Genomic DNA, 57671 nt, shown 5'->3' with positions numbered 1-57671 from the left:
GCACGTCCTTAATCAATAAGGCCACGCCATGCCTCGCCTGCGCTTTTTTAGCGTTTTGCCGCTGGTTCTACCCAGCAGCATTATTTACACGCTGTTTTTTATGCTGCCGCTGACACTGCTGATTATTGCAGCGCTTGAGTCACCTTTGGTCACGGGTGCTCGTCTTCTTGACGAAGGGCTGGTGTTTAAAAGCTTAATAACCAGCGTTGCTTTATCCATTAGCACTGCGCTCTTGTCGGTCATCGTTGGTGTCGTGATTGCTGAGTTTCTCTATCATCAGCCGGAACGGCGACGCTTTTTTCTTCTTTGGCTGATCTCTCTCCCGCTGATTTTCAGCGGCTTGATTGTGGCATATGGTTTTATCCTCTTGTTGGGGCGGGCAGGCTTTATCACACTGTCCCTGGCATCGCTGGGCGTAGACCCGGCGTGGTTTGGCCGCTTTGTGTATACGCCACAGGGATTGGTGTTGGTGTATGCCTACTTCTTGGTACCCCGCGTGGTGTTACTGATGCTGCCGGTGGTTCAAGGGCTTGACCGCCGCCAACTGGTGATGGCCGAAAGCTTCGGTGCCTCTCGGTGGCAGCAAATTCGTGACGTGTACCTACCGCCGTTACTGCCTGCGTTGATCTCCTCCTGGAGCCTTTGTGCTGCAGTGGCTTTTGGCGCCTATGGTACGGCCCTGGCGCTTACCGGTTCACAGATCAACCTGCTGCCGCTCCTGCTTTACAGCAATATTTCCGACGCAGGGTCTGATATGGCCTCTGTTGCTCTTCTTGCGCTGCTAATGATGTGTTGCTGCTTGTTGCTAACCCTTCCCGGCGAGTGGATTCGTCGACGTTCTCAGCATCGATAGCGCTTGCGGGGCAACGAATTTGCCCCGCTCTATATTCGATGAGCGCTAGTATTTGATGCTAGGCTACAGTGCCCTGCATTCAGATATCCGCCATGACTCAAACACCCGTCCAAACACTCTCCGTCAGCCAACTCAACCAGCGCGCCAAGCAAACCCTTGAGCGCGATGTGGGCGAGGTGTGGGTGGAGGGCGAGCTCTCTAATGTTTCCCGCCCGGCGTCGGGGCATGTCTATTTCACGCTGAAGGATGACCGGGCGCAGATTCGCTGCGCGCTGTTTCGTCAGCGGGCGCGTTTTGTCTCGGCGTCGATGCGCGACGGTGATCAGGTCAAGCTGCGAGGGCGGGTATCGCTGTTCGAGCCCCGCGGTGACTACCAGCTAATTGCCGACGCCGTTCAGGCGGCAGGCCTGGGCGAGCTGCTGGCGGCCTTTGAGCGTTTAAAAGCGCAGCTGGAAGGCGAAGGCGTGTTCGCCAACGCCCGGCCGCTGCCCTTTCCGCCACGCAAGCTGCTGATTTTAAGCTCCGCCACTGGGGCGGCCATTCGTGATGTGCTGGCGGTGCTTGAAGCGCGCTGGCCGCTGGCGGACGTGACGCTGATACCGGTGCCGGTGCAAGGCGCCGAGGCGGCACCTGCGATTATATCGGCGCTGGCACTGCTTAATCGTCAGGCGCGATTAGACCCCGAGCGGGACGTGATTTTGATCACCCGCGGCGGCGGTAGCCTGGAAGACCTCTGGGCGTTCAATAACGAACACCTGGCGCGGGCGATTTTTCACTCCCGGCTACCGGTGATGTCGGCGGTAGGCCACGAGGTGGATATCACCCTGGCGGATTTTGCCGCCGATATGCGCGCTCCCACCCCTTCTGCCGCCGCCGAGCGCCTGGTGCCGGATCAAAACACCCTTAAGCGCCAGCTTGAGCATCAACACAGCCGTTTGCAGCGGGCTATGCAGGCACGTCTGGAACGCGACAGCCAGCGGCTGGATACCCTGCGCGCCAAGCTGCGCCACCCCGGTGAACAGCTCAACCGCCAGCGCCAGCACTTAACCGCCCTCAATCAGCGCTTGAATCGCGCCATGCAGTTAACGCTCGGCCAGCAGAAAGCCCAGGTGACACAGCTGAGCAGGCGCTTGGCCAGCCAGGATATGGCGCGGTTGCACCGTGCAGAAAGCGAGCGTGTGAGCCAGTTACAGCGCCGTTTGGGGAGTGCGATGCAGCGCCAGTTGGAGAGCCGACAGGCACGCTTGAAAGCCGCCGCACGGGAGTTAAACGCGGTCAGTCCGCTAGCAGTGCTGGGGCGTGGCTATGCAATTGCCCAGGATGAGCAGGGCCAGGTCATTCGCCGCGCGGAAGATACCCAGCCCGGCCAGAAGCTGAAACTGAAGCTAGGTGAAGGCAGGCTAAGCGTGGAAGTTAAGCGGCGTTTAAAGTCCTAAGTTAAATGGCCGATATCTTCTAACAATGAGGAGAGGATACCGCCATGAAGATTGGATTTTCGTCATTTACACTAATTAATCAGCGCCAAGATAAGCCGCAGTTTTTAACGCCTACCCGCGTTGCCTCCCAAAAGAGCGAGCCTGCTGAAGACGACCCGTTCACAAAGCGTCTTAAAAAGCAGCAGGAAGCGCTGGAAAGCTTGGCGTCGCTACCTACGCCAAAGGAAGCCGCCCAGCAGCAGGCCACCGATAAAGTGGGCTTCCTGCGCCAGCGGATTGAAATGCTGAAAGCCATGATGGCCTTCGCCTCTCCTGAACAGCTTAAAAACATGGCCAAGGAGCTCAAGAGCATCGCCCGTGAGCTTGCCGGTGCGGCTAAGCTACTGAACAATCAAGGTGGCGGTGGTGCTGGCATGACCGCTATCCCGTCCGTGGTTGCAACGCCAGCAGTTCCCACGACAGCAGCTCAACCGGCCGTGGCTCAAACCAGCGGAGCCGAATCAGCGGGGGCCCCGGCGGGTGGCGATGAGGGCGCCCAGGCAACGGTTTCCAGTGACGTGCAGCAAGCCGAAGCCAGTGCGGAAACAGCCGAAGATGATGCTGAAAAGGCTGCTGAGCAAGAGGCCGAGAAGGCAGCGGGCGAGCCTGAAAGCGATGAATCCACCGAGCTCGGCGTATTACCAAGCCTACCTAACCTCATTCAGAATGAAGACAACCGCTCGAAATCCAATGGCCCCAGCGCTAGTGAACACGCACTACGCGGCGTACTGACTGACGCCCAAAAAGCGCTGCGCGAAGCAGTTAACGAACTTAAGGTTCGGCTGAATGAAGAAGATAAAGAAGCTCGTCGTGAGCTAAAGAAAGCTGAAGACATAATGGAAAAGACTGATCGAGCGGTTGCAGCATCCACTTCTGACGCCCTCTACTCCTCATTGGGTCAGTTGCTGCCTACCTCGCTAGGTGACGTTGCCGTATCAACGTCCTCTATTAACATAGAGGTTTAACACTGACAGAAAAGGCGCTACCGGAAGTAGCGCCTTTGTTGTTTAGCGTTGGCCTAAACAATTCTGCATAGAAACAATGTTGCATAGCTTATTTCTTGGAATCCTTACCTGACTTTTTATCGTCATCGGACTCCGGGTTTACATGGTGGGTGTCCGGCATCGGGTTGGCTTCCTCATGGTGATCGTCACGATCTTTAGGGGCCTTCTTGTCTTTATCAGGAACTTGAGTCATCGCTTCTTCCTTACCGTAGTGGGTGAGCGAAAGAGTGGGAGGCGTTCGTGGTGCCTCCTATCCCTGGCTGACTTAACTGTAGCCCTTCCCCTTCAACTTGCAATTCACCCTCATAAGCACCCACGACATAACTATAATTAAACAACATTTAAAACAAACACTTAAAACAAACACTTAAAACAGGTAAATAGCTTTATAGCAGCTACATTAGCAATATTGATAGCATCAATAACCTGCCACTATCATTTCTCTGCATGACCAACCGTTTTATTGCTCAGCGTTCGCTTCCTGGTTTGCCGTTGTTACTACCTTGGTCTACGTTTACAGCGTGAAGGCACTTGAGGATACGAGGGCCTGAACAGTGGTTAGTAAGTGATGTTTTACGATAACTAACCGTATGTGCAAACCAAATTGTGCCAACAATGGAGTGACCGCACATGAGTGATCAACACCAACCACCCCAGCATCAGGATAAACAGCCTGGTGATGAATACGCCATGCGCCCGGAGCCCGAATACATCCGTGAAAGCTACCGGGGCGCCGATAAGTTACTGGACAAGGTCGCGATTATTACCGGTGGCGACAGCGGCATAGGGCGTTCAGTCGCCGTTCACTATGCCCGCGAAGGTGCCGACAGCGTGATCGTGCATCTTAAAGAAACCAAAGATGCAGAAGAGACCAAGCGGCTGGTGGAAGCCGAAGGTCGTCGCTGCTTGGTTTTGAAAGGCGATGTGGCAGCGCCAGCGTTTTGCCGCGAGATCGTCAAGCGCACCCTCGACCACTTCGGCAAGATCAATATCGTCATCAACAACGCCGCCGAGCAGTACGACTGGGGCGATATTACCGAGATCCCCGATGATCAACTGCTGCGCACCTTCCAGACCAATATTTTCAGCCACTTCTATCTCACCAAATCAGCCCTGCCGCATCTCAGCGAAGGCGACACCATTATTGCCACCTCATCGATCAATGCCTTTAAGGGCAACGACACGCTGATCGATTACACCGCCACCAAGGGCGCTATTCAGGGGCTGGTGCGTTCATTGGCGATGTCGCTGATGGATCGTGGCATTCGCGTGAATGCCGTAGCGCCAGGGCCGGTATGGACCCCGCTGATTCCTGCCAGCTTTGAAGATGAGAAGGTAGCGTCATTCGGCGGCCAGGTGCCCATGAAACGCGCCGGGCAGCCCAGCGAAATGGGTCCTGCCTATGTCTATTTGGCCAGCGAGGAGTCTTCCTACATGAGTGGCCAGACCATGCACCTGAATGGCGGCGTTATCTTAAATACCTAAGCGTTTCTTATATAAGATTTAGCGCGCATTCCCGGGGTGGCTTTGAGCCACCCTTTTGTTAGAACACTGTTCATACAATCACGGCAACGCCAAAATATTCCCGCTCGGGAATATTTAATCCTAATAACCCGACGAGACGACTGACAATTACCGCTCGGTAATTATCGAAGGATTTATCTGACAGTAATGTTGGGTCAATAAGCCTCGCTTCTCACTGCCGCCTGGGGATAGCCGTCGCATACGTATTGAGATGCGAGAGGTGTTCATCCGCTTGCTGCAAAGCGTCTAGCGTCTTAGGCCTATCGAATTCCGCCAATAAACTGCACAGCACTTCGGAGACGGCTAATGCCGGGGTTAGCGTGTGAAAAAAGCTATCGGTTTCCGTGGGGCATAGAATCGTCTGCGCTGACATCCCCACCAGCGGCGACACTTCACTATCGGTGATGGAAACAATCCCCACCCCCTTATCTTTTGCCAGTTGGGCCAGTTCCAGCGTCCCTGTTGCATAAGGTTTGATGGAGATAACGAGCAATACATCCTCAGATGTGGCACGAATTAGTCCATCTCCGCCGGTTCCCCCAGGCCCATCCAGGTGAACCGAGCGCTCGCCCAGCAGGGTCATCACGTAATGGAAATGCCAGGCAACGGCATGGCAGGAACGTAACCCCAGCACGTATACCTTTCTCGCTGATCTCAGCCTAGTGGCGGTGGCTTCCAGCTGCCGTAGTGAATCGGGCTCGCAGAGCTTAGCAAGCTGGGCACTCAGCCCTTGAAGCATATGCGAAGCGGTATCGCTGACTCCCCTTTCACTGCCTTCATCTACCCGCTGGCGAACCTTGGCCGCAAAGCCATCGCCCCCCTGACGTAACACCGCTGCATGCTGCGCCCGAAGTTCGTCGTACCCTGGCAATCCCAAGAACTTGGCAAGCCGTGTCATGGTGGCGGGTTGCACACCCGCTAGGCGCGCCACCTCGCGCATGGACACCAGCGCCACTTCCTGCGGATGCTCAAGCACATAGCGAGCGGCCTGTTGCAGCTGCGCAGACATGGCATCGTACTGGGCAATAATCTGCTCTCTTAGGGAATCGCTTGGCTGCATAGTGGTTGGCTCTGTGAAGAAATAAGGGTTGTCTCTGCAAAGAAATGATCTACATGTTTCACACTATATTTAAATGATTTATTTGTTGCAAATATCTTTGTGAGTGTGCCAATCTCATTGTCATATGAATTGCTCACCGTTTGATAATGAGGGAAAGAGGCTATGACGCGTATTCTTCACCGCGGTATCGGGGCGCAGCTACCTCATGCTGCGTCGGCACAGGGCGTCTATATCACGGACACCACGGGGCGCCGCTATCTGGATGGCTCGGGAGGCGCTGCGGTCACCAGCGTAGGACACGCCCACCCGGAAGTGCTGGCCGCCATGCGCGCGCAGATCGATAGCCTCTGTTACGCCCACACCTCATTTTTCACTACAGATGCCGCCGAAGCGCTTGCCGAGAAGCTGGTGGATTTAGCCCCTGAAGGGCTGGATTACGTCTACTTGGTGTCGGGTGGGTCGGAAGCCGTCGAAGCGGCGCTGAAAATGGCCCGGCAGTACTTTGTAGAGATTAATCAGCCCCAGCGACGGCATATCATTGCCAGACGCCAGAGCTACCACGGCAATACCATCGGCGCGTTGGCAACCGGTGGCAATGCCATGCGGCGCCAGCAGTTTCAGCCGATTCTGCCAGAAACACACCATGTATCACCTTGCTATGCGTATCGCGACAAGGGCACCGATGAGACGCCCGAGGCCTATGCTGCACGGCTTGCCGAGGAGCTTGAGGCAAAGATTCTGGAACTTGGCCCTGAAGAAGTCATAGCCTTCGTTGCCGAGCCTGTCGTCGGTGCCACTTTAGGGGCGGTCGCCTCTGAGGCGGATTACTTCAAACGCGTTCGTGCCATTTGCGATAAATACGGCGTACTGCTGATCCTCGACGAAGTGATGTGCGGCATGGGAAGAACTGGCACCGTCTTCGCCTGCGAACAAGATGGGGTAGTCCCGGATATCGTCACGATTGCCAAGGGTTTGGGCGGCGGTTATCAGCCTATCGGCGCGGTGATGCTATCGGCCAACATCTACGCCAGTTTTGCCAATGGGTCTGGGCTGTTTCAGCATGGCCATACCTATCTTGGGCACCCTGTGGCCGCCGCGGCCGCCAACAAAGTGGTTGAGATCATTGCACGGCCGGAGACGCTGGCGAACGTCAATGCCATGGGCACGAGGTTACAGAGCGGCCTTGAAGCGGCGCTCGGCGCATCCCCCCATGTGGGCGATATTCGCGGCAGGGGCTTGTTTCGCGGTATCGAGATTGTCGCGGACAGGGAAAACAAAACACCTTTCGATCCGGCTAGAAAGATTTACGCCAAGATCAAGCGACAGGCCATGGCGCGTGGCCTGATCAGCTACCCGATGGGCGGCACTATTGATGGCATTAACGGTGATCATATCTTGCTGGCTCCGCCCTATATCATTGCGCCTGACGAAGTAGACCTGATCATTGAGCGTATTGCCGAGGCCATAACCGCCGCCATCGCAGAGTGATGACACAATCAACAACATCTGAAAGGAGACCCACCCATGCCCTCTTCTCCCTGCCCGCCTATTTCCGATGCCGACTGGCCTGAGGAGATCCCTGATTTACGCGAGGGCTTTGCTGGCGCACTCAACGTTTATCGCACCATGGCCCATCACCCGGCCTTGCTTAGAGCGTGGGCGCCCTTGCGCCAACACGTTGTTAAGGAGAATGCGTTAGGGCCGGAACTGACCGAAGTGGTGATTTTACGCGCGGGTTTACGTATGGGCTCAGCCTACGAGTGGGCCCATCATGTTAGTCGTGCACTTGCCCTGGGATTCTCCGAACACCGGATCACTGCTATTCGCGGTACTCCCGAAGGCGTTGATGGTCTTATCGTCAACGCCGTGGATGCGTTATTCGATGAGCGCATGCTGGCCAAGGAGCAGGAAGCAGAACTTGCCGAGGCGATCGGACGCAAAGCAGTGATCGACCTGATCGCCATGGTGGGTTTTTACTCGGTGCTCGGTTACCTGCTCAAAACCTACGACACACCGATTGACGACACTATTCAACAAGAAGCGCAAAAGCAGCCGGAGCTGTTTTCGCTAATGCCACGTTCAACCAGGGCTGCTAATTAGCCACCCAATTTTCAATAAGCGAATTACGCTAATTGCTTCACCAACACCTTCGATTTACGGGCGTGATTGTAGGTTTCGCGTTTCAGCGGGGGTAGGTCTTCCAGGCTGGCGGCGCGGAAGCCGTGTTCCACAAACCAGTGGGCGGTGTGGGTCGTCAGCACGAAGATTTCAGTTAAGCCGCGCTGGCGGGCGCGGCGCTCCATGGCTTCCACCAGGCGCTCGCCCCGCTCGCCACCGCGGTAGCTGTCGTGCACTGCTACACAGGCGAGTTCGGCAATGCTGGTGTCCGTAAATACATGCAGCGCGGCGCAGCCAATCACCATACCGTCGCGCTCGATCACCATGTAGTCATCGATTTCGTGCTCCAGGCGCTCTCTTGAACGCGCCACCAGCATACCTCGGCGCTCTAGCGGTTCCAGCAGTTCCAGCAAGCCCGCTACATCGTTGAGCGTGGCCGGGCGCAGCTGTTCGTAGCGGTGCTGGGTAATCATGGTGCCCACGCCGTCGCGGGTGAACAACTCACCCAGCAGGGCATCGTGGTTGCGCCAGGAAAGCAGGTGCGTGCGCGCCACGCCTTCCCGTGCGGCAGTGCAGGCGGCCTGTAAGTGGCGGGCTAGCTCGCTACCTGGCACTGCGGCGCTTAAACGCGGCTCGGCCTCCGCCGGGGAAAGCTGGCGCAGCAGCGCGCCCTGCTCATCTTCCAAGCCTTCGGATTCCCCCAGCAAAATCAGCTTGTCGGCTTTCAGCGCCACGGCGGCGTGTTGAGCGACTTCAGAGGCGTCTAAATCGAACACCTCACCGGTACTGGAGAACCCTAGCGGCGGCAGCAGCACCAGCGAGCCTTTTTCCAGCAGGCCTTCAATGGCGCTGGCACGCACCCGGCGCACTTCACCGCTGTGGTCAAAATCCACCCCTTCGCGCACGCCTAATGGCTTGGCGGTCACCAGGTTGCCGGAGATCACGCTCAGTTCCACACCGTGCAGCGGCGTGCTGGGCAGGCCAAGAGAGAGCCGCGCTTCCAGCCATAGCCGCTGGTGGGCAGCTACCTGCTCAACGTGAGCCATCACCGCGCGATCCGCGACCCAGCGGCCATCGATGCGCGTGGGCTCTACGCCAGCGGCGGTTAGCGACTCGTGCACCTGGGGGCGAATGCCGAACACGACGACCAGTCGCACACCCAGGGTATGCAGCAGCGCCAAATCCTGAATCAGTTGCTCCCCTCGGCCAGACGCCATGGCTTCGCCTTCAATTAAGATGACAAAGGTTCGCCCCCGGTGGGCATTGATGTAGGGGGAAGCGTTACGAAACCAATCAACAAAGGGGAAGCGCGTATCCAAGGGCCGCTCTCCGGCAGCAGGTGAAAGAAACAATCTCAAAAACGATCTCAAAAACAATCTCCAGTTACTTTACCAGAGCACGAAAAACAGCGGCACCTTCAAATGCAAATCTGCTCGATCTAATGCAGATAAACATGAAGATGCCGCTGTGATCTTATCGCTCAGATGCTTCTAAAGCCTTTCGAGCCTTGGCGTACTACGTTTACAAGTGCTGTTTATTATTCGTTAACCGAACATGCCCTTGAACATGAAGAAGAACAGAATCGCCAGACCCGCGCCTGCTGGTAGTGTGATCAGCCACGACATGGCAATCGTGCCGATGACCCGTAGGTTCAAAGCCGCCATGCCGCGTGCCAGCCCCACCCCAAGAATCGCGCCGACCAGGGTGTGGGTGGTGGAAATCGGCAGGCCAGTGCCCGAGGCCAGCACCACCGTGGTGGCTGCCGCCAGGGTAGCGGCAAAGCCACGGCTGGGGGTCAGTTCTGTAATACCGGTGCCCACGGTAGCGATGACCTTATGGCCGTAGGTGACCAAGCCCACTACGATACCAGCTCCACCCAATACGAGTACCCACCAGGGCACCAGTGCGGAACCACCAATTTCACCGCCGGTTTGCACCACACTGATCACCGCTGCCAGCGGGCCAACCGCATTCGCCACATCGTTGGAGCCGTGGGCAAAGGCCATGGCACAGGCGGTGAAGATCATCAGCACGCCGAACACACGCTCAACGTTGGCATAGCCGAAGTGGTCGTTGGTATTGTGCTCGAACTTGATACGCCGCTGCATGATCAGGCCAATGCCCATAATCACCAGGCCCAGCAGGATCGACAGCAACAGGCTCTGATTGAAGGTTAGATCCAACCCCACATGAGATAACCCTTTGGTCAGCGTGACCATCGAAACGATGAAGCCCACCAGAAACACATAACCGGGTACGTAGCGTTTGGCGGCCGTGAACGGGTTGGCGTCCTCGAAAATCAGGTGGTGTACCGATTTAAACAGCACGAAACCGATGGTACCTGCCAACAAGGGGGAGACCACCCAACTGGCGGCAATCTTGCCTACCGCACCCCAGTCCACCGTAGCAGGGCCTAGCCCTGCAACCGCAAAGCCTACGATCGCGCCGACAATCGAGTGCGTCGTGGAAACCGGCCAGCCTTTCATGGAGGCCACCAGCAGCCATGTTCCCGCCGCCAGCAGTGCTGCCAGCATGCCGTAGACCAGCAATTGTGGGTCGTCCTGTAGCAGTTCGGGGTCGATAATACCTTTACGGATCGTATTGGTAACTTCGCCACCGGCTAGCCAGGCACCCAGGAATTCAAAAATGACCGCAATCAGGATAGCCTGTTTGATGGTGATCGCTTTCGACCCCACCGAGGTTCCCATGGCATTGGCCACGTCGTTGGCGCCAACGCCCCAGGCCATGAAAAAGCCAAACAAACAGGCCAGGATGATAAAAATTTCACCGTGCTGGGCAATAATCAGCATGAAAGTCCCCTTAGCGGGCAGTCAGGATCTGCAGACGGCTACCCACGCGCTCGGCGCGGTCGGATAGTTCGCCAACCCATTCAATGATCTTGTAGAGAAAGATCACGTCCACTGGCGGTAGCTGGCTCTCAAGCTTGAACAGCTGGCGGCGAATAGTGATCTGTTGGTCGTCGGCTTGGTGTTCGAGGGTGTGCAGCTCACGGATCATCTTCTGCATCACATCCGAGACGTTTTTGCCAAAGCCGGACTCGAGTAGATCCTTGAGCTCTTCTAGCGCTTGACGCGCTTGCGCCACGCAGGCAACGCTGGTTCGAATGTAGTCGCGCATCGGCGCGGCCAGCTCATCCGGCACGCGCATTTTACGCCCCAGCATAATGCCGGTAATGTCACGCACCTTGTTGGCGATCTTGTCCTGTACGCTGATCAGATCAAGCAGATCGGAGCGCGACACCGGAAGAAACATGGTGTTGGGCAGGTTCAACCGCAGCTCTGTTTTCAGCGTATCGGCGTCATGCTCTAGGCGGGTGACGTTTTCGCGCAGCTCAGCCGCTTTGTCCCAGTCATCAACCAGGGTTGCTTCAAAAAACGGCAACAACTGATCGGCACACTCATTCGTCTTGACGATATGGGCCAATAACGGCTGGAATGGCGAGCGGCCAAACATCGAAGAAAAAGGATTGGAGGTAACCATAATGCCTTTTAGCCTGTTTTCGGGGAGCCTGGAAATGGCGGCGCCAGTATAAAGAGTGCGCCTGCCGCCGTCATGAAAAGTTCACAAATGTAATCAAATATTCATTTAAATGTCACGATAACGAGGTGGCTAGCGTCATGAAAAGCCCAAACCCCATGGAAGTGGAACTTAAACTGGCCCTTGCCCCGACAGGGCCTGCGGCGCTGACTCAACACCCGTATCTCGCTTCACACGCCGTGCGTAAACAATCGCTGGTCAATACCTACTTTGATACCCCTCAGGGTGATCTGGCGAAAGCACATATTGCGCTGCGACTTCGCCAGGTAGACGGCCAGGTGCTGCAAACGGTGAAAACCGCTGGCCAAGGTGGTGGCGGGATTTCCCAGCGCGAAGAGTGGGAGTGGCAGATTGCTGGCCCGCAGTTGGATCTCGCTTCAATTGCCAAGCTCCCCCCTTTTCAAGGCGAACTTAGCAGTGTGCTAGATGCCCTCGCCCCCCAACTCAGCACCGATTTCACACGGCGTAGCTGGCAGCTAAAAGAGGGTGGACAAGGCCAGGAGAGTCATGTCGAGCTGGTATTGGATGAAGGCGAAATTATTAGCGGTGGCTACCGCACGCCGATTCGCGAAGCAGAACTCGAATTAAAAGGCGGCGAGCCTGAAGCTCTGTGGGCGCTGGCATTGACCCTTGCTGAACAAGTACCGTTGCGGCCTTCGGATAGCAGCAAGGCGTCCCGTGGTAATGCCCTTAGCACCCAACACTGGCCGCTACCCGAAGCGCACTCTCCGGCGGAGTGGCTGCACCGCGCCACGCTGGCGCTGGACGCCTACCACGACAGCCAACAAGCCAGCTTTTTAAACGATGCCCAGCAGGCGCTGGCCACTCTCGCCGAACATCCCGAACTGGATGCCACCGCACGCGCTTATGCCCAGGCGCTGCCTGGCGCGCTCGATGCGGACGGCCAGCCCAATGCAGCCTACGGTAAAGCGGCGTTAGCGCTCGCCCATCGCTTGGCGTACCAAACCGCGCTACGCTAGCGTTTAACTAGAACGGCATTGAGGCTCACTTCAGGATGATGCGATGAATTTTCACCTAACCCCCGGTGCGGAAGGCCTCCGCACCCGCCTGTTCCATATCATATTTGAGTCTAACACGCCGGGAGCTAAAGCCTTTGACATCGCCCTGATCGTAGCGATTTTGATGAGCGTCGCGGTCATCATGCTGGACAGCATCGAGATTTATGCTGAACGCTACGGAGAACTCTTCTTTTATCTTGAGTGGGCCTTCACGCTATTGTTCAGCATTGAGCTGATCTTGCGCATTTACTGCCTGGAAAAGCCGACACTCTATTTAAGAAGCTTTTATGGCATCGTCGACTTAATCGCGATTTTGCCCATTTGGCTGGTACTACTGGTGCCCGGTGCACATGGTCTGGTGATTGTACGTTTGCTGCGAGTACTGCGCATTTTTCGTATTCTGCGCCTGATGGAGTTTGTCGGCGAGGCGCGTCTTTTAATGGATGCCCTTAAACGCAGCATGCGCCAGATATTGCTGTTTTTTAGCGCCATATTAATGGTGATTACCCTGTTCGCGGCGCTGATGTACACCATCGAATCCTCTGAGGCGGGCTTCACCAGTATTCCGATGTCGATGTACTGGGCCATTGTCAGCATGACCACCGTCGGCTATGGCGACATCGTCCCCGCTACTGCGCTGGGTAAATCGATTACGGTGGTACTCATGCTGCTCGGCTACTCGATCATTGCCGTGCCCACCGGGGTATTTTCCGCTCAGGTGATTCGCTCGATCCGTGAAGAGCGTTACTCCGAAGAAGCCTGCCCCGGCTGCGGTCACGAACGCCATGAAAAACGCGCCCGCTACTGCCTACGCTGCGGCACCTGGCTGGACGAAGACAGCGAAGACCCGCGCAAGAAGGACGACGACAAAACAGATGACGCTCAAGAAAATAGCCACGAGAGTGACGAAGACAAGAACTAAGACAAAAACGCGCCCCAAGACAGCTAAGCTAAATCGTCAAACAAAATAGCCAAATCTGGGGCGCGCAGCGTTTATTTAATGCGGTATGGAGTGGTTATCTAACCGATCACTCCACTTCGTGCGGGGCTTCCCAGGCGTCTAACTCAGCCTCGCTCCAGGCACCGTAAGTAGCGTTGGGGAACACGATCCAATCGTTGCCAAAACGCTCGGCATTCTCTTCAACAAGCGCATGCTGCTGGTCAAGATCCGCGCCCGCGAAGTCACCCGCGAAATCGTGAAGGGAATCACCTAGCTGCATCACCAGGGTGTGGTTATCCACCACTTCCGCGCGGCGTTCCGCCTTGGCAGGCCCCAGCAACATAACGCTCTGTTCAGAGACTTGGGGTAGCTCTAGCGCTTCCAAGGTGGCGATAGTGTCGGCCTCGTTCTCCTGGTAGCGATCAGAGACGTAAAAAATGGCCACGCCCTGCTCATCCGCGTAATCCAGGAACGCTTTGGCACCCGGCATCAAACGCGGTTCGCCTTCACGCTCCCAATGCTTCCATGTGTCCCAGGTGGTGTAGTCGTGGCATGCCTGCATGTCGCGAACCAACAGAGCGCTATTATCCAGCACCGTTTCATCCAGGTCGGTAATGATCGCCAAGTCGTCGCTACCACCATGCGCCTCAATCTGATCCTCAAGCCGGTAGGTGGCGAGGGCAAAACCCTGACGCTGCAGAGCAGCGGCTTCAGCAGACTGCTGTTGATAGCGCAGGCCCATTGCATAAGCTTCCTGGGCACATATTTCTGCGTCATCACTATTTGCATGGCTGGTCAGCGGTAAAGCGGTGAGGCTGGCTAGAGCAGCAAGGGTGCAGAGGCGAGAAGGGAATGGCTTCGTCATTGAATGATCTCCTGGGCTAGGCGATCTCAAAAAGACGAGGCGATTCCTCGCCTTAAAGGATCACAATTTATTATCGAAAAGAACCGTTAGGATCATATTTTATTTTCATTGAACATTCAAATAATGAAAAATAGACAAACTCCCTGCTCATTAAAGCTAAAAGCAGGGATTTGCTCTGAAAAGTGTTTTTAGACGACGAAAGGAGAAATATCGCCGCGCCCTTCACGGATGATTTTCGGCGGCAGTTCGCGCAGGTCGATGACGCTGGTGGGGTCTAAATGGCAGGCGCCGCCGTCGATAATGGCATCCAGGTGGGCGCCAAAACGCTCGCGGATCTCTTCCGGGTCGTTCATGGGCAGGTCATCGCCCACCGGAATCAACGTTACGCTCATCAACGGCTCGCCTAATGCGGCCAGTAACGCGTGGGTAATGCGGTGATCCGGTACGCGCACGCCAATGGAGCGCCGCTTGGGATGCAGTAGCAGGCGCGGCACTTCTGAAGTGGCATCCAGAATATAAGTATAAGGGCCTGGGGTATGGGCTTTCAGCAACCGAAATACATCGTTATCCACCTTGGCGTAGGTGCCAATTTCCGAGAGATCGGAGCACACCAGGGTGAAGTTGTGTTTATCGTCCAGTGAACGTAGCCATTTTATCTTCTCAATGGCTTTCTTCTCACCCAGATGGCAGCCAAGGGCATAGCCCGAATCAGTGGGGTAAGCAACCACACCGCCTTTACGAATGATCTCAATCGACTGATCGATGAGGCGTTTCTGAGGGTTTTCCGGGTGAATCTGAAAATATTGGCTCATTGGTAACTCCTGTCCGTAGGCCCTGCCTATACAGCATAGCCGACTTGGCTTTTAACTGACCGGGCTTTGCAATGACCCGGCTGTGATTTAACCGACCGCCAGCAGGCCGGGTGACGCATCGCGCAGGTGCAGCAGCCGGGGATGCTGCCATATGGGGGGCGCCGCCGTGCGCGGCACCAGGCTCATGCTGCCGGGGGCCGCATGACTGCCGGGGAAGTGAAAATCGCTGCCCATAGAGGCGTAAAGGTCGCGCTCCACTAGCTGACGCGCCAGATCGCGGGTGCTATCCGGGTTCTGCTGGCCGCTGACCAGTTCAACCGCCTGGCCGCCCGCCGCTTGGAAGGTATCCATCAACAGGCCTCGCTTGCGCCGGGTTAAGCCGTGGCGCAGTGGATGGGCAATCACGGCCACACCACCGGAATCGACAATCCAGCTCACGGCTTCGCTGATTTCCGGCCAGTGGGCTTTAACATCGCCCTTTTTGCCGCTGCCCAGATAGCGCTTGAAGGCGCTGGCCCAGTCGGGCACCACGCCTTCCGCTACCAGCGCGCGGGCAAAGTCCGGGCGGCCTAGCGGGCGGTCACTGCCGGCGTGCAGGCGCGCTTTTTCCAGCGCGTTGGATAAACCGACTTTTTCCAGCCTTTCGGCGATCACTGCTGCACGCTGTATCCGAGCTTCACGCTGCTGAATCAGGCCTTCTACCATTGGCCCCTGTATGCCACCGGGCATCAACGCCACCACATGGATATTGACGCCCTGCCAGCGTGTGGATAACTCACAGCCGGGGATAAGACACAGCCCTGCTTGCTCCGCCGCGCGGCCCGCTTCTTCAATGCCGTCCATGGTATCGTGATCGGTGAGCGACATGTGCGTCAGCCCGCGTTCGGCACACAGGGTTACCAGCTCGGTGGGCGTTAACACGCCATCGGAAGCGGTTGAGTGCATGTGCAAATCAACTGGGTAGCGCTGATCGGCATCAAAGGTAGTGGGAAGTCGAGGCATAAGCATGACGCCGTGTGGCCAGTTTGTCAGAATGCGCTTTTCAGCTGTGAATGAACCCTTCGCAATGGGTAAGATATGGTGCGCGCTTATGCCAGTGCGGTCAATTAACGGTCACTTTGCATCCTCGTCTTATCAAGGAGTTAACCCCAAATGCTGTATGCCATTATGAGTGAAGATGTACCCAATAGCTTAGAGCGCCGCTTAGCGGCCCGGCCAGACCACTTGGCACGCCTGGAAGCGCTGCGCGATGAAGGCCGCCTGGTACTGGCTGGCCCTCACCCTGCCATCGACGCTGAAAATCCTGGTGATGCAGGCTTTTCCGGCAGCTTGGTGGTAGCGGAATTCGACAGCTTGGAAGGCGCCAAGGCGTGGGCCGACGCTGACCCATACATTATTGCAGGGGTGTATGCCAAGGTAATTGTTAAGCCGTTCAAGAAAGTTATGCCTTGACGCCAATAGGCAAGTATGGAGGGTTCGTCGGCTTTTTCACAGAGCCTGTGGAAAACTCTGTGCAAACCCGGCGGACGCTTTGCGCTAAGCCAGAGATAACGCCAGCGCTAACAAATTGATCATTTTTTAACCACCTGTTCATCAATACGGATACCTGCGTGACCCAACGTTCAAACGCTTTGCCACCGCTTGCGGCATTAACGACGCCAACCCTTACCTGGAACGAGGGAGCCCCCCACGCAACAGCGTTTGATGACATCTATTTCACCCGTGGCGATGGGCGCGCAGAGACCGAACATGTATTTCTGGGTGCCAACCACCTCCCCGAACGCTTTGCCGCCTGGGAAGCCGCGCGGCCCTTTGTGATTGGCGAAACCGGCTTTGGCACCGGGCTCAATATGCTCTGCGCCTGGGCCTGTTTTGAACAACATGCACCTTCTTCTGCACGATTGCACCTGTTATCCACAGAGAAGTTTCCCCTTGAGCTAGTTGCCCTTGAACAAGCATTAGCTAGCTGGCCCTCGCTGGCGACTTATACACAGGCGCTCTGTGCCCAGTGGCCCGCCGCGGTTAGCGGTATTCACCGCCTGCACTTAACCGATCGCGTCACCCTTGATCTGCATTTCGGCGATACCACTGAGCGCCTGGAGCAGTTGGATGGTCAGGTCGACGCCTGGTTTTTAGACGGCTTTGCGCCGTCTAAAAACCCCGATATGTGGCAGCCTGAATTGTTTAACGCCATGGCCGCCCGTTCACGCCCCGGCGCGACTTTCGCCACTTTTACCTGCGCAGGCATCGTTAAGCGGGGCCTGAAAGCGGCGGGCTTTAACTGGAAGAAAGTGCCGGGCTATGGCCGCAAGCGGGAAATGCTAGCGGGCAGTATCGAAGCTCCACCAGCGGATCACCGCCGCCAGGCCACTCCCTGGTTTATCCCACCGCCTGCGACACCGGCCAAGCACGTTGTGATAGTCGGCGCCGGGTTGGCGGGAAGCAGCGTAGCGGCAGCGCTGGCACGGCGGGGCACTAAGGTGACAGTGGTGGAGCGCGAAGCACCCGGTGCGGGCGGTTCGGGTAATCGCCAGGGCGCTCTATATGTAAAGCTTGCCGCCGAGACCAATCACCAAAGCCGGGTTTATCTTGCTGGGCTGTTGTACAGCCAGCGCTGGTTAACGCAGCAAAACTCCCCCCAAAGCTTATGGCAGCCCTGCGGCGTGGTGCAGTTGGCAAGCAGTGATAAAGAGGCACGCCGCCAGCAGCGTTTTATCGAGCAACACCCGCTGCCACCTGAAGTCGTCACGGGCATGGAGAACCCGGCGTTAACCGAAACGGCGGCAATCACCGTCAGTGCACCTCACGGGCTTTATTATCCACAGGCGGGGTGGGTAAGGCCTAAGGCGCTGTGTGAGTACTTGCTTAGCCAGCCAGGCATTAGCTTGCAGCAAGGCAACGTTCGCTCCCTTACCCAACTAGAAAACGGCTGGCAGCTCAACTTGGCCGATGGCAGTACGTTGGGGGCGGATCAGGTGGTGATTGCCAGCGCGCATTTGGCTAACCGCTTTACGCAAACGGCGGAATTACCGCTACAGTCGGTGCGCGGCCAGATTAGCGAGCTAACGCTACCCAATGAGGTGGCGGGCCCTAAACGCGTCGTCTGTGCTGGCGGCTATGTGGCGCCCGCTTTAGAGGGTGTGCTGACCTTCGGGGCTAGCTTTGTTCCCAACAATGCGACAACTGATGTGACGGATGACGACCATCAGCGCAATATCGATGAGCTGCGCCAGACGCTGCCCGCGTTGGTAAAGGCGTTGGAACAGGCAGGCATTGAGCTGAGCCCTGAGAACCTTAAGGGCCGTGCCGCCGTGCGTGCAGCAAGCCCCGACAAAACCCCTTACGCTGGGCCGGTGCCGGTGGCAGAAGCATGGCGGGCAGACTATTCGCTGCTGAGCAAAGATGCCACCCGCGTGGCGGAAATACCTGGCAGGCACCATCCAGGCCTGTGGATATCCACCGCCCACGGCTCAAGGGGGCTCGCCAGCGCGCCGCTTTGTGCCGAGGTAATCGCCTCACGAATCTGCGATGAACCAATGCCACTGGAAGCGCCGCTGGTCGACCACTTACACCCAGGGCGGCGGATTATTAGTGCAATTATTCGTGGGCAGACTTAATAGACAAGCTTGAGATTGCCGCGTCGCTGCGCTCCTCGCAACGACATTTTTGGGTGGGCGCCTGGCTACAACACTCTCTTGTCATCGCGAACGAAGCGCGGCGATCTCGGATTTGCCTGCCAATGCCAGCAAAGATTGCTTCGTCGCTGCGCTCCTCGCAACGACATATTGGGTGGGCGCCTGACCACAACATTCTTTTGTCATCGCGAGCGAAGCGCGGCGATCTCGGGTTTACCTGCCAATGCCAGCAAAGATTGCTTCGTCGTTTCACTCCTCGCAATGACACATAGGCGTCATTGCGAACGAAGTGAAGCAATCTGGGGTGGGTGCCCCGACAGGCTGAGATTGCTTCGTCGTTTCACTCTCGCCATGACACATTGGCTAGGCGCCTGGCTACAACATTCTTTTGTCATCGCGAGCGAAGCGCGGCGATCTCGGGTTTGCCTGCCAATGCCAGCAAAGATTGCTTCGTCGTTTCACTCCTCGCAATGACACATAGGCGTCATTGCGAACGAAGTGAAGCAATCTGGGGTGGGTGCCCCGACAGGCTGAGATTGCTTCGTCGCTGCGCTCCTCGCAACGACATATTGGGAGGCTCTTCGCAAGATGAGGCTAAATATCGCCCTCTTCTTCGTCGTCGGCGACATCGCGCCCAAACGAGCGCCACTGAGCCAGGGTCATCACTTCGGTCATCTCTAATTCAAGGTCGTGGGCGATAATCAGCTCATTGCGCTCAAGCTGCTTTTTCAGTTCGGCTACCCAGCCGTGTATGCCCTCGCCCGTGGTATCAGTGGTGTCGTAGCCCTGGCGGGTCACAAACGCCTCTAGCAGGGCATTGAGGGTGTCCGGCGGCAGCATTCGGGCGGGTACTTCAATAAAACGGCTCATTAACGCTGCTCCCACTCAGCCAAACGTTCGATAAAGGTGGCTTCGTCCACGACTTCCACGCCCATCTGTTCAGCTTTGGTAAGTTTACTGCCCGCCGCTTCGCCTGCGACCAGGCAGGTAGTCTTCTTCGATACACTACCCGCCACCTTAGCACCCAACGCCTGCAAGCGTGCTTTGCCCTCATCGCGGGTCATACTCTCCAATGAGCCGGTGAGCACCCAGGTCTGGCCTTCCAGCGGCGTAGGGCCTTGGGTGACTTCCGCCTCCTGCCAGGTAATGCCCGCATCAATCAGCGCGGCAATGGTTTCCTGGTTGTGCGGTTGGCGGAAAAAAGTATGCACATGAGCGGCGACAATCGGGCCGACATCGTTGACCGCTTCCAGCGCTTCCAACTCAGCGGCTTGAATGGCCTCAAGGGTACCAAAGTGGTTGGCGAGATTGGCCGCCGTCGCCTCGCCTACTTCACGAATGCCTAAGGCGTAAATAAACCGCGCCAGCGTAGTCGATTTAGCGGTTTCAAGCGCGTTGACCAAGTTGGTGGCTGATTTCTCGCCCATACGCGGCAGGCTTTGAAGCTGTTCGACAGACAAGTGAAACAGCGCCGCCGGCGTTTCTACCCAGCCCAAATCAACTAACTGCACGATCAACTTTTCGCCCAAGCCGTCAATATCCAGCGCTTTACGACTGGCGAAATGCTTGAGCGCTTCTTTACGCTGCGCCGCACAGTAAAGGCCACCCGAACAACGAGCTACCGCTTCGCCTTCAATACGCTCGATATCCGAACCGCACACCGGGCAATGTTCGGGAAAAATGATCTCCCTTGCATCCGCTGGTCGCAGCTCGGTATGCACGCTCACGACTTGAGGAATCACATCGCCGGCCCGGCGAATCGACACCGTATCGCCGATCATGACATCCAAGCGTTTGATCTCATCAGCGTTGTGCAGCGTCGCGTTAGACACCGTCACACCCGCCACGGTGACTGGTTCAAGACGCGCCACGGGGGTAATGGCGCCGGTACGGCCAACCTGGAACTCCACATCGTTAAGCGTGGTGACCTCTTCCTGAGCCGGATACTTGAACGCCACCGCCCAGCGCGGCGCGCGGGCAACAAAGCCAAGTTCGCGCTGGTGGCGCAGGTCGTTCACCTTGATCACCACACCGTCGATATCGAAACCTAAATCATCTCGCCTTTCGCCTAACTGGTCACAGTAATCGGCAACGGCCTGAGGGCCTTTGACCACCTTCAATTCTGAACTGGCGCGAAAGCCTAACGTGGACAAACGCTGCATTAATTCGCTGTGCGCAGTATCCCCTAAGTCTGGCTCCAAGCGCGCAGCCTGATAAGCATGAAACTCTAGCGGGCGCTTTGCCGTGATGCGTGGATCCAACTGGCGCAGGCTGCCTGCCGCCGCGTTGCGGGGGTTGGCAAAGACCTTGCTGCCCTCTTCCCGGGCACGCTCGTTCAGCGCCTCAAAGCCCGCATGGCGCATAATGACCTCACCCCGTACTTCTAACAGCGCAGGCACGTTTTTACCCATCAGCTTGAGCGGTACCGAGCGCAGCGTGCGCAGATTAGAGGTAATGCCTTCGCCGGTGCGGCCATCGCCGCGGGTCGCACCGCTCACCAACATGCCCTGCTCATAGACTAGCGAGACGGCCGCGCCATCCAACTTTGGCTCGCAGGTAAATTCAAGGTCGTCTGCCGTGCATTCGAGGCGTTCGGCCACCCGTTCAGCAAAGGCGAGGATATCGTCACGGCTAAAGGCGTTATCCAGCGACAGCATGGGGATAGCGTGGGCCACCGATGGAAAGCCATCCGCAGGGGCAGCGCCCACACGCTGAGTGGGTGAATCGGGAGTGACCAACTCCGGATGCTCAGCCTCCAACTGCTGTAAACGCTGAAATTTACGATCATAGTCGGCATCCGTCAGCGTCGGTTCATCCAGCACGTAATAACGGTAGTTGGCCTCGTCCAGGGCGGCCCGCAGTTGGTTAATCTCTTCCAGAGATTGAGAATCAGACTGACTCATTGGGGTGGGTTCCAGTACTAGCTAAAATCGGCAGCGAAAACGCAAAAGCTAAATTTCAAAAGCTAAATTTCAAAAACATAAAAAATGACAAAACAACAGCGTATTGAACAGAAACACCCGCCTCCTGGCAAGAAGGCGGGTGTTTCACAGCAAGTGCTGCTTCGTCGGTTAGTAGGCGACGATTAGCGGGCTTGCAGTTGACGATGCAGGCGATGGCGGCGCTCAAACTCACGCACCCGCTGGCGGGCAAATTCGATCGTTTGTGCGGTCATCACGCTGCGGTTTTCGTCTTTTAGCTCGCCGCCCATATGGCGAACCACCACCATGGCGGTTTCTACCATCGCCTCAAAGGCAGCGGCACTATCGATGGCGCCAGGTAGCGGCATCAACAGCGTGATACCGGGCGTCATAAACTCACCCATCTCTTCAATGGGGAAAGTACCCGGTTTAACCACATTCACCATCGAGAACTGAAGCTCACTAGCATCGCTCTCGGTTTCAAAGCGGTGGAAAACACCCATTTCACTGCTGTAGCGCAAACCGCACACCATCATCAGCTCAAGTAGTTTGGTGCCATCGAAGCCTTCTGGATCACGGGACAGAACGCTAATCACCACGACTTCTTCGGCATTGGACAGCGTCTCTTTAGCGTGTTCACCGTTCACATCATGGCGCAGAGCTTTTTCTAACGTTGGGTGTACGCGGACTCGCTCGTTCATCCCACGCTCGCCGGCCGTTTGGCCGTCATAAGCGTCTGCCTCGAAGCTTTCTTCAAAACCTTCTTCGTGGGCTGCATACTCATGGCTTGCGTAGCGACGCGCCTCTTCATCGGCAGCATGCTGCTGGGCGGCTAGCCTTTCGGCGGCAGCCGCTTCTTCACGAGCTTGGGCCTGCTCTTGAGCAAGGCGGGCACGCTCTGCGTCAGCGGCTTCTTTGGCTTCACGCTTCTGCTCTGCTTCCAGCGCTTTGCGCTCGGCCTTCTGTTGGGCCAAGGCTTGATCACGCACCGCTTTCTCAGCTTTTTTGCGCTGCTTCTCTTTACGCCGCGCAATCAAACGACGCTTAAGCGAGCGCCCCATGCCTTCAAAGTCGACCAGGCGATACTCATCAACTTCGTCATCATCCAACTCGTCGTATTCGCCCGCTGTATCAGAACGCAACTGACGCCGTTTCGGCGAATGTTCATTGGCGTGTTTAGCAAATACGGCATCTTCTGGCTCAGCCCGCAGCACAGGCTCCTGGGTGTGCTCTGGCTCCTGCTGAGTGCGAGGCTGTGCCGCCATTTCGCTGTCTGTTTCAGTGGCAGCTGTGTCACTGGCGGTGAACGAGATAGCATCTGAAGCAGCAGGTTGAGACGCTTCAACGTTCTCTTCTGCCACCGGAGAGCTAGGCGTTGCAGCAGAAGACGCAGGCTGCTCAATTTGTGGTTCCGGCTGCGAAGGTGCTGTCGCCTTGACCTGCGGCCTCTCGGTTTGAGGAGAGCCAGCTTGAGGAGAACCAGCTTGAGGAGAACCCGTTTGTGCAGAGTCAGTCATTGAGATACTGGGCTCGCGGCGCTCATGTTCAGTGGGCGCATTGTGGGCAGCATAACTAGCAGAAGACGTCGCCGCAGAAGTGACTGGCGGCTCTGTCTTAACGGCTACGCTTGGTGCTGGCTTAGCAACTGATGCTGCTTTATCGAGTTTATCTGCCTTATCAGCTTTGCGCTTGGCGGCTTTAGCAGAGGCGGAACGTCTAAACTCTGAAAGCACTCTAGAAGGCCCAGGATGCTCTTGACGTTCTAACTTTGGTTTATTACCTAAGCCACTATAGTCTGCGGGTTTAACAACTCGAGCACCGCCATTTGGAAGTTCCCAATTGATCTCCGCAGCTTTAGCAGCCTCCTCGGGATCATCTAGCGAACTCCCGGATAGGTCTTTCTCCGCCTGATCCAGACGGGGTACACGACGCTGCCGTTGAAGTCTTCGCACACCGTCAATAACGATGAGCGATACCAACGCCAGCCCTAAAATGATTAGCCACTCTCTTAGTTCCATGTCGAACGTTCCATGGTCGTCTTGCCGGTTGCTAAGGCACGGTGTCTAAAATGTCATGCCTGAATATAGGTAACGGCTATTGAATAATTACCTGCTATCAATAAAGCCAAGCATAGCGCGATTACTACCAAAAGGGCCAATTTTTGCTGCATTTAACGCGATTTTCACGCCATGGCAGAATTCTGCCTCTCTTTAGGCCAGAGAAATCTGACCTTAACTTCAAACAAAAGTGCCGCAATCATTAGATCTAACATCTATAAATAGCTTTATAAAGGAATCCGAGAAGCAAGAAAAGCCGTTTTGACAACCGACACACCCGCCATTGCGTATTGCCTCTATAAGCCGTTTAACCATCTCAAGCGCGCTATTAGTAGGGTTAATATAGTTAAGAAGAACGCTTTAGGACATTTTTTTACGCATTTTTCCAACAAAAAGTTTATCTACTTGGCGTTTGCCGCTTCAGCTTTGCTCACTCTACTATCGCCAATAGTGCTTTCGCTAACTCTGCTTTCGACAATAGCCTCCTTGGAAAAACGCTCTCAACAGAAGTGCTCTTCCAAGAACTCTGCTGCTTAGTCTTCGTTCTCCCAGGTCTCAATCAGAATGCTTTCACTGCTGCTTGGTAGGATAGGGAGTTAGTTTAATCGACCAGCGCCGCCGCTTCTTCAATACCCACCGAGACTAACCGCGATACGCCGGGCTCTTGCATGGTGACACCCATCAAGCGCTCGGCGGCTTCCATGGCAATCTTGTTGTGGGTGATGTAGATAAACTGAACGTTTTCAGACATCTCTTTCACCAGCCTGGCGTAACGGCCCACGTTGGCGTCATCCAAGGGGGCATCGACTTCATCCAGCATACAGAACGGCGCGGGGTTAAGCTGAAAGATCGCAAATACCAGCGACAGCGCAGTCAGCGCCTTCTCGCCGCCCGAGAGCAGATGAATGGTGCTGTTCTTCTTACCCGGCGGGCGGGCCATAATCGCCACGCCGGTTTCCAACAGATCATCGCCGGTTAGCGTTAGCCATGCAGCACCGCCGCCGAATACGCGAGGGAAAAGGGTTTGTAGCCCAGTGTTCACCTGATCAAAGGTTTCGCGGAAACGCACACGGGTTTCTTGATCGATACGCTTAATCGCCCTTTCGAGGGTTTCCAGCGCTTCGGTCAGCTCAGCATGCTGCGCTTCCAGATAATTTCGCCGCTCGGCCTGCTGGTCGTACTCCTCAATGGCAGCGAGGTTGATCGCCCCCAAGCGGCGAATTTTATCCGTGGTGCTTTCCAGGCGTTCCTGCCAACGGGTTTCCGTCGCTTCCTGGGGTAACTGTTCGGCAAGAGTCTCGACGTTATGACCAAGCTCAGCTAACTGCTCATCCTGGGTGGTGGCTTTAAGCGCCAGCGCCTGCACGTCCATGCGCCGCTGCTGGAGCTGCTCGCGGCTCTGTTCCAGGTTGCGCTCGTGCTGCTGGCGGGCAAGTTCATCGTTACGCAGCTGTTCTGCCAGTGCCTGAGCCTGCTGACGAGTGGCGTTTAAGCGCCCTTCCTGCTGCTCGCGCTGATGAAGCAGCTCTTCAAGCTCTTCACCGGCCAGCTCGTCGGGTTCGATCAGCATTTCCCGTGACTCTTCCAGCTCGGCAATCCGCAGCGAGAGCCGCTCTTCAGAGTCACTTGAACGCGCCTGCTGTGAGCGCAGACTATCGCGCTCGGCACTCAAGCGTTCACGCTCCAGCGCCAGCGCCTGCTGCTGCGCTTTGAGCGGGGCGTGCTGCTGGGTCAACTGGTCACGCGCTTCACGCTGCCGGTTGCGCTGTTCGGCGCTGGTTTCCCGCGCTTGCGCCGCGCTTTCCAACTGTTCCATCGCCACATGCCAGCGGGCACGCTGCTCGTCGATGGTAAGCGCCAACTCCGCCTCATCTTCTTGCAGCTGGGCAAGCTCTTCATCGAGTTCAGTGGCGCGACTCTCCAGATGTTCCAAGCGCTGGGCCAGGCTGCGCTCTTTTACCGCCAGCTGTTGCAGGGTGGCGGCGTGGGCGCGCTCCTGTTCGGCCTGCTGTTCACGGGCCTGTTCCAGGGTTTCAATGGTTTCACTGGCCGCTTCACACTGCGCTTCTGCCAGCGCCAGCGCTTCTTCTTCGCTTTCGCGCTGGGCGGTCAGTTCGGCGTAGCGGCGGCGCGTTAATAGCAGCCCGTCGATACCTTCGCCGTTGGCCTGCTGGTTCAGCCAGCCGCGGCCCAGCCAAACGCCATCCTGGCTTACCACGCTTTCGCCAGGTGCGAGGTGCGCTACCTGCGCCTCCGCTTGTTCTGCCGTTTGCGTATAGTGAATGCTCGCTAACCATTCACCCAACGCACCGGCGCCTTTGACCAAGCTGTCTAATCGCTGGCCAGAGGTTGAGGCGGCGGGTGGTGTTTGATCAATCAGCCGCCACTCCGTGGCTAAGGCTTCAGGTAAAGCGGCCAGTTGGTGGCGGTTCACCAGGCGGGCATTGAGCCAAGGCGCGAGCAGCCAGGACACCAGCGTTTCCCAGCCGGGCTCAACCTGCAGTGCTTCGCCCAGTTGAGGGGCATCCGCTAAACCATACGCTTCTAAGGTCGTGCCAATAGCAGGATCGTGATCCACCAGGGCGGCATCAATCAACGCTTGAAGTGAGGCTAACTCCCCCTGGCGCTGACTGAGTTCAGCGCGCTGATTGTCCCGCGTCTGAGTGGCCTGCTGGTAGGCTGCTTTAGCATCGCCGTAGCGCTGCTGCCATTGATCCCGCTGGGTTTGAAAACCTTCCGACTGCTCCTCGGCCTCGGTCAACTGCGCCTGGCACACAGCGTGCTCTTCACGCAGCGCGGTGAGATCGGCTACCTCGCTGCGCTGCTGACGGCGGCGCTGATTTTCCGCCTGTAAGCGCTGAATACGCTGTTCAAGGTCGCGCAACTGATCCTGGCTGCGATCCGCATCGCGGCTGGCATCCCGCCAGCGGGTTTCGGCATCGGCCCACTGCTGCTCGGCGGCTTCCAGCGCGGGAGACGCGTCGGACAACGCCTGCTCCAGGCTTTCGAGCTGCTCCTCCAGCGCTTCGTGTTCGGGGAGTAAATCTTCAAAGCGCTCGTCAATGGCGGCTAAACGCTCCTGATCGCCTTCACTAACGCGGCGCTGCTCGTCCAATTCGCGCCGAGCCGTGGCGATGTCGCTGGCCAGTTGGGTTTCACGGCTACGCCGGTGGGCCTGATCCTGTTCTAAACGGGCGATGCGCGTAGTGGTTTCAAAGAACTGCTGCTGATGGCGATCGAGCACCTCAGAAAGTTCGTCGTGCTGCTCCCGGGCCTGCTCCAGGCGGGTTTCGCACTGGCGGACACCGAAGACATCTTTTTCTACCGCTATTTCCAATTCGCGAACGCGGCTCTCTTGATGCGATTGCTCGGCACGCAGGGCGCGCCCGCGCAGCAGCGCCAGCTCGCCCTTGAGCCGATACTCCTGTTCCTTGAGATCCTGATAGCGCTTGGCGGCTTCGGCCTGACGTTTGAGGCGCTCTAGCTGTTTATCCAGCTCTTCGCGAATATCGTCCAGACGCTCCAGGTTCTCCTGGGTTCGCCGCATGCGGTTTTCGGTTTCCCGGCGGCGCTCTTTGTACTTGGAGATACCCGCGGCCTCTTCAAGCGTTGAGCGCAGATCGTCGGGGCGGGCTTCGATCAGCCGCGAGATCATCCCCTGGCCGATAATCGCGTAGGAGCGCGGCCCCAGACCGGTACCCATAAACAGGTCGGCGATATCGCGCCGACGGCATTTCTGGCCGTTAAAGAAGTAGTTGGATTGTCCGTCGCGGGTGACTAGACGCTTAACGGCAATTTCCGCGTACTGAGCGTAAACGCCGCCCATGCTGCCATCGCGGTTGTCGAACTTGAGTTCTATGGACGCTTGGCTGATTGGTTTACGGCCGGTGGAGCCGTTAAAGATAACGTCGGCCATGGATTCGCCGCGCAGGGTTTTGGCGGATGACTCCCCCATTACCCAGCGCACGGCGTCAATAATATTGGATTTACCGCAGCCGTTGGGGCCTACGATGGCGGTCATATTGCCATCAAAGGGCACCGTGACGGGATCCACAAAGGACTTAAACCCGACTAAGCGAATCGACGTTAAGCGCATACCGAAGCGGCGTTCCTGTTGCGATTATTCAAAGACACGGTTAATCACCACTTCGGCCGCTTCGTCGTCTTCAATTGGCCCGATGCTGACGCTCTCAAGGTCACCAAACAGATCCCCGGGCTGGGGCGCTGCTTGGCCAGAAGGAGAAACACGCACCACTAAACGGGCTTCCTGTACCTGGGATATTTGCGCCTGGGGAGACATCGCGACACTGTTATCTAGCGTCACGGTCATAGGCAGCTCGGATACCTGTGCCCGCACCACGGCCAGGGGCGGTAACTCGCCCTCAATATCGCGGGCGGTAATAAAGACGCTGGCATCGCCATCCACACGCCCGACGAGCTCTTCATCCAGCGAGACACGCACACGAATGCCGGTGCCCTCGGTGACGGCTTCTTCGGGTTCAATACCCAATCGCTCCTGAGCCACGCGAATGCCGTCGCGTAGCGAGGACACAGTGTTGGGATCCTCGATATTGGCAATCGCCCGGCGCCAGTGGTCAATAGCCTGCTCGTAATCGCCGTTGTCGAAGGCATTAATGCCCAGCAAGCCCAGCACGGTGGGCTGGCGGGGATCCTGCTCCAACGTCTCGTCGACCAACGCTTGTACTTCGTCGGTAAGCTCGCGCTCAGCCATAAAGAAACGAATTTGCGCCAACTGCGCAAGCAGCGGTGGAATGCGCCCTTCAATCTCGATCAGGCGCTCCAGGGCGTCCACAGCCTTAGGCATTTGTCCGGTTTCACGGTAGAGCGGAAACAGCTCGCTCCACACATTGGGATTATCCGGCTGGCGTTCGGCCTGCTCCTCCATGCGCTCGATATACATGGCAAGCGATCCATCAGGGTCGTTCTGCACTTCTTGCTGCACGGCCAGTAGCACCAGGTCGCCCTCAGCGCCCTTTTGCTGATACCAAATAACGCTAACAGCGACCACAGCGAGCATCACCACAGGCACGACAATACGGCCGGCGCTGGCAGCCTTTAGCGGCCGACGCTCGCGAAAAGCAGTGTCTTCCAGCAGGCTGCGCTCGAGTTCCAGCCGGTCTTCCTCAAAGCGTGCGGCATCTATGTCGCCGCGTTCAAGAGCCGCTTCCAGTGACGCCAAGCGGCGCTTGAAAATCGCCACGTTCTGCTCGGCGGAAGTGTCGTTGGCTTCAAAATCGCGCTGCTGGTCATGCAGGGCACGCGCGTTTCTTAGCGGCGAAACCAGCAGCCACAGCGCGGGGAGCAGTAGAATGGCAATGGCTATCCAGAGCAGCGTCATGAAGACCCCTTACGGTTAGTCAGCGCGTCTATGCGCTGGCGTTCTTCGGCGCTCAACGCTTTAGCAGAGGCGTTACGGCGGGCGCGAATCATCAGCACAACCACCATTGCACCTAGCAACACCAGGGCGATGGGCAAGCCCCAAAGCAGGTAGGTACGGCTCTCTAAACGCGGGTTGTAGAGAATATATTCACCAAACCGCTGCACCATATGGTTGATAATTTCGATATCCGACTGCCCGTCTTGCAACAGTTGATAAACCCGCTCACGCATATCTGCCGAAATGGGTGCATCGGAATCGTTTATGGCTTGGTTTTCACACAGTGGGCAGCGCATGGAGGCGGTTAAATCGTGATAGCGCTTCTCCATGACCGGGTCGTCAAATTCGCGCAGTTCGATACCACCTGCCGCTGCACCAAACGCTATGACCAGCAGTAGTAGCGCTGCCATGGTTCGCATTAGCGCCATTTTTCCACCTCCGGAAGAATTCGCTCGCGCACGTCTTGCGGTGATACGTAGCCTTTATGGTGATAGCGAATGACCCCGTCGGCATCGACCAGGAATGTCTCCGGGGCGCCGTAGACGCCAAGATCAAACCCTAGCTCGCCTTCCGGATCAAAAATATTAACTTCAAACGGATCGCCAAATTCGCTGAGAAACTGCATGCCTTTCTCGCGGGTATCGCGGTAGTTGACCCCGACCATGCGAATGTCGTTATCAGCCAGTTCCAGCAGTTGCGGCATCTCCTGCTTACAGGCCGGACACCACTCGCCCCACACATTCACCAGCGTCACTTCACCCTCTAACAGCGTTTGGTCAACGCGGCGATTCTCATCACGCAGCGTGCTTGCTTCAAAGGTCGGGAAATCCCGCGCCATCAGCGCTGAATCCCGCTGGGAGGGGTCCAGCGAGAGGCCTTGGTAAAAGAACAGCGCCAGGGCTAAAAAACACACCGGCAACAGTAATAGCAGTAGCCGTCGCTTCATGCCGTGGCCTCCCGTGCGCCATTTTGAGTACTGTTCTGAGTACTATCATCCTGGCTAGCCACTTTGGGCGCTTCACGGGTGGATGCGGTACGGCGGTAGCGCTTGTCGAGCACCGCCAATACACCGCCAAACGCCATTAGCAGTGCGCCCAGCCAGAGCCAACGGACGAACGGCTTATACTGCACCCGCATTGCCCAACTGCCATCGCCCAGGTTCTCACCCATGGCGACATAGAGGTCGCGGAACAGCCCTGGGCGCAGGGCCACTTGCGTCATCGGCATACCGGTGGCCAGGTAGAGACGCTTTTCGGGCCGCATGGTAAAGCTGCTGCCTGAGTCGCCGCGCTGCACTTGTAGAATCGAGGTATCCGCCAGGAAGTTAGCGCCACGACGCTCGGTTAACTCGGTCATGGTGAACTGATAGCCCGCGACTTCGACCGTGGTGCCCGGCGACATGCGCACGTTGCGCTCAATGTTGTAGTTGGACACTACCGTCACGCCGACGATAGTGACCGCAACACCTACGTGCCCCAGCACCATGCCCCAATAAGCCAGGGAGAGCTTACGAACACCGGCCAAAAACGAACTGGCGTGGCGGGTTTTATCGAATACATCGCGCACCATCGGCAGCACAATCCAGAGTGCAGAGACAATGCCCAGGGAGACAAACAGGTTCCACTCGCCACGGTACAGCAGCGGCATTAATATGCCGATCACCAATGCGGCCACACCTGCTAACCACAGTTTACGAATCAGATCCCGTGCCGCCATGCTCTTCCAGCGCGTTACCGAGCCAAGCCCCATAAAGATACACATCAACACGGTAAGCGGCACAAACAGGGTATTAAAGTAAGGCGGGCCCACGCTGATTTTCCCCAGCCCCAGAGAATCCAGAATCAGCGGATAGACGGTACCCAGTAGCACGGTGACGGTCATAATCACCAGAAAGATATTATTAACCAGCAGCAGCGCATCCCGGGAGAGCCAGTTAAACCCCACCTTATGACTTACCCGCGGAGCGCGCAGGGCAAACACCAGCAGCGACAGCGTTACCGTAATGGCCAGCAGCATCAGGATAAAGAAACCGCGGGCCGGGTCGTTGGCAAACGCATGCACCGAGGTCAGCACCCCAGAGCGCACCAGGAAAGTGCCCATTAGCGACAGCGAGAAGGTCGAGATCGCCAACAGCACGGTCCAGCTTTTAAACGAGCCGCGCTTCTCGGTGACCGCGAGTGAGTGAACCAGTGCGGTTCCCGTCAGCCAGGGCAGCAGTGAAGCGTTTTCGACCGGATCCCAGAACCACCAGCCACCCCAGCCAAGCTCGTAATAGGCCCACCAACTGCCTAACGCGATACCCACGGTCAGGAATGCCCAGGCCAGATTCGTCCAGGGCCTTGCCCAGCGGGTCCAGGCCGCGTCTAAACGCCCGCCCATCAGCGCTGCAATGGCAAATGCAAAGACCACGGAAAAGCCCACATAGCCCATGTAGAGCATCGGCGGATGCACTACTAGCCCGAAGTCTTGCAACAGCGGGTTAAGGTCGGCGCCATCCTGGGGCATACCGGGCAGTAGCCGCTCGAAGGGGTTCGATGTCATCAGAATAAACAGTAAGAAGCCGACGCAAACCATACCCATCACGCCCATTACTCGCGCGACCATATCCCGCGGCAGGTTGCCGGTAAACAGGCTGGCCGCACACCCCCAGCCCGCGAGCATAAAGCTCCACAGCAGCACCGACCCTTCATGGTTGCCCCACACCGCGCTGAACTTGTAGTACCAGGGCAGCAGCGAGTTGGAGTTGTTGGCCACGTTCGCCACGCTAAAATCGTCCAGCATATAGCTGGCGGTCAAACAGGCGTAGGCAATGGCAATAAACACAAACTGCCCCACCGCCATGGGCTGACCATAGGCCATCCACAGCGGGCGACGGGTGGCGGCACCGGCCAGCGGCATCACGGCCTGCACCGCCGCCATCAGCAACGCGATAATGAGGGCAAAGTGGCCAATTTCAGGAATCATTTTGATAAACATGTGCGCTCCGAACCAGCACTGGCGGTAAGGCAAGGCGGTTAAACGGTGGGTCTTAGTATTCGCTTGCTTGGGGTACGCCTTCTTCGTCCAGGCGTTTACCCACTTCCGCGGCTTTGGCCTGGTAGTCGGCTGGCGAATAGCCCGCCTCTTCAAGTGCCTGGGCGACTTCAGGGGGCATATAGTTCTCATCGTGGCGCGCAAGCACTTTATCGGCGTACAAACGACCATCGGACTGAAGCTCTCCGATCACTACCACGCCTTGGCCTTCGCGGAACAAGTCGGGCAGGATGCCGCTGTAGTAGACCTCCAGGTCATCAACGTAATCGGTGACGACAAACTCGACGTCCAGGCTCTCGGGGTCACGGGATACTGAACCCTCTTTCACCATGCCACCGGCGCGAATCTGCCGCTCCATGGGCGCGTCGCCCTGGGCGATCTGTACCGGGCTGAAAAACAGATTGATGTTAGCGCGCAGCGCGTACAGGGTCAGCCCCACGGCAATCGCGGCCAGCGACACAAGGCCCAGGATAATAAAGAGTTTCTGTTTACGTTTAGGCGTCATTGGGCGTTTCCCCTTGCGCTGTTTGCGCGTCTTGCACGGCGTTTCAAGCCTTTAATCAATTGGCGCTGTTCAGCACGCGCATGCCATACGGTGGCGAGCAGCAGTAGCGCTGTCACGCCCCAGGCAGACCACACATAAGGCGCGTGACCACCCATGGCGAGAAATTCGGAAAATGAGTCAAACGCCATTAGCGAGCCTCCTCTGCCGGTACTTTCACCACTTGGCCGGTCACCAATTCCTGTACCCAGCGTTTGTTAGCTTCGCGGCGCAAAATTTCACTGCGTGTGCGCATCAGCGTTAAGGCAATGAAAAAGCAGTAAAAACCCAGCACCATAATGACCAGAGGCAGCCACATTTCAGTAGGCATGGCCGGGCGCGAGGTCAGCGTAAATGAAGCGGGCTGGTGCAGGGTGTACCACCAGTCCACCGAGTATTTGATGATGGGAATATTGATCACCCCCACCATGGCCAGCACCGAGGCTGCCCGTGAGGCGCTATCGCGGCTGGTAAAAGCCCCACGCAGAGCAATTACGCCCAAGTACAAAAACAGCAAGATCAGCATTGACGTTAGCCGTGCATCCCACATCCACCAGGTGCCCCAAGTGGGCACACCCCATACGGCACCGGAAAACAGCGCGACAAAGGTCATAGCTGCGCCAAGAGGCGCCATCACCGCCGCCGCCATATCGGCGACTTTAATTTTCCAGACCATAAACACCAGGCCGGAAACCGCCATGGCAATGAAGATAGACTGAGCCAAAAAGGCCGCCGGCACATGGACGTAAATAATTCGGAAGCTATTACCCTGCTGGTAATCCGCTGGCGCAAACGCCAACCCCCACAGCGAGCCAGTGACGATCAACAGCGCCGCCGCGGCCCAAAACCAGGGCTGTAATTTGGCACTAATGCCGTAGAACCACTTGGGTGATCCCAGCTTATGTATAAAGGCCCACATAGCGTGTCCTGTCCTTAACCGTTAATACTGATACGCAGCGATGCGGCAATCGCCCACGGCGCCAACATGAGTGAGGCGGCGAGCAGCGCGCCCAGGATAGCCAGGTGTGCGGAGACACCCTCTCCAAAAATGGCCGCCTGCACCGCGCCTGCGCCAAAAATGAGCACCGGGATATACAACGGCAGCACCAGTAGCGAGAGCAGCACTCCACCCCGTGCCAAGCCAACGGTTAACGCCGCACCGATGGCGCCAATCAAACTCAAGCTTGCCGTACCCAGGGCAAGCGACAGCGCCAGCACGGCGTAGCTGCCCGCTGGCAGCGCCAGCATAATACCCAATATCGGCGCCATCAGCGCCAACGGTAGGCCTGTCAGCAGCCAGTGCACGGCCACTTTGGCCAAACTTAGCGCGACTAACGGCTGCGGCGCCAATAGCAGTTGCTCCAGACTACCGTCGTCATAATCGCTGCGAAACAGGCTGTCTAATGAAAGCAGCGCGGCTAACAAAGCTGCGACCCACAGCAAACCTGGAGCAATCACCGCTAACAGCTCAGGGTCGGGCGAAATAGCGATCGGGAACAGCGTGATCACCAGGGCAAAAAACACCAGTGGGTTGAGCACTTCGCCACGGCGTCTCAGCAATAGCGTTAAGTCACGCACGAGCGTGGCCTTCACTGCGGTCATTAACCCACCATTATGCTCACGCAGTGGCACTGCTGAAACCTGTTGAGCGGTCTCCGAACTTTGTGAAGAGCCGTGTGAAGAGCTATTTGAAGCGCCATGTAAAGAGCTGTGCAACCCTTTCTCCTTTACCCTAGGGATATCCGTCTGAGCAACGGTGAAGCGGTTAACTCGTGGTGTGTCGTTACTAACACGCAGCCCCCCGCCTGAGCGTGGGCAACCAGCTGTCTTTCTAGATCAGCGACGCCGTGGCGATCAATCGCGGTAAAAGGCTCATCCAGTACCCATAGGGCGCGCGGCGTTAACGTTAAGCGCGCCAGAGCCACACGGCGCTGTTGCCCTGCTGAGAGTTGCCCTGCGGGCACATCTTCAAAGCCTGCCAACCCAACCCGCTCAAGAGCTTCCAGGCGCTGATCTTCATTACCACTTTCCCCGCTTAACGCCTGATACCAGGCTAAATTTTCTAACGGGGAAAGCCCTGACTTAATGCCCGGTGCATGTCCTAAATAGAGCAAATTCGCGAGAAAATGTTCACGTGCTTCGTTCATCGCAGCGCCATTCCAGAACAGTTCGCCCTGGTAGTCACTGAGCTGGCCGGAGAGAATTTTCAGAAGGCTGGTTTTACCACTACCATTGGGCCCTTCAATTCGCACTATCTCGCCGCTGCGAACCTCCAGATCCAACCCTTGAAACAGCCAGCGGTCATCGCGTTCACAGGCAAGCTGGCGGGCTTGTAGACACAGGCTCAAGCGTCTCTCCTGGCATATTGATTTCGCGTCGAACTCTACACGTAAAGCCCCTTTCTCGCCACTCACACAATGCGGCGCTGGGTCGCAGCGTGACCTTCATCAATATGTCGTGAGAGCAATTATCTCTGGCACTGTATGCAAAAACAGGTCTACAATGAAAACCACTGTATGAAAGAACATGCAATGGAGATTCTTTGATGACCCTATCGATGGCAGCACCTACCGTTACGTTTGGCCGTAGACAACCGGCACCGCGCCCTTACGCAATGGCGCCTAGCATTACCCGACGCAATACCTATGCACTCAAAGTGCGTGGCAATGCACTGTGTGATTGCAACTTGTTCGATGGCGATGTCATTATTATCCGGCGCTATCAACACGATACCCAGACAGAAACTGCCGTTGCCGAAATAAACCAGCAAACGATCGCCTTGAGGCAGCTCTCTATCAGTCGCTTTGGCGTAGAGCTATGGCCAGAAGATACTTTGCAGCCAGCGCTATTTTTGCACAACCGGGATATTCAGGTACTCGGCATGGTAATGGGTGTGAAAAGTGAGACTACCTTTACGGAGCATTAATGCGCTATCGGGTTCCCGAGTTACCCACAGGGTCATGGCACACGGCTGACATTGAAGTAGAAAAGAGCCAATTTATCACCTGGATCTGCCACGCTCCCGATATCAACGCATTCACTACTCTGCTGAATGCGGCGAAAACCGCGCATCCTAATGCCAGCCACCACTGCACTGCCTACATTGCCGGGCCACCCGGCGAGCAAAATCTGATTGGCTTTTCCGATGATGGCGAGCCTGGCGGCACCGCTGGCCGCCCCATGTATCAGGTTCTCCAGGGGAGCCAACTGGGCCAGATTGGCTGTGTGGTCATTCGTTATTTTGGCGGTACAAAGCTCGGCACCGGTGGCTTAGCCCGCGCCTACGCTCAGGCGGTTAGCCATGCCCTTGAGACACTAGCTACCCGGGAAGTGGTTGAGCGCGACACCTACACCCTGCGCCTTACTTTTGCCAATGAAGCGATTGCCCGCGCCTGGTGCGAAGAGCACGACATCCCTATTGAGCAAGCCGACTACGATGGTGATGGCGTTCGCCTGACCATTGGCTGGCCACGGGACTGCCCGCTTGACCTTGCCCCGCTAGAAAACCGCTTGAAGAGTGCTATTGAGGTTCTCTCTGCACCAAAGGCATAACGCAGCAGATGAAAGGGCCCCATATGTCATTGCGAGGAGCTTGCGACGCGGCAATCTCGTTCTGCGGTGGCAAACAAACCGAGATCGCCGCGCTTCGCTCGCGATGACACTCACCGGCCATTGCGAGGAGCCTGCGACGAAGCAATCTCAAGCCTACCCTGAGAACCAACCCCAGATTGCTTCACTGCGTTCGCAATGACACCCCTATGTCGTTGATGGCAGAGGACTAGTTAACCCAGGTATTTAATCATTACCCCGGCCGCGACTGCCGACCCAATAACACCCGCCACGTTGGGGCCCATGGCATGCATCAGCAGGAAGTTATGTGGGTTGGACTCCAGCCCCACCTTATTCGCCACCCGCGCTGCCATAGGCACGGCGGAAACGCCCGCGGCACCGATCAATGGGTTGATGGGCATTTTGCTCACCAGGTTCATCAGCTTGGCCATCAATACCCCAGCGGCCGTGCCGATACCAAAGGCGACAATACCCAGACCTAATATCCCCAGCGTCTCAAATGCCAGGAAACTCTCGGCCATCAGTTTGGAGCCTACCGACAGTCCCAGGATAATCGTGACGATATTGATCAAGGCGTTTTGCGCGGTATCCGACAAGCGCTCGACTACGCCACACTCACGCATCAGATTACCGAAGCAGAACATACCGAGTAGCGGTGCCGCATCGGGCAGAAACAGCGCGACCAGAATCAGCAGCATCAGCGGGAAGATGATTTTTTCCAGCTTGGAGACCGGCCGCAACTGGGTCATCTTGATTTGACGCTCTTTATCGGTGGTCAGCAGACGCATGATGGGCGGCTGTATCAGCGGCACCAACGCCATATAGGCGTAGGCAGCCACCGCGATAGCACCCAGCAGCTCCGGCGCCAGCACGCTGGAGACGTAGATGGAGGTCGGGCCATCCGCCCCGCCAATAATACCAATGGCGGCGGCCTGATTGAGCGAGAAATCCATGATGCCCATCGAGGTGAGCGCCACGGCACCAAACAAAGTGGCAAAAATGCCAAACTGAGCGGCCGCACCTAAAAACAGCGTGCGCGGATTGGCCAGCAGCGGACCGAAGTCGGTCATGGCGCCCACACCCATAAAGATAATCAGCGGGGCGATACCTGAACCAATTGCTACTTTATAGAAGTTGTAAAGCATGCCATCGCTATAGCCGACGCCCACGGCGATATCACGTGCGGCACGCACCTGATCCGGTGCGACGCCATCGTGGGCTATCACTTTTAACGATTCACGCCAGGCTTCCGCATTCGCTAACGGATCCAGCGTCGCGCCCAGCGCTGCCGCTATCTGCTGTAGCACTGCGGGTTTCGCCACCTCGATCGCTTGGTCTAGCGCTGAAATCGCCAACCCTGCTTCGGGAATATTGGCCAGAATGCCGCCAAAGCCAATCGGCACCAGCAGCAGCGGCTCAAACTTCTTATAAATGGCCAGGTAAAGCAGCAGTAGCCCCACCATGATCATGACGGCTTGGCCAAGCTCAAGGTTATATAGCCCAGAGCCTTCCCATAACGTTACTAATTTATCCATTACTGGGCCCTTAGAGCTCGATCAGCGCATCGCCTACGGCTACGCTGTCGCCCTCGCTGACGTTAACCTTAGACACAGTGCCTGCGATACTGACACGCACTTCGGTTTCCATTTTCATCGCTTCAAGAATGATCACCACATCCCCTTCAGCGACTTTATCGCCAGGGCGAACATTAACCTTGAAGATATTGCCGGCCAGCGGCGCATCAATGCTCTCACCAGTGGGTGCAGACACTTCCTCTTTGGGGGCGCCAGTGCTGGCCGCCGTTTGCTCCTGCACTTCGCCCAGTTCACCACCTTCAGACACTTCCACCACGAAGGCTTTACCGTTGAGCTTAACGGTATAGGTTTCCGGGCCACTGCTAGCCACTGGCGCTTTGCTTTCCACCTTGGCGGGTGTCTTTTCAGCACTTGCGTCAGTTGCCTGGGGGGCAGGTTCAAAGGCGTCGGGATTGTCGCGGTTTTTAAGGAACTTCAAGCCGATCTGCGGGAACAGCGCGTAGGTCAGAACATCATCTACTTCGCGCTTGCCTTCGGCCAAGCGAATGCCTTCAGCGCTAGCCTTCTCTTTCAGTTCGGCAGCCAGCCTATCCATTTCCGGTGAGAGGTTATCCGCCGGGCGACAGGTAATCGGCTCGCCGCCTTCCAAGACGCGCTTTTGCAATTCGGCGTTGAAGGGTGCTGGGGCAGCACCATATTCACCTTTGAGCAGCGCCTGAACTTCCTTGGAGATCGACTTGTAGCGCTCGCCCATCATCACGTTCATGACCGCCTGGGTGCCGACGATTTGCGAGGTGGGCGTCACCAGCGGAATAAAGCCAAGATCTTCGCGCACGCGGGGAATCTCGCTGAGCACGTCGTCCAGCTTATCGCCCGCGCCCTGCTCTTTCAGCTGGCCTTCCATGTTGGTCAGCATGCCGCCGGGCACCTGAGCAATCAGGATGCGCGAATCAATACCACGCAGCGAACCTTCAAAGGCGGCGTACTTCTTACGTACTTCGCGGAAGTAACCGGCAATATCTTCCAGCAGCTCAAGATCCAGACCGGTATCGCGGCCGGTGTCTTTCAGCATTGCCACCACTGACTCGGTGGGGCTGTGACCGTAGGTCATCGACATGGACGAGATCGAGGTGTCGACGTTATCGATGCCCGCTTCTACCGCTTTCAAAATAGTCGACGTAGAGAGGCCGGTGGTGGCATGGCAATGTAAATGCACCGGAATCGATAGCTCTTTCTTCAGCCGGGAGACCAAATCAAACGCTGTGTAGGGCGTCAATAGCCCCGCCATATCCTTGATAGCCAATGAATCTGCGCCTAAGCCGGCAATGGTTTTGGCGAGATCAACCCAGCTATCCAGGGTATGTACCGGGCTCACGGTGTAAGAGATGGTGCCCTGGGCGTGACCTTCGACGTTACGCACCGCCTGAATGGCGCGCTCTAAATTGCGCGGGTCATTCATGGCATCGAAAACACGGAAGACATCAACGCCGTTGGTTTTCGCCCGCTCGACAAACTTATCGACAACGTCATCGGCGTAGTGGCGGTAGCCCAGCAGGTTCTGACCACGTAGCAACATGGCCTGAGGTGTATTGGGCATAGCCTCTTTTAATGCACGAATGCGCTCCCACGGATCTTCGCCCAAATAGCGGATACAGGCGTCATAAGTGGCCCCACCCCAGGTTTCCAGCGACCAATAGCCAACGCGATCCAGTTTTTCGGCGATCGGCAGCATATCGTCCAGCCGCATACGTGTAGCGAATAGCGATTGATGGGCATCGCGCAGCACGACATCAGTAATGCCTAGAGGGCGTTTTATTTCGTTCATTGTCATGGCTCACAGTAGAGAGTTGTAAGTTTGTAGTAAAAATAACAAAAAAATAGCCACAAAAGGGCCAAAATGAAAAAAATCGAGAAAGTTAACGACGCCGGCTTGAGCGATAACGATGCACTGCAGCACTGATCACCGCCATGACCTCGTCATTTTGCGCAGAGGAACCCGAAGATGGCGACGATTTATTGCCCGTATTAACAGCCACAGGGGCGGGCTGAAAACGCCCAACAAGCTTCGACATCAGCGTAACGCTAATGACCAAAACAGTAAGAAAAACAAACACTACGCCCATACCGAGCGCCATCAACGCCAGCCCTTCTTGCAATAGTTCTAGATCCTGCATAAAGCGATCTCCTTGAAGCCCGGTGTCTTGAAGCACAGCTCAAGTACCATTTTTACGCACATCATGACGCCAATACGGTGAAAGGCGCTTGGCGCAGTAAGGGGAATGCACTAACCTGCCACACTCAGAATAGAATGCAATGGCGCGATAGTGGAAGTCATGGTTGTTAATTTACTACAAAACGGCAGAATCGGCCTAGCCCCGATGGAAGGGGTAATCGACGCCCTGACTCGTGATCTGCTGACCCGGCATGCCGGGTTCGACTGGACGGTCACCGAGTTTGTACGTGTGGTCGATGCGCGCCTGCCGCCAAGAGTGTTTTATAAACACTGCCCCGAGCTTGCGCAACCGCCTGTGGCCACACCAAGCGGCATTCCCGTGCATTTACAGTTACTGGGCTCTGACCCAGTCGCCCTGGCGGCTAACGCGCGCCAGGCGCTTAGCCTGGGCGCGGTGAGCGTCGATCTTAATTTCGGCTGCCCTGCCAAACTGGTTAACCGGCACGATGGCGGCGCCTCGCTGTTACGCCAGCCTGATCGCGTCTATAAGGCGGTTAAAGCCGTTCACGACGCTTTAGAGGGGGAAATCCCGGTAACCGCCAAGATTCGCCTGGGCTTCGCTAATCGCCGTTTAGCGGTGGCCTGCGCCCAAGCCACCGAAGCGGGCGGAGCAGCACAGCTGGTCGTTCATGCACGCACCCGAGACGAGGGCTACCGCCCACCGGCACACTGGGAGTGGATCGGCAAAATTCGCCGCCAAGTGAGCATCCCCGTGGTCGCCAACGGCGATATCTGGACACTGGAAGATTACTGGAAAGCCCGCACCCTGTCAGGGTGTCGCGACGTGATGCTGGGACGGAGCGCCCTGGCCGATCCTTGGCTGGCGCCACGCATTCGCCACTGGCTGCAAACCGGCGAGCGGCTACCTGAGAGTAGCTGGGCGATGCGCGCCAACGTGCTCAAAGAATACGCCGCTCTACAGCGTCAAAAGCTACCCGACCGCGTCGTGGTCTCTCTGGTAAAGCAGTGGCTTGCCCAAATGCGCCAAGGAAGCAGTGAAGCTGAACAGAATTTTCAGCGCGTAAAGCGCATCACCGAGTTAGACCAACTGCTCGACAGCCTTGTTGTCGACGAACAGCAAGCTGCAATGGCTTAGCCCTTCTTTCGCACCACCCCTTTAACAGGCAAAAAAAAGCGCCCTACCGCAAAGCGGGGGCGCTACAAACGATCGCAAGACCGGGGCGCGAGCGACTTCCGGTCAGGCTAGAAACTGGCGGTCAGACTGGAAACAGAAAACCCGCTCTCAATAAGAGAGCGGGTTTTGGAATCTGGCGCGCCCGGGAGGATTCGAACCTCCGACCCCCTGATTCGTAGTCAGGTACTCTATCCAGCTGAGCTACGGGCGCGTAACGTTTTACTAACGTTTACTTTTACTGCGACCAAGACTATTACAAATACTGATTAATGCAATTAGCCTCTGGTACAACTAACTTTAAATACAGCTAATCTCAAATACGATTAACCATAAATGCAGTCAGCATAAAAAGGTGGCGCGCCCGGGAGGATTCGAACCTCCGACCCCCTGATTCGTAGTCAGGTACTCTATCCAGCTGAGCTACGGGCGCATACCTTGTGACCATGCACTTTTTAACAAAGTAAAAGCACTTACTGGCCATGCGATTGGCGGAGAGAGAGGGATTCGAACCCTCGATAGGGCTATAAACCCTATACTCCCTTAGCAGGGGAGCGCCTTCAGCCACTCGGCCACCTCTCCTCAACGGCACGGCGCGAATATTACCGATTTAGTCTTCTTGTGTCTAGTCTTCTACGGATTTTTTTCGCACCGGCCATATCTTACATATAAGCTTACGCTTTAAGCATCGTTTCATCATGCGAGCTCGCAAGGCTTATTCCACTTCATTTTCACTGTTTCGTTCACGCTGAATACGCTGGTAAATCTCTTCACGGTGAACTGCCACATCTTTAGGCGCATTTACGCCGATACGTACTTGATTGCCTTTCACACCTAGCACGGTGACGGTGATTTCATCACCGATCATCAGCGTTTCGCCAACACGGCGAGTTAGGATGAGCATGGCTGATCTCCTTTTCAGACGTTTTATGCAACGGGATATGTCAGCCGGAGGCAACACCATGCCATTATGCGACATAGTGTTCCCTGTCACCAATGACTCCGGCTCCATGACACCTTATACCTCCCGTTGAAAGAAAGCTCACCACCACACGGCAGTAAGTACCCCTTCAGCGTAGAAGGTTTAAGGTATTAATGTTATTCAGATTCGATATCTGCCTTATCTAAACCAAAAGCTTTGTGTAATGCATTAACAGCAAGCTCCATATGCTTCTCATCAATCACGACCGAGATTTTAATCTCAGAGGTGGAGACCATACGGATATTGACGTTTTCGTCGGCTAGCACACGGAACATTTTCGACGCCACACCGGCGTGAGAACGCATACCGACACCCACTAAAGAGACCTTAGCAATATTGTCGTCGCCACGCAGCTCACCGCCGCCCAAATCAGGAATCACCGTCTCTTCAAGCAGCTTCTTAGTGGCTTTGTAATCGCCCTTAGCAACCGTAAAGGTAAAGTCGGTATAGTCTCCGGCCGGCGCCACGTTCTGCACGATCATGTCCACTTCGATATTGGCATCGGCAATGGGGCCTAGAATGCGTGACGCCACACCCGGCACGTCCGGTGTATTCAGCAGGGTTAATTTTGCTTCATTTTTGGTGAAAGCGATACCGGAGATCAGTGGTTCTTCCATAGCGTCCTCGTCTTGGTCGGCTTCTGCAACAATTAGGGTACCGGGGCCGTCTTCAAAGCTCGACAGCACCCGCAGGGGTACGTTGTACTTTCCGGCAAACTCTACCGCGCGGATCTGCAGCACTTTAGAGCCGAGACTGGCCAGTTCCAGCATCTCTTCCACGGTAATGCTCGTTAAGCGCTGGGCTTTGGAGCAGACGCGGGGATCGGTGGTGTATACCCCGTCAACATCGGTGTAAATCTGGCACTCATCGGCGCCTAGCGCGGCGGCTAGCGCCACCCCTGTGGTGTCAGAACCACCACGGCCCAGGGTAGTGATATTGCCGTCTTCATCGACCCCTTGGAACCCGGCCACAACCACTACCTGACCAGCGTCCAGATCGGCCTTGAGGTCTTCGGTTTCAATGCGCTGGATACGCGCCTTGGTATAGGCACTATCGGTATGAATACCTACCTGGGCGCCTGTGTGCGAAGTGGCTGGCACACCGATTTGCTGCAGCGCCATAGCGAGCAGTGAAATAGTTACCTGCTCGCCGGTCGACAGCAGCATATCCATCTCGCGCGGTGCGGGATCGTCGTTAAGCGCCTGTGCCATGTCCGTCAGGCGGTTGGTTTCGCCACTCATGGCGGAGACCACGACCACTACCTGATGGCCTTGATCGCGGAAGCCCTTAACCTTTTCCGCTACGGCCTTGATACGCTCGACAGAGCCCACCGAAGTGCCGCCGAACTTCTGTACGTATAGTGCCATATGCCGTTTTTCCTATGCGTTCGGGAATGGAGGGTGAAAGTGTCACAAGTTTTAAATAAATAATAAGGCCGGTGACAATAATGCCACCGGCCCAGAGGTTTAGCTAAGAACGTTTTCCAACCATGCTGGTACGCTCTTCAACGCATCCGGCAGGGCGTCGGGTTGACTACCTCCCGCTTGGGCCATGTCGGGGCGGCCACCGCCCTTCCCTCCTACCTGGGAGGCAACATGGTTCACCAGCTCGCCGGCTTTCACTCGGCCGGTCAGATCCTGGGTGACCCCAGCGATCAAACTCACTTTGCCCGCCGCCTGGTCGGCAACGCCGAGGATAATCACTCCAGAGCTTAGCTTGTTCTTAAGCTGGTCAAGGATGCCGCGTAAATCTTTGCCTGATACGCCATCCAGCTGCGTCGCCAGCAGCTTCACGCCATTGACCTCCTGCACCTGGCTGAGCATATCGCTACCCGCTGCACTGGCTAGTTTGGCCTTGAGCTGCTCAAGCTCTTTTTCCAGGCTACGGTTGCGCTCAACCAGTGATTCTACCCGCGCTTCGACCTGTTCAGGCTTGGTCTTCAAGCGCTCACCCAAGCGCTCGAGGCGGGCTTCCTGCTCGCGAAAGTGGGCCAGCGCATTTTCGCCGGTGATCGCTTCGATGCGGCGCACGCCAGAAGCAATGCCCACTTCGCTCATCACATGGCAGCAGCCAATATCACCGCTGCGTGCCACGTGGGTACCACCGCATAACTCGATCGAGAAGTCATCGGCCCCAATGGTCAGCACGCGCACGTTCTCGGCGTATTTGGCCTCAAACAGCGCTGCTGCGCCCTTGGCCTTGGCTTGATCCAGGCTCATCTGCTCGATCTTGGTCGGCGCATTAGCCAGAATCTGTTCGTTGACCAGCCGTTCGACTTCCGCCAGTTGCTCGGCGGTCATCGGCTCGAAGTGGCTAAAGTCGAAGCGCAGGCGCTCGGCGTTCACCAGCGAGCCTTTCTGCTGTACGTGATCACCCAGCACCATGCGCAGCGCTTTATGCAGCAGGTGGGTGGCTGAGTGATTGCGAATGGTGGCTGTGCGCAGGCTGGCATCCACTTCACCACGCACGCTTGCGCCAACGCTTAGCGAGCCTTCTACCATCATGCCCTGGTGAAGATGATGACCGCTCTGCTTTTGGGTATCAGTGACCTGGAAACGGCCACCGTCGACATACAGGTAGCCGGTATCGCCCACCTGGCCGCCTGACTCGCCGTAAAACGGCGTGCGGTCTAGTACCACGACCCCCTTCTGCCCCGCTTCCAGCGCTGCCAGTGGATTGCCCTCGCTGTCGACCAGCGCGGTTACCTTGGCCTGATCTTCCAAACGGTCGTAGCCGGTGAAGGCAGTTTCGCCCTCCAACTCGATGGAGGCACTGTAGTCGGCGCCAAATTGGCTGGCCGCCCGTGCGCGTTCACGCTGGGCCTCTAACGCCTGCTGAAAGCCATCTTCGTCCAGGCTAACGCCACGCTCACGACAGACGTCGGCGGTAAGGTCGAAGGGAAAGCCGTAGGTGTCATAAAGCTTAAACACCGTCTCACCCGGCAGCACCTTGCCATCCAACTCGGCCAGTGCCGCATTCAAGAGCCCCATACCGTGATCCAGGGTGCGTGCGAACTGCTCTTCTTCTTTCAGCAGTACACGGGCAATTTGATCGCTCGCTTCACGCAGTTCCGGATAGGCATCGCCCATCTCCGCATCCAGCGCCTCCACCAGCTTGTGGAAGAACGGCTCAACCGCGCCCAGCTTGTGGCCGTGACGAATTGCACGGCGAATGATCCGACGCAGGACATAGCCGCGCCCTTCGTTGGAAGGCAGCACGCCATCAGCAATCAGGAAGGCACAGGAACGGATATGGTCGGCAATTACGCGCAACGAAGGCGTAGCGGTATCAGGGTGCCCGGTCGCTTTCGCAGCGGCTTGCAGCAGGTTCTGGAACAGGTCGATCTCATAGTTGGAGTGGACGCCCTGCATGACAGCGGCGACACGCTCCAACCCCATACCGGTATCGATGGAGGGCTTGGGCAGCGGGTTGAGCGTGCCCTGGGCATCGCGATCAAACTGCATGAACACCAGGTTCCAGATTTCGATATAGCGATCGCCATCCTCTTCCGGGCTGCCCGGCGGGCCACCCCAAACCTCAGGGCCGTGATCAAAGAAGATTTCCGAACTGGGGCCGCAGGGGCCGGTGTCGCCCATCTGCCAGAAGTTATCTTCATCCAGTTTGGAGAAGCGCTCAGGGTCGATGCCAATCTCATCTTTCCAGATGCGCTCAGCTTCGTCATCGCTGATGTGTACCGTTACCCACAGCTTGTCTTTGGGGAGTCCCAGCGTTTCGGTTAAAAACACCCAGGCAAAGCGAATGGCGTCGCGCTTGAAGTAGTCGCCAAAGCTGAAGTTACCCAGCATCTCAAAGAAGGTGTGGTGGCGTGCGGTATAGCCGACGTTGTCTAAATCATTATGCTTACCGCCCGCGCGAACGCAGCGCTGCGCAGAGGTGGCGCGCACGTAAGGGCGCGGATCGCGGCCTAGAAACACATCTTTAAACGGCACCATGCCGGCATTGGTAAACAGCAGCGTCGGGTCGTTGCCCGGCACTAATGAGCTGGTGGGTACAATCGTATGCCCCTGCTCTTCGAAGAAGGTGAGAAAGGCCTGTCTAATCTCTGCGCTTTTCATAGGGTATCCGTAACAAGAAAGCGTGATGTCCCAGGGCGCTGTTGCCGCTACCCTCAGGGGTCGCAAAGCAGCCATTATAGCGCAGTTGTCAAACGACTAAAGCCGCACTTAGTGGCAGAAAGGCAAACAGCCACGTAAACAACTGGATGAACAAGCGTATTAGAGCGCTACTAGAAATGTAAGAGGGGGTATTGTATAGGCTGGGGAAAACGTATTACAGACAGGAGAGCGCATAGCGAATTTGTTCAAAATCGAAGCCGCGACTGGCGAGAAAACGTTCACGCCTAGCGCGCTCTTTGGGGGTCTCACCGGGGCTATCAAAACGCCGCGCCAGGGTTTCCCGGGCTAGCTCAAACCAGTCGACCTGCTCGCCCCCCTCCACTTCTTCAAAAGCGGTGGCAAGGGTTTCCTGGTCTATGCCGCGCTGGCGCAACTCGCCTTTAATACGAATCACGCCTTGGCCACGCAGTATGCGCGAGCGCACGAAACTGGCCGCAAAGCGCGCGTCAGACTGCAGCCCTTGTTCAACCAAGGCGTCCAGGCACTCATCAATAGCGGCATCGTCGAAAGACTTTTTCTTCAGACGCTGAGCAAGCTCGGCGCGGGAGTATTCGCGCCGAGCCAGTAAGCCAATGGCGATATCACGGGGCGTAGCATCACGCTGGGAGGTGAATGCCATCAGCTTATCTTAGCGAGAGTCGTCTTAAAGCAGATCGTCATCACCCGCATCCAATTCTGCCGCTGCTTCGGCAGGCGCATCTTCCTTCTCCTTTTTAGGATCGGGCTTGGCCAAGAGCTGCTCACGAATCTGCGTTTCGATTTCGAGCATAATTTCCGGGTGCTCTTCCAGATACAGCGCTGAATTGGCTTTACCTTGACCGATTTTCTTACCTTTATAGCTGTACCAGGCACCGGCTTTGTCGACTAGGTTGCACTGCACGCCCAGGTCGATGACCTCACCGGCGTGGTAGATACCCTTGCCGTAAAGAATCTGGAATTCAGCCTGACGGAATGGCGGTGCTACCTTGTTTTTGACTACTTTCACGCGGGTTTCGTTACCGGTGACTTCATCACCCACTTTCACCGAGCCGGTACGACGAATATCCAGACGCACGCTGGCATAGAACTTCAGCGCGTTACCACCAGTGGTGGTTTCGGGGCTACCGAACATGACGCCGATCTTCATGCGGATCTGGTTGATGAAGATCACCAAGCAATTGGCGTTTTTGATATTACCGGTGATTTTACGCAGTGCCTGAGACATCAAACGCGCCTGTAGGCCAACGTGGGAATCACCCATTTCGCCTTCGATTTCAGCGCGCGGGGTCAACGCAGCGACCGAGTCGATAACAATCACGTCAACACCGCCAGAGCGTACCAGCATGTCGGTAATTTCCAGCGCCTGCTCACCGGTGTCCGGCTGGGAAATCAGTAGATCATCCAGGTTGACGCCTAGCTTTTCTGCGTAGCTGGGGTCAAGCGCATGCTCGGCATCGACGAAGGCACACACTTTGCCTTGCTTTTGCGCTTGCGCAATCACCGAAAGGGTCAGTGTCGTTTTACCCGAGGACTCTGGACCAAAAATTTCAGCCACGCGGCCAAACGGCAGCCCGCCGATGCCGAGGGCGATATCCAGACCCAATGAACCAGTGGAAACCGACGGCATGACGACACGCGGTGCGTCGCCTAGACGCATGACGGTGCCCTTGCCGAACTGACGGTCGATTTGGGTGAGTGCAGCGTTTAGCGCTTTAGTGCGGTTGTCATCCTGAGCCATTCAGAGATTCCTCATAACAAGCTGTATAATTAGCCAGTAGTATGCCAAAGATTGCGCCGTAAACAAATCCTTGATCGCGCTTTCTCTCATCTATTTTATCAACAGCCTTTTTGCATATGCGCCTTTTTCTTACGGCTGGTTCGTCTTGCTCGCCTTCTCGCGCTCATTCAGGCGCGCCACCAGCCCAACCAAGGCCTGACGCACGGCCTGCTCTCGCACCGACTGACGGTCACCTGGAAAGTGAAAGCATTCAGCTTCCTGGGCAGCAGCATCTCCCCAGGCCAACCAAACCGTACCCACCGGCTTTTCAGCGCTCCCCCCCTCTGGGCCTGCAACACCGCTAACGGCAACAGCTAAGCCCGCGCCACTTTCATTACAGGCACCCAGCACCATGGCTTTGACGACCTCCTTACTGACAGCACCGTGCTCGGCCAGCGTGGTCTCAGGCACCCCCAATAAGCGCGTTTTAGCAGCATTCGCATAGGTCACATAGCCCGTCGTAAAGTAAGCAGAGCTACCCGCCACCTCGGTAATGGCGCTGGCAATGCCGCCCCCCGTACATGACTCAGCGGCGGTCACTTCCACATTCAACTGCTTACACAGCCGCCCCAGCCGCTGAGCTAACAGGGTTAAATCAAGATTTTTCAGGCTAGTTTCGCTGGGCACTATGGTCGCTCCTTCAAGTGAGTCGTCTATTCAGCGTAGAATACTGCGTTTAGCTTTCTCAAAGAAATTGCTCAATCAGGACGCCCATGTCACAGGCCATTCCCCCTAACACGCCCATGATCACGCAATATTTAAAGATCAAGCGCGAGCACCCCGAGGTACTGCTGTTCTACCGCATGGGGGATTTTTATGAACTGTTTTTCGACGACGCCAAGCGCGCCGCCGCACTGCTGGATATTACCCTTACCCAGCGTGGGCAGTCAGGCGGCAAGCCGATCCCGATGGCAGGCGTCCCCTATCACAGCGCTGAGGGCTATCTGGCCCGCCTCGTCGCTGGCGGCGAGTCGGTCGCTATTTGTGAGCAAATTGGCGACCCCGCGACCAGCAAAGGGCCCGTTGAGCGCCAAGTGGTGCGTATCGTTACCCCTGGCACACTCCACGATGAAGCGCTGCTCGATGCCCGCCGCGACAACGTACTGGTGTCCGTTTCTCCCGGAAAAGAGAGCTGGGGCCTTGCCTGGCTGGAGCTCTCCAGTGGTCGCTTCAACGTACTGGAAGTAGACAGCGAAGCCGAAATGCTCGCCGAGCTGACGCGTCTCTCCCCGGCCGAGCTGCTGGTACCCGAAAGCTTAACGCTACCCGAGGCCTGGTCGCAGAAACGCAGCCTGCGCCGCCAGGGCGAGTGGCTGTTTGATTTGGAAAGCGCTACCCGTAGCCTCTGCGACCAGTTCGAAGTGCAGGATTTACGTGGCTTTGGCTGTGCGCACTTAACCTCTGCGCTAATTGCTGCCGGGGTATTGATCGATTATGCCCGGGACACTCAGCGCTCGCGCCTGCCCCACGTGACCGCCATCAGCGTTGAGAACCGCGACGACGCGGTGGTGATCGACGCTGCCAGCCGCCGTAATCTGGAAATTGATATCAACCTGGGCGGCAGCAGCGACAACACCCTGGCCAGCGTGCTGGATACCTGTACCACCGCCATGGGTTCACGGCTACTCAAACGCTGGCTTAATCGGCCACTGCGTCAACGCGAGATTGTCCAGGCCCGTCATGCGGGTGTGGCGCTGCTAAGCCTGGATGCCGCCTATATGCCGCTGCGCGAGACGTTGAGCGCGGTGGGCGACGTGGAGCGCATTCTGGCCCGGGTGGCGCTGTATAGCGCCCGCCCGCGCGATTTGGCACGGCTGCGGGATGCACTGGTAACGCTTCCGGAACTGGAGCAACAGCTTAGCGAGGTTGAGAGCGGCAGTGCGCTGGATAACCTGCGCCCGCATATTCGCCCCTACCCAGAAATGGCCGATATGCTCAGCCGGGCGCTGGTAGAAAATCCGCCGGTGGTGATCCGCGATGGCGGGGTGATTGCCGATGGCTTTGATTCAGAGCTGGATGAGCACCGTGGCATGGCCGAAAACGCGGGCGACTATCTTATTCAGCTCGAGCTTCGCGAGCGCGAGCGCACGGGGCTAGCCAATCTCAAAGTGGGCTACAACCGGGTGCACGGCTACTTTATCGAACTACCGCGTTCACAAGCCCAGCAGGCGCCCGCCGACTATATTCGCCGCCAGACACTTAAAAATGCCGAGCGGTTCATTATCCCCGAGCTCAAAGAGTTTGAAGATAAGGCACTCTCCGCTAAATCTCGCGCGTTGACGCGTGAAAAATGGCTCTACGATCGCCTGCTTGGCGATCTCAACGCAAGCCTTCACGCGCTGCAGAGCACCTCGCAAGCCTTGGCGGAACTGGACGTACTGTGCGCCTTTGCCGAGCGCGCCGAGGCGCTGAACTGGGTGCGTCCAACACTCAGCGAAACCACCGGGATTCAAATTGACGCGGGACGACATCCGGTGGTCGAGCAGGTGAGCGAGACACCCTTTGTGCCCAACGACGTGACGCTCAATCCTGACCAGCACATGCTGATTATTACCGGCCCCAACATGGGCGGTAAATCGACCTATATGCGTCAGACGGCGCTCATCGCCCTTCTCGCTCACTGCGGCAGTTTTGTGCCCGCCGATGCCGCCGAGATCGGCCCGCTGGATCGAATATTCACCCGCATTGGCTCATCGGATGACTTGGCCGGCGGGCGCTCTACCTTTATGGTCGAGATGACTGAAACCGCCAACATTCTCCACAATGCCACCCAGCAAAGCTTGATCCTGATGGATGAAATTGGCCGCGGCACCAGTACCTTTGACGGTCTGTCGCTCGCCTGGGCAAGCGCTGAACATCTGGCAAAAGGACGCGCGCTAACGCTGTTTGCGACCCACTACTTTGAAATGACGGCGCTGCCTGAGCATATGGAAGGGGTGGCCAATATCCACCTAACGGCGACCGAGCATGGCGACAGCATTGTGTTTATGCACCGCATCGAAGCGGGCCCGGCCAGCCAGAGCTATGGTTTGCAGGTGGCGCAATTAGCGGGCGTGCCCAACCATGTGATTAAACGTGCCCGCGAGAAGCTGATAAGTTTGGAGCAGCGCGATGTGGATAACACAGCGCAGGCGCCGCGAACCGCACCGCAGCAAAACGATCTGTTCGCCGCTGCACCGCATCCGGTGGTCGAGGCGTTGGAAAACGTCGATATGGATGGTTTAACACCGCGGGAAGCGCTATCACTATTGTATCAGTGGCGAGACCTGATCTAATGGTGCTTATAGCATGAAAGGCGATAAGTTAGATTCAGGTGCCAGGGCAGGTTGAAGCGAGGGTCTTTCGACAGGGCCGGAAAATGTTCCCGACTATTCCGGCATTTCCGCCATCCATGGCGGTCAGATGTCGAAAGTAGCGTCTTCGCGGAAACCTGTACTGGCATTGCTACCAACTGGGATCATATGGCGCTTGCCGCCAGGTATGCGCACCTCTAGAATGTCGTTCAAACTTTTAGCTTATAAAAAACGGCTGATTTATAACCATTCACGATTGACCATGGCTGGGAGTTACCCGGCCCTGCAAGAGGGATAGCAAGATGACGTTTGTCGTTACCGAGAACTGCATCCAGTGCAAATACACCGACTGTGTGGAAGTCTGCCCGGTCGACTGTTTTTACGAGGGCCCGAACTTCCTGGTCATTCATCCTGACGAGTGTATCGACTGCGCGCTGTGTGAGCCCGAGTGCCCCGCCGAGGCGATATTCTCCGAGGATGAGCTGCCGGATGGACAGGAGGCCTTTATCGAGATTAACGCTGAGATGGCCGAAGTATGGCCCAACATCGCCGAAAGAAAAGACCCGCTGCCGGACGCCGAAGAGTGGGATGGCAAGCCCGGCAAGCTTGAGAAACTAGAGCGCTAAACGCTGTGACGGTTTAAAAATCAGCACATAGCTCTTTTTAAAAGCTCTCTTTAAAAATTCTCTTTAAACCAGCGCTGGTTGTTAAAAACAGCGCTGGTTTTTTTGTGTTTTCAAAAGTGTATCGTCAAAAATGTGCTGCCAAATTGCGGGCAAAAAAAGGCGACCCGTAGGCCGCCCGCTCCAAGCACTTCCTCTGACCACTCCCTGGATCAACCTCCTCAGATGACGTCCTTGCCAGGGCTCACCTCACTGTATCACCCGGCGCATCTGACCTACATCCCGCTGCATCCTGACTGAAGCGTCCTTGCCTCCCCTTGTCCTGTGTATATTGTGTCAGATCATGGCCGCTTCTCAACAAAGCCAAAATACAAAAGGGCGAGCCGCTGCGACTCGCCCTTTTTAAAAAACCACTTATTAAACAATTACTTAAATTTTAATTAGTGGCAAAGTAAGCTATTTCTTACCCTAAACTGAGCGATTCTCGTCGGTATTTGTAAGATATCTCTTACAAAATTTTGAGACATCTCTTACAAGCACCTCTAAAAATTCGCTCGATATTGGCATTTTACTGCCCTTTAATGGCTTTCAAACCTGGGTAGGTCACATCACCCAGCTCTGCTTCAATCACCAGCAAACGGTTGTACTTGGCAACCCGATCAGAGCGGCAAAGTGAGCCCGTTTTAATCTGACCGGCACAGGTACCCACCGCCAAATCGGCAATGGTGGTATCTTCGGTTTCACCGGAGCGGTGAGAAATAACCGCCGTAAAGCCAGCATCCTGCGCCATCTTAATCGCGTCCAGCGTCTCAGAGAGCGAACCGATCTGGTTGAACTTGATCAGGATAGAGTTACCGATCTGCTCATCGATACCGCGCTTGAGAATCTTGGTATTGGTCACGAATAGATCATCGCCCACCAGCTGCACTTTATCGCCCAGCTTGTCGGTCAGCGCTTTCCAACCCGCCCAATCTGATTCATCCATGCCGTCTTCGATAGACACAATTGGGTAGTCGGCACACAGGCCTGCCAGGTAATCGGTAAAGCCTTGGGCGTCGTAGCTTTTGCCTTCACCGGAAAGGTTGTACTGACCGTCTTTGTAAAACTCAGACGAAGCACAATCCAGCGCCAGCGTGACGTCTTTACCCAGCTCATAGCCAGCATCGGCAACGGCTTGTTTAATCACCGCTAGCGCATCAGCGTTAGACGCCAGGTTAGGCGCAAAGCCGCCCTCGTCACCGACGGATGTAGAGAGCCCCTTCGCGGAGAGCACTTTCTTCAGCGCGTGGAAAATTTCCGCGCCCATGCGCAGCCCTTCGCGGAAGTTAGGCGCGCCCACTGGCTGCACCATAAATTCCTGGATATCGACGTTGTTATCCGCGTGCTCGCCGCCGTTGATGATGTTCATCATCGGCACCGGCATGCTGTACTGGCCAGGTTGACCGTAGAGCTCGGCAATGTGGGCGTAGAGCGGTACGCCTTTGGCGTTAGCAGCTGCTTTAGCCGCCGCCAGCGAAACGGCTAGGATGGCATTCGCCCCCAGATTCGCTTTGTTTTCAGTGCCGTCCAGCGCCAACATGGCATCGTCCAAGCCGCGCTGATCGCGCGCATCCATGCCCATCAGCGCATCACGAATTTTGCCATTGACCGCATCGACTGCTTTCAGCACGCCTTTGCCCAGGTAGCGCGACTTATCGCCGTCGCGCAGCTCTAACGCTTCCCGGGAGCCGGTTGAAGCACCACTGGGGGCACAGGCTTCACCGACAGCACCACTGGCAAGGCGTACATGCGCCTGCACGGTCGGGTTACCACGAGAATCCAGCACTTCCAACGCACTGATAGCAACAATTTTGGTCATGGCAGTATCCTTTCCTGTTAGTCAGATAAAATTATTAATATAACGACCTGATTAGCTAAATACAGCTTAGCGAATCGTTAGCGGCTCAAAACCTTTAACCAGCGCATCCAACTGGGCAAGCTGAGTCAAGAACGGCTCTAATTGATCCAGCGGCAATGCACAGGGACCATCGCATTTGGCGTTGTCTGGGTCAGGGTGGGCTTCCAAAAACAGCCCGGCAAGGCCGACAGCCACGCCTGCACGCGCTAACTCAGCCACCTGGGCACGGCGCCCATCAGCACTATCGGCACGCCCACCGGGGCGCTGCAGCGCGTGGGTCACATCGAAAAATACCGGGTAGCCGGTTTGCTTCATATCACCAAAGCCCAGCATATCAACAATCAGATTGTTGTAACCAAAGCTTGAGCCGCGCTCGCAGAGCATCAACTGGTCGTTACCCGCTTCCTGGAACTTGCTGAGGATATGACGCATTTCATGGGGCGCCAAAAACTGCGGCTTTTTGATATTGATGACCGCGCCGGTTTTGGCCATGGCGACCACCAAATCAGTTTGGCGAGCCAAAAAGGCCGGCAGTTGGATAATGTCAGCGACTTCAGCGGCTGCTTGCGCCTGCCAAGGCTCGTGAACGTCAGTGATGATCGGCACGTTGTGGCGAGCTTTGATATCGGCCAGTATCTGCAGCCCTTTCTCGATACCTGGGCCGCGGTAGGAGTGAATCGAACTGCGATTGGCTTTGTCAAAGCTGGCCTTAAAAACGTAGGGCATACCCAGCTTCTGGGTCACCGTGACGTAGGCTTGAGCGACTTCGTCGGCAAGATCGGCCGACTCCAGTACGTTCATGCCACCCAGCAGCATAAACGGCAAGGAGTTACCGGCGGTTAAGCCGGCAACGTTAATATGACGCTCTTGAGATCGGTCTTGAGAAGCCATGCTTCTGCCCTCTTATTCCTGCGAGTTCGCGTGGGCGCGACTGCGCGCTGTTTTGTAATCCAAGGCGGCGTTCACAAAGCCAGAGAACAGCGGGTGACCATCACGGGGAGTAGAAGTGAACTCCGGGTGGAACTGGCAGGCTACGTACCAAGGGTGGTCAGCCAGCTCGATGACTTCAACCAGCGATTGGTCGACGCTCTTGCCTGAGATAACCAAGCCCGCCTTTTCAAGCTCATCGATAAACTGGTTATTGACCTCGAAGCGGTGACGGTGGCGCTCGACAATCTCATCCGAGCCGTAGGCTTCGCGTGCTTTGGTTCCCGATGCCAAACGGCATACCTGGCCACCTAAGCGCATGGTGCCACCTAAATCAGACGCTGCATCACGCAGCTCGACTTTGCCTTCTGGGCTTAGCCATTCGGTGATCAAACCTACTACCGGGTGCTGGGTGTCGTGGGTGAACTCGGTAGAGTTGGCGTCGTTCCAGCCTGCCACATTACGGGCAAACTCAATCACCGCCACCTGCATACCCAGGCAAATACCCAGATACGGCACGTTGTTTTCGCGGGCGAATTGAGCGGTCATAATCTTGCCTTCTACGCCGCGCTCGCCGAAGCCGCCGGGCACCAGAATGGCGTCTTTACCCGCCAAGCGCTCGGTGCCGTGACGCTCGATGTCTTCGGAGTCAATATAGTCGACGTTGACCTTAATGCGACCCTGGATACCGGCGTGAATCAGCGCTTCGTTGAGCGACTTGTAGGCATCCAGCAGTTCCATGTACTTACCGACCATGGCAATACTGACGGATTTGAGCGGATTGAGCTTGGCATCCAGCACCTTCACCCACTCGGATAAATCTGCTTCCGGGGCTTCCAGGCGCAGCTTATCGCAAACGATCTCGTCCAGACCGTGTTCATGGAGCATCAGCGGGATACGATAGATCGTATCGGCATCCTGCAGCGGTACCACGGCACGCTCTTCGACGTTGGTGAACAGGGCGATTTTGCGGCGCTCGCTCTCTTCCAGTTCAACTTCGCTGCGGCAAATCAGAATATCCGGCTGGATACCGATGGAACGCAGCTCTTTAACGCTGTGCTGGGTCGGTTTGGTTTTGGTCTCACCCGCCGTTTTGATGTAGGGCACCAGGGTCAGGTGCATAAACAGCGCACGGTTGGCGCCCTGCTCACTACGAATTTGGCGGATCGACTCCAGGAAAGGCAGCGATTCGATATCACCGACCGTGCCGCCGATCTCTACCAGCGCCACATCAAACCCTTCACCGCCCGCGTAAACGCGCTCTTTAATCTCGTCGGTGATATGTGGAATGACCTGAACAGTGCCACCGAGATAGTCGCCCCGACGCTCTTTACGCAGTACGTGCTCGTAAACACGGCCGGTCGTAAAGTTGTTGCGCTGGGTCATTTTGGTGCGAATAAAGCGCTCGTAATGCCCGAGATCAAGATCGGTTTCGGCGCCATCTTCTGTGACGAACACCTCACCGTGCTGGAAGGGGCTCATGGTGCCCGGATCCACGTTGATGTACGGGTCGAGCTTGAGCATGGTGACCTTAAGGCCGCGGGCCTCTAAAATCGCCGCAAGCGAGGCGGAGGCGATGCCCTTGCCAAGAGAGGACACAACGCCGCCGGTCACGAAGATATATCGTGTCATGGATAACCTGTCGAAACGTGATCAGAAGGCACGGCAGAAAGCCACGCCAGGATGGGTCGACAGACTAGCAGATTACGGCTTAAGGCTCAATTTGAACTGCACTGCTTAAAGTACGCGCTGTCATTCTGAAGCATCGCATCTTGTCATTGCGAGGAGCGCAGCGACGCGGCAATCTAACCCAGATCGCCACGCTTCGCTCGCGATGACATGAAGCTAAATACGCGCTGTAAATTGTGAAGCATCGCGCCCTGTCATTGCGAGGAGCGCAGCGACGCGGCAATCTAACCCAGATCGCCACGCTTCGCTCGCGATGACATGAAGCTAAATATGCGCTGTAATTGTGAAGCATCGCGCCCTGTCATTGCGAGGAGCGCAGCGACGCGGCAATCTAACCCAGATCGCCACGCTTCGCTCGCGATGACATTTAGCTAAAGCATCGCGCCCTGTCATTGCGAGGAGCGTAGTGACGCGGCAATCTAACCCAGATCGCCACGCTTCGCTCGCGATGACATTAAGCCTATAAAGGCACTTCTTTCACACGCCCAGGTAATCCAGAATACCTTCTGCAGCCTGGCGACCTTCGTAAATCGCCGTGACCACCAAGTCAGAGCCGCGCACCATATCGCCACCGGCAAAGATTTTTTCGTTGCTGGTTTGGAAGGCGTACTGGCCGTGCTCTGGCGCGGTGACGCGGTCGCGCTCGTCCACTTGGATATTAGAGCTATCGAACCACGGCGCAGGGCTTGCCTGGAAGCCGAAGGCGATAACCACGGCATCCGCCGCAATGATCTCTTCAGAACCGGGCACTACTTCAGGACGCTGACGGCCGTTTTCATCAGGCTCACCCAAGCGGGTGCGCACAACCTTCACGCCTTCGACCTTCTCTTCACCGACGACCGCCACCGGCTGACGGTTGAACAGAAATTCCACGCCCTCTTCACGAGCATTGGAGACTTCACGGCGCGACCCCGGCATGTTGCCTTCGTCACGACGGTACGCGCAGGTCACGCTGGTGGCGTTTTGACGAATCGAGGTACGGTTACAGTCCATCGCCGTATCGCCGCCGCCCAGCACGACCACACGCTTGCCTTCCATAGAGATATAGTCGTTGGGATCTTTTTCAAAGCCCAGGCAGCGGTTAA

Annotated in this window: 50 protein-coding genes and 3 tRNA genes (2 of these 53 cut by a window edge); 16 read left to right on the top strand and 37 right to left on the bottom strand. The window is 56.5% G+C overall.

Annotated elements, in window-relative coordinates:
- From E0L35_RS17400 to E0L35_RS17385, 4 genes are all read left to right on the top strand, one after another.
- Window positions 1-19, top strand: the end of a protein-coding gene (locus tag E0L35_RS17400) for an extracellular solute-binding protein (protein WP_138800963.1). Its footprint begins 1046 nt before the window's first position; the window shows 19 of its 1065 coding nt (coding positions 1047-1065); the start codon falls outside the window, past its left edge; the stop codon is at window positions 17-19.
- Between the two features lie 9 nt (window positions 20-28).
- Window positions 29-853 carry an ABC transporter permease subunit gene (locus tag E0L35_RS17395; RefSeq protein WP_138800962.1) on the top strand — a complete coding sequence of 275 codons (825 nt, stop codon included), beginning with the start codon at window positions 29-31 and terminating at the stop codon, window positions 851-853.
- Window positions 854-945: 92 nt separating this feature from the next.
- Window positions 946-2289, top strand: a complete 1344-nt coding sequence (xseA, locus tag E0L35_RS17390; protein ID WP_138800961.1) for an exodeoxyribonuclease VII large subunit — start codon at window positions 946-948, stop codon at window positions 2287-2289.
- A 44-nt stretch (window positions 2290-2333) separates the two neighbouring features.
- Window positions 2334-3293 carry a hypothetical protein gene (locus E0L35_RS17385; protein WP_138800960.1) on the top strand — a complete coding sequence of 320 codons (960 nt, stop codon included), beginning with the start codon at window positions 2334-2336 and terminating at the stop codon, window positions 3291-3293.
- An 88-nt stretch (window positions 3294-3381) separates the two neighbouring features.
- On the opposite strand, the gene E0L35_RS26305 is transcribed toward E0L35_RS17385, so the two are convergent.
- A complete protein-coding gene (locus E0L35_RS26305; RefSeq protein ID WP_171051180.1) occupies window positions 3382-3525 on the bottom strand; it encodes a hypothetical protein in 144 nt (47 codons plus the stop codon).
- 437 nt (window positions 3526-3962) lie between these two features.
- Between E0L35_RS26305 and E0L35_RS17380 the strand changes: the two genes are divergently transcribed.
- Window positions 3963-4817, top strand: a complete 855-nt coding sequence (locus tag E0L35_RS17380; protein ID WP_138800959.1) for an SDR family oxidoreductase — start codon at window positions 3963-3965, stop codon at window positions 4815-4817.
- 211 nt (window positions 4818-5028) lie between these two features.
- On the opposite strand, the gene E0L35_RS17375 is transcribed toward E0L35_RS17380, so the two are convergent.
- Window positions 5029-5916 (bottom strand): MurR/RpiR family transcriptional regulator, encoded by an 888-nt coding sequence (locus E0L35_RS17375; protein WP_138800958.1) that lies wholly within the window; start codon window positions 5914-5916, stop codon window positions 5029-5031.
- Window positions 5917-6078: 162 nt separating this feature from the next.
- Between E0L35_RS17375 and E0L35_RS17370 the strand changes: the two genes are divergently transcribed.
- Window positions 6079-7404 (top strand): aspartate aminotransferase family protein, encoded by a 1326-nt coding sequence (locus E0L35_RS17370; RefSeq protein WP_138800957.1) that lies wholly within the window; start codon window positions 6079-6081, stop codon window positions 7402-7404.
- 36 nt (window positions 7405-7440) lie between these two features.
- The gene (locus E0L35_RS17365) at window positions 7441-8016 is read left to right on the top strand and encodes a carboxymuconolactone decarboxylase family protein (protein ID WP_027957337.1); all 576 of its coding nucleotides are present in this window, start codon (window positions 7441-7443) and stop codon (window positions 8014-8016) included.
- Window positions 8017-8039: 23 nt separating this feature from the next.
- Here E0L35_RS17365 and argA read toward each other — a convergent pair whose 3' ends face one another.
- The 3 genes from argA to E0L35_RS17350 all read right to left on the bottom strand — a co-directional run bounded on the left by argA (window position 8040) and on the right by E0L35_RS17350 (window position 11535).
- Window positions 8040-9353 (bottom strand): amino-acid N-acetyltransferase, encoded by a 1314-nt coding sequence (argA, locus tag E0L35_RS17360; protein ID WP_022519937.1) that lies wholly within the window; start codon window positions 9351-9353, stop codon window positions 8040-8042.
- A gap of 225 nt (window positions 9354-9578) precedes the next feature.
- Complete coding sequence (locus tag E0L35_RS17355; RefSeq protein ID WP_022519938.1) at window positions 9579-10844, bottom strand: inorganic phosphate transporter; 1266 nt, start codon at window positions 10842-10844, stop codon at window positions 9579-9581.
- A gap of 10 nt (window positions 10845-10854) precedes the next feature.
- Complete coding sequence (locus tag E0L35_RS17350) at window positions 10855-11535, bottom strand: TIGR00153 family protein (protein WP_009286796.1); 681 nt, start codon at window positions 11533-11535, stop codon at window positions 10855-10857.
- Between the two features lie 137 nt (window positions 11536-11672).
- On the opposite strand from E0L35_RS17350, the gene E0L35_RS17345 reads away from it, so the two are divergent.
- Window positions 11673-12572 (top strand): CYTH domain-containing protein, encoded by a 900-nt coding sequence (locus tag E0L35_RS17345; protein WP_138800956.1) that lies wholly within the window; start codon window positions 11673-11675, stop codon window positions 12570-12572.
- A gap of 43 nt (window positions 12573-12615) precedes the next feature.
- The gene (locus E0L35_RS17340; RefSeq protein ID WP_022519941.1) at window positions 12616-13533 is read left to right on the top strand and encodes an ion transporter; all 918 of its coding nucleotides are present in this window, start codon (window positions 12616-12618) and stop codon (window positions 13531-13533) included.
- Between the two features lie 106 nt (window positions 13534-13639).
- Here the strand turns inward: E0L35_RS17340 and E0L35_RS17335 are convergent, their stop codons facing one another.
- The 3 genes from E0L35_RS17335 to E0L35_RS17325 all read right to left on the bottom strand — a co-directional run bounded on the left by E0L35_RS17335 (window position 13640) and on the right by E0L35_RS17325 (window position 16236).
- Window positions 13640-14416 carry an HAD family acid phosphatase gene (locus E0L35_RS17335; protein WP_022519942.1) on the bottom strand — a complete coding sequence of 259 codons (777 nt, stop codon included), beginning with the start codon at window positions 14414-14416 and terminating at the stop codon, window positions 13640-13642.
- 188 nt (window positions 14417-14604) lie between these two features.
- The gene (locus tag E0L35_RS17330) at window positions 14605-15228 is read right to left on the bottom strand and encodes an L-threonylcarbamoyladenylate synthase (protein ID WP_138800955.1); all 624 of its coding nucleotides are present in this window, start codon (window positions 15226-15228) and stop codon (window positions 14605-14607) included.
- A gap of 87 nt (window positions 15229-15315) precedes the next feature.
- On the bottom strand, window positions 15316-16236 hold the full coding sequence (locus E0L35_RS17325; RefSeq protein WP_138800954.1) for a PHP domain-containing protein: 921 nt from the start codon (window positions 16234-16236) through the stop codon (window positions 15316-15318).
- A 144-nt stretch (window positions 16237-16380) separates the two neighbouring features.
- Between E0L35_RS17325 and E0L35_RS17320 the strand changes: the two genes are divergently transcribed.
- Together E0L35_RS17320 and mnmC are read left to right on the top strand one after the other, a co-directional pair.
- On the top strand, window positions 16381-16680 hold the full coding sequence (locus E0L35_RS17320) for a YciI family protein (protein ID WP_138800953.1): 300 nt from the start codon (window positions 16381-16383) through the stop codon (window positions 16678-16680).
- A gap of 158 nt (window positions 16681-16838) precedes the next feature.
- Window positions 16839-18845, top strand: a complete 2007-nt coding sequence (gene mnmC, locus E0L35_RS17315) for a bifunctional tRNA (5-methylaminomethyl-2-thiouridine)(34)-methyltransferase MnmD/FAD-dependent 5-carboxymethylaminomethyl-2-thiouridine(34) oxidoreductase MnmC (protein ID WP_138800952.1) — start codon at window positions 16839-16841, stop codon at window positions 18843-18845.
- 612 nt (window positions 18846-19457) lie between these two features.
- On the opposite strand, the gene E0L35_RS17310 is transcribed toward mnmC, so the two are convergent.
- The 13 genes from E0L35_RS17310 to ccmA all read right to left on the bottom strand — a co-directional run bounded on the left by E0L35_RS17310 (window position 19458) and on the right by ccmA (window position 35161).
- Complete coding sequence (locus E0L35_RS17310; protein ID WP_138800951.1) at window positions 19458-19733, bottom strand: YheU family protein; 276 nt, start codon at window positions 19731-19733, stop codon at window positions 19458-19460.
- Window positions 19733-21766: an NAD-dependent DNA ligase LigA gene (gene ligA / locus E0L35_RS17305; protein ID WP_138800950.1), complete on the bottom strand. Its 2034-nt coding sequence runs from the start codon at window positions 21764-21766 to the stop codon at window positions 19733-19735. The genes E0L35_RS17310 and ligA overlap by 1 nt, the downstream gene beginning before the upstream one ends.
- 182 nt (window positions 21767-21948) lie before the next feature.
- Window positions 21949-23802 carry a cell division protein ZipA gene (gene zipA / locus E0L35_RS17300; protein ID WP_138800949.1) on the bottom strand — a complete coding sequence of 618 codons (1854 nt, stop codon included), beginning with the start codon at window positions 23800-23802 and terminating at the stop codon, window positions 21949-21951.
- 640 nt (window positions 23803-24442) lie between these two features.
- Window positions 24443-27937, bottom strand: coding sequence for a chromosome segregation protein SMC (gene smc / locus E0L35_RS17295; RefSeq protein WP_138800948.1), 3495 nt, complete (start codon window positions 27935-27937; stop codon window positions 24443-24445).
- 24 nt (window positions 27938-27961) lie between these two features.
- On the bottom strand, window positions 27962-29200 hold the full coding sequence (ccmI, locus tag E0L35_RS17290) for a c-type cytochrome biogenesis protein CcmI (protein ID WP_039858736.1): 1239 nt from the start codon (window positions 29198-29200) through the stop codon (window positions 27962-27964).
- Window positions 29197-29667: a cytochrome c-type biogenesis protein gene (locus E0L35_RS17285; protein ID WP_039858734.1), complete on the bottom strand. Its 471-nt coding sequence runs from the start codon at window positions 29665-29667 to the stop codon at window positions 29197-29199. The genes ccmI and E0L35_RS17285 overlap by 4 nt, the downstream gene beginning before the upstream one ends.
- A complete protein-coding gene (locus E0L35_RS17280; RefSeq protein ID WP_009286789.1) occupies window positions 29658-30185 on the bottom strand; it encodes a DsbE family thiol:disulfide interchange protein in 528 nt (175 codons plus the stop codon). Before E0L35_RS17280 ends, E0L35_RS17285 begins: the two co-directional genes overlap by 10 nt.
- Entirely contained in the window at window positions 30182-32215 is a 2034-nt protein-coding gene (locus E0L35_RS17275) for a heme lyase CcmF/NrfE family subunit (protein ID WP_022519954.1), read from the bottom strand. Before E0L35_RS17275 ends, E0L35_RS17280 begins: the two co-directional genes overlap by 4 nt.
- A gap of 52 nt (window positions 32216-32267) precedes the next feature.
- On the bottom strand, window positions 32268-32777 hold the full coding sequence (ccmE, locus tag E0L35_RS17270) for a cytochrome c maturation protein CcmE (RefSeq protein ID WP_027957351.1): 510 nt from the start codon (window positions 32775-32777) through the stop codon (window positions 32268-32270).
- Window positions 32774-32965: a heme exporter protein CcmD gene (gene ccmD, locus E0L35_RS17265; protein ID WP_022519956.1), complete on the bottom strand. Its 192-nt coding sequence runs from the start codon at window positions 32963-32965 to the stop codon at window positions 32774-32776. The genes ccmE and ccmD overlap by 4 nt, the downstream gene beginning before the upstream one ends.
- On the bottom strand, window positions 32965-33732 hold the full coding sequence (locus tag E0L35_RS17260; RefSeq protein ID WP_009286787.1) for a heme ABC transporter permease: 768 nt from the start codon (window positions 33730-33732) through the stop codon (window positions 32965-32967). The genes ccmD and E0L35_RS17260 overlap by 1 nt, the downstream gene beginning before the upstream one ends.
- Window positions 33733-33746: 14 nt before the next feature.
- A complete protein-coding gene (gene ccmB, locus E0L35_RS17255) occupies window positions 33747-34415 on the bottom strand; it encodes a heme exporter protein CcmB (RefSeq protein WP_223828158.1) in 669 nt (222 codons plus the stop codon).
- Between the two features lie 125 nt (window positions 34416-34540).
- On the bottom strand, window positions 34541-35161 hold the full coding sequence (gene ccmA / locus E0L35_RS17250) for a cytochrome c biogenesis heme-transporting ATPase CcmA (protein WP_027957353.1): 621 nt from the start codon (window positions 35159-35161) through the stop codon (window positions 34541-34543).
- A gap of 197 nt (window positions 35162-35358) precedes the next feature.
- On the opposite strand from ccmA, the gene E0L35_RS17245 reads away from it, so the two are divergent.
- Both E0L35_RS17245 and E0L35_RS17240 read left to right on the top strand, forming a co-directional pair.
- Entirely contained in the window at window positions 35359-35739 is a 381-nt protein-coding gene (locus E0L35_RS17245; protein WP_027957354.1) for a S24 family peptidase, read from the top strand.
- A complete protein-coding gene (locus tag E0L35_RS17240; protein ID WP_022519960.1) occupies window positions 35739-36365 on the top strand; it encodes a YigZ family protein in 627 nt (208 codons plus the stop codon). The genes E0L35_RS17245 and E0L35_RS17240 overlap by 1 nt, the downstream gene beginning before the upstream one ends.
- Before the next feature lie 230 nt (window positions 36366-36595).
- On the opposite strand, the gene E0L35_RS17235 is transcribed toward E0L35_RS17240, so the two are convergent.
- The 3 genes from E0L35_RS17235 to E0L35_RS17225 all read right to left on the bottom strand — a co-directional run bounded on the left by E0L35_RS17235 (window position 36596) and on the right by E0L35_RS17225 (window position 40092).
- Window positions 36596-37918: a sodium ion-translocating decarboxylase subunit beta gene (locus tag E0L35_RS17235; RefSeq protein WP_022519961.1), complete on the bottom strand. Its 1323-nt coding sequence runs from the start codon at window positions 37916-37918 to the stop codon at window positions 36596-36598.
- Window positions 37919-37928: 10 nt separating this feature from the next.
- Window positions 37929-39743 (bottom strand): sodium-extruding oxaloacetate decarboxylase subunit alpha, encoded by a 1815-nt coding sequence (gene oadA / locus E0L35_RS17230; RefSeq protein ID WP_138800947.1) that lies wholly within the window; start codon window positions 39741-39743, stop codon window positions 37929-37931.
- Between the two features lie 91 nt (window positions 39744-39834).
- The gene (locus E0L35_RS17225; RefSeq protein WP_022519963.1) at window positions 39835-40092 is read right to left on the bottom strand and encodes an OadG family transporter subunit; all 258 of its coding nucleotides are present in this window, start codon (window positions 40090-40092) and stop codon (window positions 39835-39837) included.
- A 159-nt stretch (window positions 40093-40251) separates the two neighbouring features.
- On the opposite strand from E0L35_RS17225, the gene E0L35_RS17220 reads away from it, so the two are divergent.
- The gene (locus tag E0L35_RS17220) at window positions 40252-41247 is read left to right on the top strand and encodes a tRNA-dihydrouridine synthase family protein (protein WP_223828023.1); all 996 of its coding nucleotides are present in this window, start codon (window positions 40252-40254) and stop codon (window positions 41245-41247) included.
- 173 nt (window positions 41248-41420) lie between these two features.
- On the opposite strand, the gene E0L35_RS17215 is transcribed toward E0L35_RS17220, so the two are convergent.
- The 9 genes from E0L35_RS17215 to E0L35_RS17175 form a co-directional block, all read right to left on the bottom strand.
- A tRNA-Arg gene (locus E0L35_RS17215) sits at window positions 41421-41497 on the bottom strand.
- 142 nt (window positions 41498-41639) lie between these two features.
- Window positions 41640-41716 (bottom strand) — tRNA-Arg (locus tag E0L35_RS17210).
- 56 nt (window positions 41717-41772) lie between these two features.
- Window positions 41773-41865 (bottom strand) — tRNA-Ser (locus tag E0L35_RS17205).
- 133 nt (window positions 41866-41998) lie between these two features.
- Window positions 41999-42187: a carbon storage regulator CsrA gene (gene csrA, locus E0L35_RS17200; protein ID WP_007111501.1), complete on the bottom strand. Its 189-nt coding sequence runs from the start codon at window positions 42185-42187 to the stop codon at window positions 41999-42001.
- Between the two features lie 194 nt (window positions 42188-42381).
- Window positions 42382-43632 carry an aspartate kinase gene (locus E0L35_RS17195; protein WP_009286781.1) on the bottom strand — a complete coding sequence of 417 codons (1251 nt, stop codon included), beginning with the start codon at window positions 43630-43632 and terminating at the stop codon, window positions 42382-42384.
- Between the two features lie 99 nt (window positions 43633-43731).
- Window positions 43732-46341: an alanine--tRNA ligase gene (gene alaS / locus E0L35_RS17190; protein ID WP_138800946.1), complete on the bottom strand. Its 2610-nt coding sequence runs from the start codon at window positions 46339-46341 to the stop codon at window positions 43732-43734.
- Between the two features lie 214 nt (window positions 46342-46555).
- A complete protein-coding gene (locus E0L35_RS17185) occupies window positions 46556-47020 on the bottom strand; it encodes a regulatory protein RecX (RefSeq protein WP_022519966.1) in 465 nt (154 codons plus the stop codon).
- Window positions 47021-47044: 24 nt separating this feature from the next.
- Window positions 47045-48118, bottom strand: coding sequence for a recombinase RecA (recA, locus tag E0L35_RS17180; protein ID WP_027957359.1), 1074 nt, complete (start codon window positions 48116-48118; stop codon window positions 47045-47047).
- A gap of 129 nt (window positions 48119-48247) precedes the next feature.
- The gene (locus E0L35_RS17175; protein WP_035538996.1) at window positions 48248-48787 is read right to left on the bottom strand and encodes a CinA family protein; all 540 of its coding nucleotides are present in this window, start codon (window positions 48785-48787) and stop codon (window positions 48248-48250) included.
- Between the two features lie 83 nt (window positions 48788-48870).
- On the opposite strand from E0L35_RS17175, the gene mutS reads away from it, so the two are divergent.
- Window positions 48871-51432: a DNA mismatch repair protein MutS gene (gene mutS / locus E0L35_RS17170; protein WP_027957360.1), complete on the top strand. Its 2562-nt coding sequence runs from the start codon at window positions 48871-48873 to the stop codon at window positions 51430-51432.
- A gap of 320 nt (window positions 51433-51752) precedes the next feature.
- Complete coding sequence (fdxA, locus tag E0L35_RS17165) at window positions 51753-52076, top strand: ferredoxin FdxA (RefSeq protein ID WP_007111508.1); 324 nt, start codon at window positions 51753-51755, stop codon at window positions 52074-52076.
- Window positions 52077-52641: 565 nt separating this feature from the next.
- Here fdxA and eno read toward each other — a convergent pair.
- From eno to E0L35_RS17145, 4 genes are all read right to left on the bottom strand, one after another.
- Window positions 52642-53931, bottom strand: a complete 1290-nt coding sequence (gene eno / locus E0L35_RS17160) for a phosphopyruvate hydratase (protein WP_009286778.1) — start codon at window positions 53929-53931, stop codon at window positions 52642-52644.
- A gap of 66 nt (window positions 53932-53997) precedes the next feature.
- The gene (gene kdsA / locus E0L35_RS17155) at window positions 53998-54861 is read right to left on the bottom strand and encodes a 3-deoxy-8-phosphooctulonate synthase (protein WP_009286777.1); all 864 of its coding nucleotides are present in this window, start codon (window positions 54859-54861) and stop codon (window positions 53998-54000) included.
- 12 nt (window positions 54862-54873) lie between these two features.
- Window positions 54874-56529: a CTP synthase gene (locus tag E0L35_RS17150; protein WP_009286776.1), complete on the bottom strand. Its 1656-nt coding sequence runs from the start codon at window positions 56527-56529 to the stop codon at window positions 54874-54876.
- A 534-nt stretch (window positions 56530-57063) separates the two neighbouring features.
- Window positions 57064-57671: the end of an FAD-dependent oxidoreductase gene (locus E0L35_RS17145; protein ID WP_138800945.1), read on the bottom strand. It continues 811 nt past the right edge of the window; the window shows 608 of its 1419 coding nt (coding positions 812-1419); the start codon falls outside the window, past its right edge — the gene reads right to left on this strand; it ends in the stop codon at window positions 57064-57066.

It is taken from the genome of Halomonas sp. ATBC28 (assembly GCF_005937175.1).
In the GTDB taxonomy this organism is placed as follows: domain Bacteria; phylum Pseudomonadota; class Gammaproteobacteria; order Pseudomonadales; family Halomonadaceae; genus Vreelandella; species Vreelandella titanicae.
The sequence above is the reverse complement of the archived record's forward strand: the minus strand, read 5'-3'. Positions and strand labels throughout refer to the sequence as shown.

Bases quoted from the DNA above. Each gene is read 5' to 3' on its own strand.
- csrA (WP_007111501.1), bottom strand. From the start codon at position 42,187: ATGCTCATCCTAACTCGCCGTGTTGGCGAAACGCTGATGATCGGTGAT.
- E0L35_RS17195 (WP_009286781.1), bottom strand. From the start codon at position 43,632: ATGGCACTATACGTACAGAAGTTCGGCGGCACTTCGGTGGGCTCTGTC.
- E0L35_RS17325 (WP_138800954.1), bottom strand. From the start codon at position 16,236: ATGCTTATGCCTCGACTTCCCACTACCTTTGATGCCGATCAGCGCTAC.
- ccmE (WP_027957351.1), bottom strand. From the start codon at position 32,777: ATGACGCCTAAACGTAAACAGAAACTCTTTATTATCCTGGGCCTTGTG.
- E0L35_RS17150 (WP_009286776.1), bottom strand. From the start codon at position 56,529: ATGACACGATATATCTTCGTGACCGGCGGCGTTGTGTCCTCTCTTGGC.
- E0L35_RS17260 (WP_009286787.1), bottom strand. From the start codon at position 33,732: ATGTGGGCCTTTATACATAAGCTGGGATCACCCAAGTGGTTCTACGGC.
- alaS (WP_138800946.1), bottom strand. From the start codon at position 46,341: ATGAAAAGCGCAGAGATTAGACAGGCCTTTCTCACCTTCTTCGAAGAG.
- E0L35_RS17370 (WP_138800957.1), top strand. From the start codon at position 6,079: ATGACGCGTATTCTTCACCGCGGTATCGGGGCGCAGCTACCTCATGCT.
- E0L35_RS17395 (WP_138800962.1), top strand. From the start codon at position 29: ATGCCTCGCCTGCGCTTTTTTAGCGTTTTGCCGCTGGTTCTACCCAGC.
- E0L35_RS17245 (WP_027957354.1), top strand. From the start codon at position 35,359: ATGACCCTATCGATGGCAGCACCTACCGTTACGTTTGGCCGTAGACAA.
- E0L35_RS17235 (WP_022519961.1), bottom strand. From the start codon at position 37,918: ATGGATAAATTAGTAACGTTATGGGAAGGCTCTGGGCTATATAACCTT.
- E0L35_RS17375 (WP_138800958.1), bottom strand. From the start codon at position 5,916: ATGCAGCCAAGCGATTCCCTAAGAGAGCAGATTATTGCCCAGTACGAT.
- E0L35_RS17350 (WP_009286796.1), bottom strand. From the start codon at position 11,535: ATGGTTACCTCCAATCCTTTTTCTTCGATGTTTGGCCGCTCGCCATTC.
- E0L35_RS17380 (WP_138800959.1), top strand. From the start codon at position 3,963: ATGAGTGATCAACACCAACCACCCCAGCATCAGGATAAACAGCCTGGT.
- E0L35_RS17280 (WP_009286789.1), bottom strand. From the start codon at position 30,185: ATGAAGCGACGGCTACTGCTATTACTGTTGCCGGTGTGTTTTTTAGCC.
- E0L35_RS17330 (WP_138800955.1), bottom strand. From the start codon at position 15,228: ATGAGCCAATATTTTCAGATTCACCCGGAAAACCCTCAGAAACGCCTC.
- ligA (WP_138800950.1), bottom strand. From the start codon at position 21,766: ATGAGTCAGTCTGATTCTCAATCTCTGGAAGAGATTAACCAACTGCGG.
- mutS (WP_027957360.1), top strand. From the start codon at position 48,871: ATGTCACAGGCCATTCCCCCTAACACGCCCATGATCACGCAATATTTA.
- E0L35_RS17345 (WP_138800956.1), top strand. From the start codon at position 11,673: ATGAAAAGCCCAAACCCCATGGAAGTGGAACTTAAACTGGCCCTTGCC.
- xseA (WP_138800961.1), top strand. From the start codon at position 946: ATGACTCAAACACCCGTCCAAACACTCTCCGTCAGCCAACTCAACCAG.
- recA (WP_027957359.1), bottom strand. From the start codon at position 48,118: ATGGCTCAGGATGACAACCGCACTAAAGCGCTAAACGCTGCACTCACC.
- eno (WP_009286778.1), bottom strand. From the start codon at position 53,931: ATGACCAAAATTGTTGCTATCAGTGCGTTGGAAGTGCTGGATTCTCGT.
- E0L35_RS17220 (WP_223828023.1), top strand. From the start codon at position 40,252: ATGGTTGTTAATTTACTACAAAACGGCAGAATCGGCCTAGCCCCGATG.
- E0L35_RS17310 (WP_138800951.1), bottom strand. From the start codon at position 19,733: ATGAGCCGTTTTATTGAAGTACCCGCCCGAATGCTGCCGCCGGACACC.
- smc (WP_138800948.1), bottom strand. From the start codon at position 27,937: ATGCGCTTAACGTCGATTCGCTTAGTCGGGTTTAAGTCCTTTGTGGAT.
- E0L35_RS17335 (WP_022519942.1), bottom strand. From the start codon at position 14,416: ATGACGAAGCCATTCCCTTCTCGCCTCTGCACCCTTGCTGCTCTAGCC.
- E0L35_RS17240 (WP_022519960.1), top strand. From the start codon at position 35,739: ATGCGCTATCGGGTTCCCGAGTTACCCACAGGGTCATGGCACACGGCT.
- ccmI (WP_039858736.1), bottom strand. From the start codon at position 29,200: ATGACGCTGCTCTGGATAGCCATTGCCATTCTACTGCTCCCCGCGCTG.
- E0L35_RS17275 (WP_022519954.1), bottom strand. From the start codon at position 32,215: ATGTTTATCAAAATGATTCCTGAAATTGGCCACTTTGCCCTCATTATC.
- E0L35_RS26305 (WP_171051180.1), bottom strand. From the start codon at position 3,525: ATGACTCAAGTTCCTGATAAAGACAAGAAGGCCCCTAAAGATCGTGAC.
- E0L35_RS17285 (WP_039858734.1), bottom strand. From the start codon at position 29,667: ATGGCGCTAATGCGAACCATGGCAGCGCTACTACTGCTGGTCATAGCG.
- kdsA (WP_009286777.1), bottom strand. From the start codon at position 54,861: ATGGCTTCTCAAGACCGATCTCAAGAGCGTCATATTAACGTTGCCGGC.
- E0L35_RS17365 (WP_027957337.1), top strand. From the start codon at position 7,441: ATGCCCTCTTCTCCCTGCCCGCCTATTTCCGATGCCGACTGGCCTGAG.
- E0L35_RS17225 (WP_022519963.1), bottom strand. From the start codon at position 40,092: ATGCAGGATCTAGAACTATTGCAAGAAGGGCTGGCGTTGATGGCGCTC.
- E0L35_RS17320 (WP_138800953.1), top strand. From the start codon at position 16,381: ATGCTGTATGCCATTATGAGTGAAGATGTACCCAATAGCTTAGAGCGC.
- zipA (WP_138800949.1), bottom strand. From the start codon at position 23,802: ATGGAACTAAGAGAGTGGCTAATCATTTTAGGGCTGGCGTTGGTATCG.
- E0L35_RS17385 (WP_138800960.1), top strand. From the start codon at position 2,334: ATGAAGATTGGATTTTCGTCATTTACACTAATTAATCAGCGCCAAGAT.
- fdxA (WP_007111508.1), top strand. From the start codon at position 51,753: ATGACGTTTGTCGTTACCGAGAACTGCATCCAGTGCAAATACACCGAC.
- oadA (WP_138800947.1), bottom strand. From the start codon at position 39,743: ATGAACGAAATAAAACGCCCTCTAGGCATTACTGATGTCGTGCTGCGC.
- E0L35_RS17340 (WP_022519941.1), top strand. From the start codon at position 12,616: ATGAATTTTCACCTAACCCCCGGTGCGGAAGGCCTCCGCACCCGCCTG.
- E0L35_RS17185 (WP_022519966.1), bottom strand. From the start codon at position 47,020: ATGGCATTCACCTCCCAGCGTGATGCTACGCCCCGTGATATCGCCATT.
- E0L35_RS17355 (WP_022519938.1), bottom strand. From the start codon at position 10,844: ATGCTGATTATTGCCCAGCACGGTGAAATTTTTATCATCCTGGCCTGT.
- ccmB (WP_223828158.1), bottom strand. From the start codon at position 34,415: ATGACCGCAGTGAAGGCCACGCTCGTGCGTGACTTAACGCTATTGCTG.
- ccmD (WP_022519956.1), bottom strand. From the start codon at position 32,965: ATGGCGTTTGACTCATTTTCCGAATTTCTCGCCATGGGTGGTCACGCG.